Annotated in this window: 53 protein-coding genes (2 of these 53 only partly in view); 30 read left to right on the top strand and 23 right to left on the bottom strand. The window is 62.6% G+C overall.

The features are described from left to right. On the bottom strand, positions 1-116 hold the 5' end (the start) of the coding sequence (locus ACMUVN_RS11880; protein WP_097630753.1) for a TetR/AcrR family transcriptional regulator. 508 nt of this gene lie to the left of the window's left edge; only the first 116 of its 624 coding nucleotides appear in the window; it begins with the start codon at positions 114-116; its stop codon lies off the left edge, out of view. A 127-nt stretch (positions 117-243) separates the two neighbouring features. On the opposite strand from ACMUVN_RS11880, the gene ACMUVN_RS11875 reads away from it, so the two are divergent. Then, the gene (locus ACMUVN_RS11875) at positions 244-459 is read left to right on the top strand and encodes a hypothetical protein (RefSeq protein WP_047612976.1); all 216 of its coding nucleotides are present in this window, start codon (positions 244-246) and stop codon (positions 457-459) included. Between the two features lie 55 nt (positions 460-514). Here the strand turns inward: ACMUVN_RS11875 and ACMUVN_RS11870 are convergent, their stop codons facing one another. Further along, the gene (locus tag ACMUVN_RS11870; RefSeq protein ID WP_063476037.1) at positions 515-1,042 is read right to left on the bottom strand and encodes a winged helix DNA-binding protein; all 528 of its coding nucleotides are present in this window, start codon (positions 1,040-1,042) and stop codon (positions 515-517) included. An 88-nt stretch (positions 1,043-1,130) separates the two neighbouring features. Here ACMUVN_RS11870 and ACMUVN_RS11865 point away from each other — a divergent pair, with 88 nt between their 5' ends. Further along, complete coding sequence (locus ACMUVN_RS11865) at positions 1,131-4,742, top strand: hydantoinase B/oxoprolinase family protein (RefSeq protein WP_097630754.1); 3,612 nt, start codon at positions 1,131-1,133, stop codon at positions 4,740-4,742. A 41-nt stretch (positions 4,743-4,783) separates the two neighbouring features. Here ACMUVN_RS11865 and ACMUVN_RS11860 read toward each other — a convergent pair whose 3' ends face one another. After that, complete coding sequence (locus tag ACMUVN_RS11860) at positions 4,784-5,641, bottom strand: SDR family oxidoreductase (protein ID WP_063476261.1); 858 nt, start codon at positions 5,639-5,641, stop codon at positions 4,784-4,786. A 157-nt stretch (positions 5,642-5,798) separates the two neighbouring features. On the opposite strand from ACMUVN_RS11860, the gene ACMUVN_RS11855 reads away from it, so the two are divergent. Continuing rightward, a complete protein-coding gene (locus ACMUVN_RS11855; RefSeq protein WP_097630755.1) occupies positions 5,799-6,647 on the top strand; it encodes an IclR family transcriptional regulator in 849 nt (282 codons plus the stop codon). A gap of 22 nt (positions 6,648-6,669) precedes the next feature. On the opposite strand, the gene ACMUVN_RS11850 is transcribed toward ACMUVN_RS11855, so the two are convergent. Together ACMUVN_RS11850 and ACMUVN_RS11845 are read right to left on the bottom strand one after the other, a co-directional pair. Further along, positions 6,670-7,878 carry an amidohydrolase/deacetylase family metallohydrolase gene (locus ACMUVN_RS11850; protein WP_097630789.1) on the bottom strand — a complete coding sequence of 403 codons (1,209 nt, stop codon included), beginning with the start codon at positions 7,876-7,878 and terminating at the stop codon, positions 6,670-6,672. A gap of 267 nt (positions 7,879-8,145) precedes the next feature. Then, a complete protein-coding gene (locus ACMUVN_RS11845) occupies positions 8,146-9,018 on the bottom strand; it encodes a sigma-70 family RNA polymerase sigma factor (RefSeq protein WP_414815139.1) in 873 nt (290 codons plus the stop codon). Between the two features lie 126 nt (positions 9,019-9,144). Between ACMUVN_RS11845 and ACMUVN_RS11840 the strand changes: the two genes are divergently transcribed. Then, a complete protein-coding gene (locus ACMUVN_RS11840) occupies positions 9,145-9,603 on the top strand; it encodes a carboxymuconolactone decarboxylase family protein (RefSeq protein ID WP_183844860.1) in 459 nt (152 codons plus the stop codon). Between the two features lie 90 nt (positions 9,604-9,693). Here ACMUVN_RS11840 and rhaI read toward each other — a convergent pair whose 3' ends face one another. Then, a complete protein-coding gene (rhaI, locus tag ACMUVN_RS11835; RefSeq protein ID WP_414815138.1) occupies positions 9,694-10,986 on the bottom strand; it encodes an L-rhamnose catabolism isomerase in 1,293 nt (430 codons plus the stop codon). Positions 10,987-11,204: 218 nt separating this feature from the next. Continuing rightward, positions 11,205-13,301, bottom strand: a complete 2,097-nt coding sequence (locus ACMUVN_RS11830) for a bifunctional rhamnulose-1-phosphate aldolase/short-chain dehydrogenase (protein WP_183844859.1) — start codon at positions 13,299-13,301, stop codon at positions 11,205-11,207. 199 nt (positions 13,302-13,500) lie between these two features. On the opposite strand from ACMUVN_RS11830, the gene ACMUVN_RS11825 reads away from it, so the two are divergent. The 8 genes from ACMUVN_RS11825 (at position 13,501) to ACMUVN_RS11790 (ending at position 21,511) form a co-directional block, all read left to right on the top strand. After that, a complete protein-coding gene (locus ACMUVN_RS11825) occupies positions 13,501-14,313 on the top strand; it encodes a DeoR/GlpR family DNA-binding transcription regulator (protein ID WP_028755721.1) in 813 nt (270 codons plus the stop codon). A 48-nt stretch (positions 14,314-14,361) separates the two neighbouring features. Then, the gene (gene rhaS, locus ACMUVN_RS11820) at positions 14,362-15,357 is read left to right on the top strand and encodes a rhamnose ABC transporter substrate-binding protein (RefSeq protein WP_028755720.1); all 996 of its coding nucleotides are present in this window, start codon (positions 14,362-14,364) and stop codon (positions 15,355-15,357) included. Between the two features lie 72 nt (positions 15,358-15,429). Further along, positions 15,430-16,965: a sugar ABC transporter ATP-binding protein gene (locus ACMUVN_RS11815; protein WP_028755719.1), complete on the top strand. Its 1,536-nt coding sequence runs from the start codon at positions 15,430-15,432 to the stop codon at positions 16,963-16,965. Positions 16,966-16,974: 9 nt separating this feature from the next. After that, positions 16,975-17,976: an ABC transporter permease gene (locus tag ACMUVN_RS11810; RefSeq protein WP_183844809.1), complete on the top strand. Its 1,002-nt coding sequence runs from the start codon at positions 16,975-16,977 to the stop codon at positions 17,974-17,976. Further along, on the top strand, positions 17,973-18,980 hold the full coding sequence (locus ACMUVN_RS11805; protein ID WP_183844808.1) for an ABC transporter permease: 1,008 nt from the start codon (positions 17,973-17,975) through the stop codon (positions 18,978-18,980). The genes ACMUVN_RS11810 and ACMUVN_RS11805 overlap by 4 nt, the downstream gene beginning before the upstream one ends. Continuing rightward, entirely contained in the window at positions 18,977-19,297 is a 321-nt protein-coding gene (gene rhaM / locus ACMUVN_RS11800; protein WP_183844807.1) for an L-rhamnose mutarotase, read from the top strand. The genes ACMUVN_RS11805 and rhaM overlap by 4 nt, the downstream gene beginning before the upstream one ends. Further along, positions 19,294-20,673, top strand: a complete 1,380-nt coding sequence (locus tag ACMUVN_RS11795; protein WP_183844806.1) for an FGGY-family carbohydrate kinase — start codon at positions 19,294-19,296, stop codon at positions 20,671-20,673. The genes rhaM and ACMUVN_RS11795 overlap by 4 nt, the downstream gene beginning before the upstream one ends. 79 nt (positions 20,674-20,752) lie before the next feature. Then, on the top strand, positions 20,753-21,511 hold the full coding sequence (locus ACMUVN_RS11790) for a fumarylacetoacetate hydrolase family protein (RefSeq protein ID WP_097622729.1): 759 nt from the start codon (positions 20,753-20,755) through the stop codon (positions 21,509-21,511). A gap of 16 nt (positions 21,512-21,527) precedes the next feature. Here the strand turns inward: ACMUVN_RS11790 and mmsB are convergent, their stop codons facing one another. The 7 genes from mmsB to ACMUVN_RS11755 all read right to left on the bottom strand — a co-directional run bounded on the left by mmsB (position 21,528) and on the right by ACMUVN_RS11755 (position 28,729). Then, positions 21,528-22,409 (bottom strand): 3-hydroxyisobutyrate dehydrogenase, encoded by an 882-nt coding sequence (gene mmsB / locus ACMUVN_RS11785; protein ID WP_183844805.1) that lies wholly within the window; start codon positions 22,407-22,409, stop codon positions 21,528-21,530. 9 nt (positions 22,410-22,418) lie between these two features. After that, entirely contained in the window at positions 22,419-24,014 is a 1,596-nt protein-coding gene (locus tag ACMUVN_RS11780) for a GMC family oxidoreductase (RefSeq protein WP_414815137.1), read from the bottom strand. 137 nt (positions 24,015-24,151) lie between these two features. Continuing rightward, the gene (locus ACMUVN_RS11775) at positions 24,152-25,141 is read right to left on the bottom strand and encodes a branched-chain amino acid ABC transporter permease (protein WP_028755711.1); all 990 of its coding nucleotides are present in this window, start codon (positions 25,139-25,141) and stop codon (positions 24,152-24,154) included. Position 25,142: 1 nt separating this feature from the next. Further along, entirely contained in the window at positions 25,143-26,030 is an 888-nt protein-coding gene (locus tag ACMUVN_RS11770; RefSeq protein ID WP_047612951.1) for a branched-chain amino acid ABC transporter permease, read from the bottom strand. A 4-nt stretch (positions 26,031-26,034) separates the two neighbouring features. Beyond that, positions 26,035-26,736, bottom strand: coding sequence for an ABC transporter ATP-binding protein (locus tag ACMUVN_RS11765; protein ID WP_028755709.1), 702 nt, complete (start codon positions 26,734-26,736; stop codon positions 26,035-26,037). Continuing rightward, positions 26,736-27,518 (bottom strand): ABC transporter ATP-binding protein, encoded by a 783-nt coding sequence (locus ACMUVN_RS11760; RefSeq protein ID WP_047612949.1) that lies wholly within the window; start codon positions 27,516-27,518, stop codon positions 26,736-26,738. The genes ACMUVN_RS11765 and ACMUVN_RS11760 overlap by 1 nt, the downstream gene beginning before the upstream one ends. A 5-nt stretch (positions 27,519-27,523) precedes the next feature. Beyond that, a complete protein-coding gene (locus ACMUVN_RS11755) occupies positions 27,524-28,729 on the bottom strand; it encodes an ABC transporter substrate-binding protein (RefSeq protein WP_028755707.1) in 1,206 nt (401 codons plus the stop codon). A 174-nt stretch (positions 28,730-28,903) separates the two neighbouring features. On the opposite strand from ACMUVN_RS11755, the gene ACMUVN_RS11750 reads away from it, so the two are divergent. Further along, complete coding sequence (locus ACMUVN_RS11750; RefSeq protein ID WP_047614914.1) at positions 28,904-29,854, top strand: LysR family transcriptional regulator; 951 nt, start codon at positions 28,904-28,906, stop codon at positions 29,852-29,854. Here ACMUVN_RS11750 and ACMUVN_RS11745 read toward each other — a convergent pair whose 3' ends face one another. Next, entirely contained in the window at positions 29,855-30,193 is a 339-nt protein-coding gene (locus tag ACMUVN_RS11745; protein ID WP_028755705.1) for a cupin domain-containing protein, read from the bottom strand. Between the two features lie 173 nt (positions 30,194-30,366). Here ACMUVN_RS11745 and ACMUVN_RS11740 point away from each other — a divergent pair, with 173 nt between their 5' ends. The 4 genes from ACMUVN_RS11740 (at position 30,367) to ACMUVN_RS11725 (ending at position 34,067) form a co-directional block, all read left to right on the top strand. Then, positions 30,367-31,554, top strand: a complete 1,188-nt coding sequence (locus ACMUVN_RS11740; RefSeq protein WP_063476028.1) for an acyl-CoA dehydrogenase — start codon at positions 30,367-30,369, stop codon at positions 31,552-31,554. 81 nt (positions 31,555-31,635) lie between these two features. Further along, on the top strand, positions 31,636-32,097 hold the full coding sequence (locus ACMUVN_RS11735; RefSeq protein ID WP_047614912.1) for a DUF4126 family protein: 462 nt from the start codon (positions 31,636-31,638) through the stop codon (positions 32,095-32,097). After that, complete coding sequence (locus ACMUVN_RS11730) at positions 32,094-33,455, top strand: FAD-containing oxidoreductase (protein WP_097630764.1); 1,362 nt, start codon at positions 32,094-32,096, stop codon at positions 33,453-33,455. Before ACMUVN_RS11735 ends, ACMUVN_RS11730 begins: the two co-directional genes overlap by 4 nt. A 42-nt stretch (positions 33,456-33,497) precedes the next feature. Then, positions 33,498-34,067, top strand: a complete 570-nt coding sequence (locus ACMUVN_RS11725; protein WP_063476026.1) for a DedA family protein — start codon at positions 33,498-33,500, stop codon at positions 34,065-34,067. Between the two features lie 25 nt (positions 34,068-34,092). On the opposite strand, the gene ACMUVN_RS11720 is transcribed toward ACMUVN_RS11725, so the two are convergent. Further along, complete coding sequence (locus tag ACMUVN_RS11720; protein ID WP_183844803.1) at positions 34,093-35,136, bottom strand: NAD(P)-dependent alcohol dehydrogenase; 1,044 nt, start codon at positions 35,134-35,136, stop codon at positions 34,093-34,095. A 492-nt stretch (positions 35,137-35,628) separates the two neighbouring features. On the opposite strand from ACMUVN_RS11720, the gene ACMUVN_RS11715 reads away from it, so the two are divergent. The 8 genes from ACMUVN_RS11715 (at position 35,629) to ACMUVN_RS11680 (ending at position 44,578) form a co-directional block, all read left to right on the top strand. Continuing rightward, a complete protein-coding gene (locus ACMUVN_RS11715) occupies positions 35,629-35,718 on the top strand; it encodes a K(+)-transporting ATPase subunit F (protein WP_003547774.1) in 90 nt (29 codons plus the stop codon). Between the two features lie 68 nt (positions 35,719-35,786). Next, entirely contained in the window at positions 35,787-37,490 is a 1,704-nt protein-coding gene (gene kdpA / locus ACMUVN_RS11710; RefSeq protein ID WP_254955397.1) for a potassium-transporting ATPase subunit KdpA, read from the top strand. A gap of 11 nt (positions 37,491-37,501) precedes the next feature. Further along, positions 37,502-37,657: a hypothetical protein gene (locus ACMUVN_RS11705; protein ID WP_183844801.1), complete on the top strand. Its 156-nt coding sequence runs from the start codon at positions 37,502-37,504 to the stop codon at positions 37,655-37,657. A gap of 43 nt (positions 37,658-37,700) precedes the next feature. Beyond that, positions 37,701-39,761 carry a potassium-transporting ATPase subunit KdpB gene (gene kdpB, locus ACMUVN_RS11700; RefSeq protein WP_183844800.1) on the top strand — a complete coding sequence of 687 codons (2,061 nt, stop codon included), beginning with the start codon at positions 37,701-37,703 and terminating at the stop codon, positions 39,759-39,761. A gap of 36 nt (positions 39,762-39,797) precedes the next feature. Then, entirely contained in the window at positions 39,798-40,367 is a 570-nt protein-coding gene (kdpC, locus tag ACMUVN_RS11695) for a potassium-transporting ATPase subunit KdpC (protein ID WP_047612936.1), read from the top strand. Positions 40,368-40,668: 301 nt separating this feature from the next. Next, positions 40,669-43,377: a sensor histidine kinase gene (locus ACMUVN_RS11690; protein ID WP_063476023.1), complete on the top strand. Its 2,709-nt coding sequence runs from the start codon at positions 40,669-40,671 to the stop codon at positions 43,375-43,377. Continuing rightward, positions 43,374-44,066 (top strand): response regulator transcription factor, encoded by a 693-nt coding sequence (locus ACMUVN_RS11685; RefSeq protein ID WP_047614906.1) that lies wholly within the window; start codon positions 43,374-43,376, stop codon positions 44,064-44,066. The genes ACMUVN_RS11690 and ACMUVN_RS11685 overlap by 4 nt, the downstream gene beginning before the upstream one ends. 56 nt (positions 44,067-44,122) lie before the next feature. After that, a complete protein-coding gene (locus ACMUVN_RS11680) occupies positions 44,123-44,578 on the top strand; it encodes a PTS sugar transporter subunit IIA (protein ID WP_047614905.1) in 456 nt (151 codons plus the stop codon). A gap of 50 nt (positions 44,579-44,628) precedes the next feature. Here the strand turns inward: ACMUVN_RS11680 and ACMUVN_RS11675 are convergent, their stop codons facing one another. Continuing rightward, complete coding sequence (locus tag ACMUVN_RS11675) at positions 44,629-45,645, bottom strand: porin (RefSeq protein ID WP_028756382.1); 1,017 nt, start codon at positions 45,643-45,645, stop codon at positions 44,629-44,631. A 361-nt stretch (positions 45,646-46,006) separates the two neighbouring features. Here ACMUVN_RS11675 and ACMUVN_RS11670 point away from each other — a divergent pair, with 361 nt between their 5' ends. The 5 genes from ACMUVN_RS11670 to ACMUVN_RS11650 all read left to right on the top strand — a co-directional run bounded on the left by ACMUVN_RS11670 (position 46,007) and on the right by ACMUVN_RS11650 (position 50,912). Next, on the top strand, positions 46,007-47,032 hold the full coding sequence (locus ACMUVN_RS11670) for a sulfate ABC transporter substrate-binding protein (RefSeq protein ID WP_047612933.1): 1,026 nt from the start codon (positions 46,007-46,009) through the stop codon (positions 47,030-47,032). An 8-nt stretch (positions 47,033-47,040) separates the two neighbouring features. After that, complete coding sequence (gene cysT / locus ACMUVN_RS11665) at positions 47,041-47,898, top strand: sulfate ABC transporter permease subunit CysT (protein ID WP_047612932.1); 858 nt, start codon at positions 47,041-47,043, stop codon at positions 47,896-47,898. Next, positions 47,888-48,760 (top strand): sulfate ABC transporter permease subunit CysW, encoded by an 873-nt coding sequence (gene cysW / locus ACMUVN_RS11660; protein ID WP_047612930.1) that lies wholly within the window; start codon positions 47,888-47,890, stop codon positions 48,758-48,760. Before cysT ends, cysW begins: the two co-directional genes overlap by 11 nt. Positions 48,761-48,770: 10 nt before the next feature. Further along, positions 48,771-49,811: a sulfate/molybdate ABC transporter ATP-binding protein gene (locus ACMUVN_RS11655; protein WP_047612928.1), complete on the top strand. Its 1,041-nt coding sequence runs from the start codon at positions 48,771-48,773 to the stop codon at positions 49,809-49,811. Positions 49,812-50,063: 252 nt separating this feature from the next. Further along, complete coding sequence (locus ACMUVN_RS11650; protein WP_047612926.1) at positions 50,064-50,912, top strand: cell wall hydrolase; 849 nt, start codon at positions 50,064-50,066, stop codon at positions 50,910-50,912. Between the two features lie 125 nt (positions 50,913-51,037). Here ACMUVN_RS11650 and pepT read toward each other — a convergent pair whose 3' ends face one another. The 6 genes from pepT to ACMUVN_RS11620 all read right to left on the bottom strand — a co-directional run. Then, the gene (pepT, locus tag ACMUVN_RS11645) at positions 51,038-52,270 is read right to left on the bottom strand and encodes a peptidase T (RefSeq protein WP_183844797.1); all 1,233 of its coding nucleotides are present in this window, start codon (positions 52,268-52,270) and stop codon (positions 51,038-51,040) included. Between the two features lie 101 nt (positions 52,271-52,371). After that, positions 52,372-53,124 (bottom strand): metallophosphoesterase, encoded by a 753-nt coding sequence (locus ACMUVN_RS11640; RefSeq protein ID WP_097543461.1) that lies wholly within the window; start codon positions 53,122-53,124, stop codon positions 52,372-52,374. Positions 53,125-53,194: 70 nt separating this feature from the next. After that, complete coding sequence (locus tag ACMUVN_RS11635) at positions 53,195-54,253, bottom strand: ABC transporter ATP-binding protein (RefSeq protein ID WP_047612917.1); 1,059 nt, start codon at positions 54,251-54,253, stop codon at positions 53,195-53,197. A 5-nt stretch (positions 54,254-54,258) separates the two neighbouring features. Further along, the gene (locus ACMUVN_RS11630; RefSeq protein WP_047613474.1) at positions 54,259-55,089 is read right to left on the bottom strand and encodes a carbohydrate ABC transporter permease; all 831 of its coding nucleotides are present in this window, start codon (positions 55,087-55,089) and stop codon (positions 54,259-54,261) included. A gap of 4 nt (positions 55,090-55,093) precedes the next feature. Next, positions 55,094-56,029, bottom strand: coding sequence for a carbohydrate ABC transporter permease (locus ACMUVN_RS11625; protein WP_183844796.1), 936 nt, complete (start codon positions 56,027-56,029; stop codon positions 55,094-55,096). Between the two features lie 97 nt (positions 56,030-56,126). After that, positions 56,127-56,247 carry the 3' portion of an ABC transporter substrate-binding protein gene (locus ACMUVN_RS11620; protein ID WP_183844795.1) on the bottom strand. Its footprint extends 1,139 nt past the window's final position, so only the last 121 of its 1,260 coding nucleotides appear in the window; its start codon lies off the right edge, out of view; the stop codon is at positions 56,127-56,129.

Raw genomic sequence — 56,247 nt, 5'->3', positions numbered from 1 at the left:
AAAAGCTCCGAGGCGGTCGAGACGATACGCTCCCGCGGCGGGATGCGATCTTCTGAAACGACTACAGAGATTTCATTCGAAGTTTCTGATTTTTTTGCGGACGTAGTCCTTGACATCAATGTGACCGATCGGTAACAAATGCATTGTTACTTACCGGTAACACCACGAACTGCGAAAGTCAATGCCGAGGGTATGGCAGCGGCAAGTGGAACACGGGCGACCGCCCACGAAAGGAGGACAACCATGAGAAAGACCAGAGACGACCTGACGATATCCGAAGCTCTTCGCGACCCCCTGATCGCCATGGTGTTGCGCGCCGACGGCGTGAAGCTTGAAGACTTCAAGCAGCTCCTGGAGACGGCCGCCGGCAAACGCGAACCGCGGCCGACTTCGGTGGGCAACGTGATCGGAGCGCTTGCAAGCCGCGCCAATCTGCCGGCAATGCCCTGCTTCGGCTGAACACGCCGCCTGAAAATTTCGGGGGATCTCTCCCTGCCCCCGTCAAGGGCTGCCGTCAGAAAGAGGCGGCGGCCCTTGCCGCTTGATCGTAATGGCCCGACAGCGCCCGGAGCGTGGCGGCCACCGCCGATGTCGCTGCGGCATCGAGGCCGAGCCCCTTGACCGATTCCACCAGCAGCGCCTCCCGCACCGCCCGGTATTTCAGGCAGGTTTCAACGCCCTTTCCGGTAGCGGCAACCAGCTTCTCCTTGCCCGCCCGGGTGCTTGTCACCAGGCCGCGCTTTTCCAGCTTCTTGATTGCATAAATCACCAGATGCGTATCCTCGACACCGAGCACGCTGCAGAGATCGCCGAGCCGCTTCGGCCGTTGCCGGTGAGCCACCGAATGCAGCACCAGCACGTCGATCGCGGCGCATCCGGGCTCGCCCGCGGCCGTCATGCAGCGTACCATCCAGCGGTCGAAGGCGTTGCCGGCGAGGATAAGGCCGAACTCGAGCTCCGAAAGGGCCGGAAGCGCGCCATCGGCGAGATGGGCTGAGGAGACGATCGGTCCGATTTCCTGTCGTCCGTGTCCATCCGACATGCGCATCCCTCCATGATCCAAGAGGGAAAACGTTGACATTTTATCGATAAATCGTCAATAAAATTTCAGTTTAACAGGAGACCGGACGATGGGCAGGCAATGGGATTTCTGGGTCGATCGCGGCGGCACGTTCACCGATATCGTCGCACGCGGTCCGGACGGTTCGCTCATCGCCCATAAGCTGCTCTCAGAAAATCCGGAAGCCTATCGCGACCCGGCCGTGCACGGCATCCGTGAATTGCTTGGCCTTGAGCCGGGCGAACCGATCCCTTCCGACCTCATCGGCGCGGTGAAGATGGGAACGACGGTCGCCACCAATGCCCTCCTGGAACGCAAGGGCGATCCAACCCTCTTGGTGACGACGAAGGGGTTCCGCGATGCGCTGGAGATCGGCTACCAGGCCCGCGCCGATATCTTCGCCAAGAAGATCGTCAAGCCGGAACTGCTTTATGCCGATGTCATCGAGGCCGACGAGCGGGTGTTGGCGGACGGCACAGTGGAACGTGCCCTTAACGAGCATGACCTGCGACAAGCGCTTGAAGCCGCCTATGCCAGCGGCCTGCGCGCCGTCGCCATCGTCTTCATGCATGCCTACCGCTATCCCGAGCATGAGCAGCAGGCCGCCGCCATCGCCAGCGCAATCGGTTTCACGCAGATCTCGCCCTCGCATGTCGTTTCACCGCTGATCAAGCTCGTCGGGCGCGGCGACACCGCCGTCGTCGATGCCTATCTGTCTCCGGTTCTCCGGCGTTATGTTGATCAGGTTGCCGCCGAGCTCGGCACCGGCGACGCAGAAGGCCCGAAGCTGATGTTCATGCAGTCTTCCGGCGGGCTGACCGACGCGCACCTCTTCCAGGGCAAGGATGCGATCCTGTCCGGCCCCGCCGGCGGCGTGGTCGGCGCGGTCGAGGTCTCGCGCATCGCCGGCTTTGACCGAATGATCGGCTTCGACATGGGCGGCACTTCGACTGATGTCTCGCATTACGACGGCGAACTGGAACGCGCTTTCGAGACTGAGGTCGCCGGTGTGCGCATGCGCGCGCCGATGATGAAAATCCACACCGTTGCTGCCGGCGGCGGCTCGATCCTGAGTTATGACGGTTCGCGCTTCCGCGTCGGTCCCGATTCAGCCGGGGCGACGCCCGGTCCGAAATCCTACCGCCGCGGCGGTCCGCTTGCCGTCACCGACGCCAACATCATGACCGGCAAGCTGCTGCCGGATTTCTTCCCTGAAATCTTCGGGCCGGGGCAGGACCAGCCGCTCGATGCCGAGGCGGTGCGCAGCGCCTTTGCCGAGATGGCGCAGACGATCGCCAGCGGGCGGACGGCGGAAGACGTCGCCGACGGTTTTCTCGCCATCGCCGTCGAGAACATGGCCAATGCCATCAAGAAAATCTCCGTGCAGCGCGGCTATGACGTTTCGGACTATGCGCTCACCTGCTTCGGCGGCGCCGGCGGCCAGCATGCCTGCCTCGTGGCCGACAGCCTCGGCATGAAGACCGTGCTGATCCACCCCTTCTCCGGCATCCTTTCGGCCTATGGCATGGGTCTTGCCGATATCCGCGCCACGCGCCAGCGCGCCGTCCTGACCGAACTCGACACGGCCTTGACGACGATCGGCGCCGTCAGGGCCGAGCTGGAAGAGGAGGTGCGTGGGGAAATGACGCTGCAAGGCGTCGAGGCGGCCGATCTGGAGATCGTCACCCGACTGCACCTGCAATATAAGGGCACCGACACGGCCCTGCCCGTTGCTTTCGGGCAGCAGGAGGAGATGGCGCAAGCCTTTGCCGTCGCCCACAAGAAGCAGTTCGGCTTCATCTTCGACGACCGGCCTGTTGTCGTCGATTCCATCGAAGTCGAGGGCATCGGCGGCGGCGCCGACATTCAGGAGGCGGACATTCAGGCGGACGCCTCGGCGCCGGAAGCGCTGCGCACCACCCGCTTCTATTCCGGCGGAACATGGCACGAGGCCGGCATCTTCAAGCGCGAGGCGCTAAAGCCGGGCGCCGTCCTCAAAGGCCCCGCGCTGATCATCGAACCGCATCAGACGATCGTCGTCGAGGCGGGCTGGCAGGCAAGGCTCACCGGCCGCAACCATATCGTCCTCATCCGCGAAGTCCCGCTGTCGCGCAATGCGGCGATCGGCACCAGCGCCGACCCCGTCATGCTCGAAGTCTTCAACAACCTGTTCATGGCGATCGCCGAGCAGATGGGCGTGACGCTGCAGAACACCGCCCATTCTGTCAATATCAAGGAGCGGCTCGATTTCTCCTGCGCCGTCTTCGACCGCACCGGCGCGCTCGTCGCCAACGCGCCGCACATGCCGGTGCATCTAGGCTCCATGGACCGTTCGGTCGAAACGATCATCCGCCTCAACCAAGGCAACATCCGCCCGGGCGACGTCTTCGCGCTCAACGCACCGTATAATGGCGGCACGCATCTGCCCGACATCACCGTCGTCACGCCTGTTTTCGACGATGCCGGAGAGGTCATCCTCTTCTATGTCGCCTCGCGCGGCCATCATGCCGATATCGGCGGCAAGGCGCCGGGCTCGATGACCCCGCGGGCGACGAAGGTCGATGAGGAAGGCGTGCTGATCGACAATTTCCTGCTGGTCGATAAGGGGCGTTTTCGTGAGGCCGACTTCGCGGCGATGTTGACGGACCACCCCTACCCCGCCCGCAATCCTGCCCAGAATGTCGCCGACGTGAAGGCGCAGATCGCCGCCAACGAAAAGGGCGTGCACGAATTGCGCAAGATGGTCGCCCATTTCGGGCTCGACGTCGTCGAAGCCTATATGGGCCATGTCCAGGACAATGCCGAAGAAAGCGTGCGCCGGGTCATCGCCCGGCTGAGCGACAGCGAATTCACCTACCCCACCGATCAGGGCGCCGTCATCAAGGTGAAGATCACCGTCGACAGGAAGGCGCGCGAGGCAACGGTCGACTTCACCGGCACGAGCGCACAGCAGCCGACCAATTTCAATGCGCCGGAACCGGTGACACGCGCCGCCGTGCTCTATGTCTTCCGTGTCATGGTCGAGCAGCCGATCCCGATGAATGCCGGTTGCCTGCGGCCGATCCGCATCATCGTGCCCGACGGCTCGATGCTGCGCCCGGCCTATCCGGCCGCGGTCGTCGCCGGCAATGTCGAAACCAGCCAGCATGTGACCAATGCGCTGTTCGGAGCGCTCGGAACACTGGCGGCAGCCCAGGGCTCGATGAACAACCTGACTTTCGGCAACGCCACCTATCAATATTACGAGACGATCTGCGCCGGCGGCCCCGCCGGCGTGCTCAATGACGGCACCGGCTTCAGCGGCGCCGATGGCGTGCACAGCCACATGACCAATTCGCGGCTGACCGATCCCGAGGTGCTGGAATTCCGTTTTCCCGTCGTGCTGGAAGATTTCCACATCCGCCGCGGTTCCGGTGGCAAGGGGCAATATAGTTCCGGCGGCGGTACCGAGCGCACCATCCGCTTCCTGGAGACGATGGATTGCAGCATCCTCTCCTCGCACCGTACGATCCGGCCTTTCGGCCTGTTCGGCGGGGAAGACGGGCAGTTGGGGAAAACCGAGATCCGCCGCGGCGACGGCCAAGTCGAAAAGCTGGAAGGCTGCGATCAGGCGATACTCGCAGCCGGTGACGCCGTAATCATCACGACGCCGACCGGCGGTGGCTACGGCAAGCCGGTTTAGCTCCTATCTAGGAACCGCTGAACACTTCCAGGCGACATGCATTAGAGAATGGGCTTGCCGCCGGTGACCGCGATTGTCGCGCCGGAGACATAGCTCGACAAGGGATCGGCCAGCATCACATAGGCTGTGGCAAGCTCGGCCGGCTGGCCCGGCCTCTTCATCGGCACCTGCTTGCCGAAATTGCTGACGCTTTCTTCCGGCAGCGTCGAAGGGATGAGCGGCGTCCAGATCGGGCCCGGCGCCACCGCATTGGCGCGAATGCCTTTCTCGGCCAGAAGCTGGGCAAGGCCGGCAGTGAAATTCTGGATCGCGCCCTTGGTCGTCGCATAGGCAAGTAGCGTCGGGTTCGGATTGTCCGAATTGATCGAGGCCGTGTTGATGATGGCGCTGCCGGGCTTCATATGGGCGACGGCTGCCTTGGTCAGGTAGAACATCGCATGGATATTGACCTTGAAGGTCAGTTCCCACTCCTCGTCGCTGATCTCGTCGATACTCTTGAAGCTCGCCTGATGCGCGGCGTTGTTGACGAGAATGTCGATACCGCCCAGTTCCTTGACCGCCGTCTCGACGATCTGCCTGCAGTGGGCGGGATCCTGGATGTCGCCGCTGACGAGCACAGCCTTGCGCCCGGCCTGCTCGACGAGCCGTTTCGTCTCGTCGGCATCCTCATCCTCGTCGAGATAGGAGATCAGCAGATCGACGCCTTCACGGGCATAGGCAATCGCCACGGCCCGACCGATGCCGCTATCGCCGCCGGTGATGATCGCCCGCTTGCCCTTGAGCCGTTCGGATCCGCGATAGCTTTTTTCGCCATGGTCGGGAATCGGTTCCATCTGCGCGGTAAAACCCGGCATCGGCTGTTTCTGGGATGGGAAGGGTGGTGTTGGATAATTCGTCATCATGACCTCCTGGGTTGAGGGGCAAACTCAGGCTGCGGCTGGTTGTTCCAACGTCAGTCCACCGCCATCACATCCGCCCAGACGATCAACCTACAAGATGTTGCGATTTGCCACGGCGACAGCTATGCCATAGTAATGTAACATAATCGCAGTTTTCATGAGGTGCGTGGAATTGGACGGAAAGACATCACCCGCAGTTTATTCCGAAGATGAGAGCGTTGCCGGCGAGGCCGGTGGCAAGGGTGCTCGCCGCGCGCGTGTTAGCGGTATCGACCGTGCGCTGCAGGTGATCGATCATCTCTATGAGACCGGATCGCCCGCCGGCGTCTACGCTATCGCCAAGGCGGTCAAGGCGCCGCTGTCGACCGTTTACGTCATCGTCGACGATCTCGTCGAGAAGAACATGCTGACGCGCCAGGCCGACGGCTCGATCTGGCTCGGCGCCCGGCTCTATCACTACGGCCTTGCCTATGCGCGGTCGCTGGATTTCATGAGCATCGCCACCCACGAGATGCACGATCTCTGCCGCCAGGCCAGCGAAACCGTGCAGGTCTGCGGCCGCGACGGCGATTATATGCTGGTGCTGGCCATGGCCGACGGCCCGAGCCACTTCCAGGTGGCCTCCCGCGTCGGCACCCGGGTGCCGCTGAACTGGACGGCGTCCGGTCGCCTGCTCGTCGGCCACCTGCCCGAAGACGAGCGCATCGAATTGTTCAAGCGCTGCGCCCGCTCTTCCCCGACCGGCCGCGCCGAGATCGATCCGAGCACACTGTCGGAAGCCGCCGCCAAGGCCTTCGAGTCGCGCCTGTCGATCCAGGCGGGGGAATCGGATTATGCGGTTGCCTGCATCGCCTCGCCGATCTGCGACCGCGACGGCCAGTGCGTCGCCACCATTTCCATCGTGCTGCCGGAACAGAAGGCCTTTTCCGACGAGAACCACTACACCGCGCATGTGCGCAGTTCGGCGGAACGGATCGAAAAGCTGATGGGCTGGCGCAACCGCTGAGCGTCGCCCTCTTCAGCCAATCCTACCTGTAGGAATAGCCGTGGCTGTGGCGCACCAGCTTGCGTGCCCGCGGCACATAGCGGCTGGCGGCGAAGGCATCGGCGCCGATCACCGCGTAGCGCGGCTCGAACAATTTGTTGAGAACCGAGACGTCGCCATTGGAATCCGTCGCCTCGAGGTCGGAATCGACCAGGTCGAAAATCGTGAATTCGGCTTGAGAGCCGACCGAAAGCCGGTTCTCCATCGACAGCTTGATGACGGATGCCGGCGCATGGGTGACGGCTTCCACCACCTTGTCGAAAGGCATGCCGACGCTCAGCAGCTTCGACATCGTCGTCGCCAGGTCCCAGACCGGGAAGTTCATCGAATGGCCATGCAGGTCGGTCGAGATCGAGAACGGCAGCAGCCCGCGCGCAATCGCCGCTTCGGCGACCTTGAAGGAGAAGGAGGCGCCGCCATGGCCGATGTCGAGACGGATGCCCTCGGAGGCGCAGCGCTCGGCAAGGCTGAAGAGGTCCTCGTCCTCCATGATGCTCGAACCGGCCTTACCGTTGAAGCAATGGGTGACGACGTCGCCGGGGCCGAGGATCTCGAGCACTTCGTCGTAGAGTGCCGGCGGCTCGCCGACATGCACCATCATCGGCACTTTCAGGATTTTAGCGATCTTCTTGCCAAGCTTGACCGGCGTGACGCCCCAGGAGCCGGTGATGACATGGCTGGCGCGCACCTTGATGCCGACGATATACTCGCTGTTTTCGGCATAGACTTCGAGGATGCGGTCGAGATCGATATCTCTTATATCCCTGAGTTCGGCGACGCGATTGCAGGCGACGAGGCCGATCGAGCCCAGATTCAGGAAGGCCTTGATGCGCTCGCGCGAGGGCTCGATGATATATTCGCGGAAGCCATGGAAATTCGCCTCACCGGCCGAACCGGCATCGACCAGCGTGGTGACACCGCGCTCGACACCGCACTCGGAGGGACGGATAGAAATGTCGGTGCCGCCGTGCCAGATATGCACATGCAGGTCGACCCAGCCGGGTGAGATGAAGGCGCCCTTGCCGTCGATGCGCGCTACATCCTGCGAGACCGCAAGCGACGGAGCAATCTCGGCGATCCTGCCGTCGGCATTGACGAGAATGTCGATCACCCCCTCGGACGTGCCCGCAGCGAAAGCCATCGGTTTGACATTGGTGAGGAGGAGCGGCTTCTTCGCCTGATCGCCGGACATGATATGCATTCCTTTCGAAGTCTCGGACCGAGATCACTCTCGGTCATCTCTTGTCATCATGGAAAAGGTGGGGGAAGCTGGAGATGATGCCGCAGCGCATATCCATCACAATTCCATAATTATGCTATATAAATCTTTATAATAGAATAAGGCCGGACACACCGCTGTCAAGGAAAATGACACGGCCCCCGCCACTGAGGAAACGCCAGCGGCACGCTCCTTTCGAAGCGCGCCTGTTTCGAAGATCCGGAAAATTGACGTTTGTTTTCAATCTCGAAGGATCGAATAGTCGAGCCGTTCCAGGTGATCCGGATCGGCGATGGCGTCGATCGCGGCGATCCTGCCATCGTCGATCGTCAGCGCCACCACGACGCGCAGCTGGCCCGCGATCTGCACGACGAATCCGAGCTCGCCACCGACGATGGCGATTTCGGCTGCCTGGGCCCGGCCCTTGAAGGCTTCGGCCACCTGAGCTGCGCCGCGCATCATCTCGCCAATGGTGCCGAAGCGGGCGGCCGTCGCATCCGGCCGGAAGACGACGTCAGGAGCAAGCACCGCGATCAAGCCTTCCAGATCGCCGTTCCGCGACGCGGTCAGAAAGGCCTCGGCGATCGTCCGCTTGCGCCCGAGATCGACATCAGGCGCTTCGTCCAAGCCCTGCACCCGGCGGCGGGCGCGGCTTGCGAGCTGGCGGGTGGCGGCCGACGAACGGCCGATGATCGGGGCGATCTCGTCGAAGGGCAGATCGAACATGTCGTGCAGCACGAAGGCGACACGTTCGGCGGGCGCCAATGTCTGCAGCACCACGAGCAGTGCCATACCGACCGAGTCGGCAAAGGCGGCCTCACGCTCTGGATCGTTCGCCGGATCGGCGATCCCGGCGTGGAGCGGCGCCTCCAGCGGCTCCTCGCGCCGGGTCTTGCGGGCGCGCAGCATGTCGAGGCAGATGCGCGCCACCACCGTCGTCAGCCAGCCGCCGAGATTGCCGACCCCTGTCGTGTCCGTGCGGTGGAGCCGCAGCCAGGCCTCCTGAGCGGCATCATCTGCCTCGCTGCGCGAGCCGAGCATGCGATAAGCGGCAGCCCTCAGGTGCGCCCTGTTCGCCTCGAATTCATCGGCCAGCCATTTTTTCTCGTCCATGTGTCACATTCCTCCGCTGCGTTCCGTCAGAGCCATGACGCATGAAACCCGGCCGATGTGACAGCGCCGGCGGATCGTCAAACGACAAACGCATCAAGGAGACATATCATGCAGGAAAAATTGGTCATGCAGGAGAGAATGGGAAATCCAGCCCTCGTCCTTCCCGCGGCCATGCAGGCGCTCAATGCGCTCAGCAAGGTGCCGACAGAAACCGGTCTTTCGCTAAAGCTGCTCGAACTCGTCAATCTGCGCGCCAGCCAGATCAACGGCTGCAGCGTCTGCATCGATGGTCATTGGCGCATTGCCCGCAAACACGGCGAGACCGACGAGCGGCTCTTTGCCGTCGCCGGCTGGCGCGACGCCCCCTATTATAGCAATGCCGAACGCGCCGCGCTTGCGCTCACCGAGGCGATCACCCGCCTCAGCGATCGGGCGGATCCGGTGCCGGATGATATCTGGGATGAAGCGACCCGGCACTACGATGGCAAGAGCCTTGCGGCCCTCGTCGTCGCCATCGCCAATATCAATATCTGGAACCGGCTGAACGTCGCCACCCGACAGGTCGCAGGGCAATGGAAGCCGTAAAACGGCGAGCCGCCGGCAGTGCATCACCTCTGCGCTGCCGGCGGCCACTTTTTGTTGGCATGACCTCAGATCATGCGAGACGATTGACGCTCAGATGATACCGCCGCCGCCGGCAGCGGAAGCCGGACGCTCGGCCGCCACTTTCTTGCGGTAACCGCTGGCGCGGTAGACGGCGATCGGGTCGATCGCGCCGCCGGCCCTACGGCGGGCTTCGGCGAGGATCGGCTCGACATCGGCGCGATAGGCGCGCTTCAGCGTTTCTGACGCCATCAGCGCATCATTGTCGTCCTGATAACCGGAGAGTGCCTTGCGGTCGACGATCAGGGCCTGCGCATAGGCGCGGCGGATTTCGTTGGCGCTGTTGATCAGGCTTTCGATCGGGTCGGTGACATTGTGCGACTGGTCGATCATATGGGCCGGGTTGAAATCGTTGACGCCGCGCTGCTCGGCATCGACCAGCTCGTTGAACACCAGGAACAGCCGGTAAGGATCGATCGCGCCGGCATCGAGATCGTCGTCGCCATATTTCGAATCGTTGAAGTGGAAACCGCCGAGCTTGCCGAACTGGATCAGGCGGGCGACGATCATCTCGATATTGGTGTTCGGCGCATGGTGGCCGAGATCGACGAGGCAATAGGCCTTGGGGCCTAGCGTCTGGGCGATCAGGTAGTTGGTGCCCCAATCCTGCACGATCGTGGAATAGAAGGCCGGCTCGTACATCTTGTGTTCGGAGAACAGCTTCCAATCGTCGGGCAGCGCCTTGTAAATGTCAGCCATCGAGGCGAGGTAACGCTCGAAAGCCTTGGTGAAATGGCTCTGGCCGGGGAAGTTCGAGCCGTCGCCGATCCAGACCGTCAATGCCTTGGAGCCGAGCGCCTTGCCGATCTCGATGCATTCGAGATTGTGCTCGACCGCCTGCGCCCGCGTTGCCGCGTCGGTGTGGCTGAGCGAACCGTATTTGTAGGAATGCGCCTGGCCGGGCGCATCGGAAAAGGTGTTGGAATTCATCGCATCGAAGCCGAGGCCGAGCGCGTCGCCCTTGGCCTTCAACTCCCGTGCATCCGCCTTGTCCCAGGGAATATGCAGGGAGACATTCGACGTCGCCTGCGTCAGCTGATTGATGACGGCGCAATCGTCGAGCTTGTCGAAAATCCCACGCGGCTCGCCGGTGCCGGGAAAACGGGCAAAACGCGTACCGCCGGTGCCTACACCCCAGGAGGGAACGGCGACGAAGAATTCGGCAACCCTGCGGGTGACCGCCTCGATATCGACGCCGCGGCGGGCAAGCGCCGCGCCCAGCGCCTCGTAATCGGCTTTCAGCGCGGTTGCCCGCTTGTCGTTATCCGTTGCGACCAGATCCTGCGCGATCCTGAATTCGGCCATGTCTTCCTCCCGGTTATGCATTTTAAACATTGGGACTTTGCCGTGGCGGCAGCCCCTCATCCGCCTGCCGGCACCTTCTCCCCGTTCAGACGGGAAGAAGGGAATTTGCCGCGCCGTCTCCGTCCCGCCCCAACGTTTCGTCAGGCAAGTCCCCTCTCCCCGTCATGACCGGGAGAGGGTTAGGCTGAGGGGCCGGCGCATCCGCCGTCAATCAAAAATCAGCGCGTAAAGCTCTGCACGTTGCCGGCATCGACGTTGATGATGTTGCCGGTCGATTTCGCCGAAAGATCCGAAGCGAGGAAATAGATCGCCTCGGCGATATCTTCCGGAAACACGTTGAGTTTCAGCATCGAACGCTTGCGGTAATGTTCCTCGAGATCGTCCACCTCGATCTTGGACGAGGCGGCGCGCTGCTCGCGCCATTCGCCGCTCCAGATCTTCGAGCCGCGCAGGACGGCATCCGGGTTGACCGTGTTGACGCGGATGCCGGCATCGGCACCTTCCAGCGCCAGGCAGCGGGCGAGATGGATTTCGGCAGCCTTGGCGGTGCAATAGGCAGACGCGTTCGGCGAGGCGGCAAGACCGTTTTTCGAGGCGACGAAGATGACGTTGCCGCCGAGCGCCTGACGGCGGAACAGGCGGAACGCTTCACGCGAGACGAGGAAATAACCGGTCGCCAGAATATCGATATTGCGGTTCCAGGTCGACAGCTCGGTTGTTTCGATCGGCGCGGAGGAGGCAATGCCGGCATTCGAGACGAGGATATCGACGCCGCCGAATTCGACGCAGGCTTCCACGAAGGCGGCGATCACCGCATGTTCCTGGGTGACGTCGAGCCGGACGCTGCGGACGGCGTCGGCGCCATATTTCTTGACGAAATCAGCTTCGGTGCCCTCGAGCGCCGCCTGGTCGATATCGGCAAGCACCACGCAGGCGCCCTCGCCGACGAGGCGCGCGGCCGTCGCCCGGCCGATGCCGCCGGCGCCGCCGGTGACGAAGGCGACGCGGCCGGCGAGGCTCTTCGGCTTCGGCATGCGCTGGAGCTTGGCCTCTTCAAGCAGCCAGTATTCGATATCAAAGGCTTCCTGCTCCGGCAGGCCCTGATATTCCGAGACCGTCGACGCCCCGCGCATGACATTGATGGCGTTGACGTAGAATTCGCTGGCGATGCGGGCCGTCGCCTTGTCGCGAGCAAAGGACAGCATGCCGACGCCGGGGACGAGGAAGATGACTGGATTGGCGTCGCGCATGGCCGGCGAATTGTCATGCTTGCAGTCGTTGTAATAGCGGGCGTAATCGGCGCGGTAGTCCTCCAGCGCCTGGTCGAGACCGGCGACGATCGCGTCGACATCCGGCTTGGCCGGATCGAAATCGACGATCAGCGGGCGAATCTTGGTGCGCAGGAAATGATCCGGGCAGCTGGTGCCGAGCGCGCCGAGCGGGCGCAAATCCTTGGAATTGACGAATTCGAGCACGGCGTCCTGATCGTCGAAATGGCCGAGCTTGCGCTCCTGCTTGCCGATGCGGCCTCGGATTTCCGGCATCAGCCGGGCAGCGATGGCGCGGCGCTCGGCAACGGCCAGGCTCTGCGTGACGGCGCCGCCGAAAATCGTCTTTCCCTCGGTCTTTCCGGCAAACCAGACGATCGCCTTGTTGATGATATCGAGCGTCAGCTCATAGCAAGCCCTGGCGTCGTCAGCCCAGGTGAAGAGGCCATGGCTTTCGAGCACGACGCCCTTGGCATTCGGATTGGCGGCGACGAAAGCGCCGAGGTCGAGGCCGAGCTGGAAGCCCGGGCGACGCCAGGGCAGCCAGCCGATCTCGTCGCCGAAGATCTGCTGCGTCAGCTCCCTGGAATTCTTCGATGCGGCAATCGCGATGATCGCATCGGGGTGCATGTGGTCGACATGGGTGAAAGGCACGAAACCGTGCAGCGGCGTATCGATCGAGGCGGCGCGGGCGTTCAGGTTGAAGGTGCAGTGCGGCAGGAAGCCGACCATGCGGTCCTCATCCTCGACGCCCTTGTAGATGCCTTTCAGCGATTCCAGCTTGTCCTGGTAGAGTGTCGCGAAACCGTCGAGCTTGATCGTGCCGACATCGCCGCCCGAACCCTTGACCCAGAGCACCTTGACTTTGCCGCCGGTCAACGGATCGGTTTCCATTACCTTCGCCGAGGTGTTGCCGCCGCCGTAATTGGTGATGCGCTTGTCGGCGCCGAGCAGGTTGGAGCGATAAAGCAGCTTGCCGGGCTCGTCGAGACCTGCCGCGTAACCATCATCCCACCGGTTTTCCAGAAGCCGGACGTTCGCCGCCATGTCATCCTCCCATATGAAATCGTCATCGGGGCGCGAGGGTTCGCGCCCCTTTTCGTTGACGGTATCGCTCATCAAAATGCAGCTTGTCAATCGAAAACGATCAAATTCGATTATTGTGCAGCGCAATATGAAAATTTATGATCGTTTTTGATTGACACATTGTCATATGTGGGAAATAAACGATTGAAGGAGGAGCCCCATGCACGAACGCGAACGCCATCGCATTATTCTGAGCGCCGTTCAGGAAAAGTCCGTCGTGACGGTTCAGGATATTTCCGAACTGACCGAGGCTTCCGAGGCGACGATCCGGCGCGACATCGCGGCTCTTCATGTCCAGGGCAAGATCCGGCGTGTGCGCGGCGGCGCCGAGGCGGTGCATCCGCCGCAGCTCGGCAATCTTGCCGGGCGCCCTTTCCGTGTTTCGGAATCGGTCAACATCGACAAGAAACGCGCAATCGCCCGGCAGGCGGTCGAGCTTTGCGATCCGGGTGACGCGATCATCATCAATGGCGGCACGACCACCTTCCAGATGGTGCATTTCATGGCGGCGCACCGCCTGCAGGTGATGACCAATTCCTTCGCGATCGCCGAACATCTGGTCAAGCATTCGAAGAACACGGTGACAGTGCCGGGCGGCGCGATCTATCGCGAACAGAGCCTGATCCTCTCCCCCTTCGACAATGACGCGATCCGCAATTTCTACGCCCGCCGTTTCTTCATCGGCGCGCAGGGTATCGGCCCGCTCGGCATCATGGAAGCCGACGCGCTGATCATCCAGAGCGAACAGAAGCTGATGCATCAGGCCGACGAATTGGTCGTCATGGCCGATTCCAGCAAGTTCCATCGCCGCTCGAGCCTCATTCTGTGCCCGCTCGAGCGCGTGTCGACTGTGATCACCGATGACGGCATTCCGGAGGAAGCCGCCAGGATGATCGAAAATGCCGGCATCAGGCTCATTGTCGCGAGCCCGGTCGCCCAGGCAATCAAGGAGGATTCCTCGTCGGTCGCATGAGGCGCCGGCCAGGTGTGAAGAGTGTCAATCAAGTGGGAGGATGAAAGCATGAAACTCGCAAAGAAACTCGCAATCGGCGTGGCATTTGCCGTCGCCATGATGGCGGGAACGGCCAGCGCCGCCGACATCAAGATCGGCCTCGTCGTCAAGTCGCTCGGCAACGGCTTCTTCGATGCCGCCAACAAGGGCGCGCAGGAAGCCGCCAAGGAACTCGGCGGTGTCGAGGTCATCTATACCGGTCCGACGTCGACGACGGCCGAAGGCCAGATCGAAGTCATCAATTCGCTGATCGCCCAGGGCGTCAACGCCATCGCCGTTTCGGCCAATGATCCTGACGCGCTCGTTCCGGCGCTGAAGAAGGCGGCGCAACGCGGCATCAAGGTGATCTCCTGGGATTCGGGCGTCGCGCCTGAAGGCCGTATCCTGCAGCTCAACCCGTCGTCCAACGAGCTGATCGGCAAGATGTGCCTGACGCTCGCCAAGGACCATCTCGACGGCGGCAAGGGCGACTTCGCCATCCTGTCGGCAACGACCACCTCGACCAACCAGAACATCTGGATCGACCAGATGAAGAAGCAGCTCAAGGATTTCCCGGGCCTCAACCTCGTCACGACCGTTTATGGCGACGACCTCTCGGATAAGTCCTATCGTGAAGCCGAAGGCCTGTTGAAGTCGAACCCGAACGTCAAGGTCATCGTCGCTCCGACGACGGTCGGCGTTCTCGCTGCTTCGAAGGTCGTCGAAGACAAGGGCCTTGTCGGCAAGGTCTACGTCACCGGCCTCGGTCTGCCTTCCGAAATGGCCGGCGCGATCAAGTCGGGAGCCACGAAGGAATTCGCCATCTGGAACCCGATCGACCTCGGCTACTCCGCAACGCAGATCGCCTATCGCCTCGTCAAGGGCGAAACCGACGGCAAGCCGGGCAGCGAGATCGAAGTCGGCCGCATGGGCAAGATCAAGGTCGGCGACAACGGCGAAGCCGCCATGGCCGATCCCTTCGTCTACAATGCTTCGAACATCGACCAGTTCTCCAAGGTCTTCTGATCCGGAGCGACGCATAAAAGCCCGGCGGCTCGACGGCCGCCGGGATTCTCATTCGACACTGGTAGAAGCTTGATGAACGCCGCCTTTCAACAAACCGCCACGGACAGCAAAACCGGTGATGCGCCAGCCATTCTGGAAATGCGCGGCATCTCCCAGATCTTCCCGGGCGTGAAGGCGCTCGACAATGTCAGCATCGCGCTGCATCCCGGCACGGTGACGGCGCTGATCGGCGAAAACGGTGCCGGCAAATCGACGCTCGTCAAGATCCTGACCGGAATCTACCGGCCGAATGAAGGCGAGATCCTCGTCGACGGCCGGCCGGTAACCTTTGCCAGCGCCCAGGCCGCGATCGATGCCGGCGTCACCGCCATCCATCAGGAAACCGTGCTGTTCGACGAGCTGACGGTTGCCGAAAACATCTTCCTCGGCCATGCGCCGCGCACACGTTGGCGCACCATAGATTGGCAGACGATGAACAGCCGCGCCAAGGCGCTGCTGACCGCGCTCGAAAGCAATATCGATCCGACGATCCGGCTGAAGGACCTCTCGATCGCGCAGCGCCATCTGGTGGCGATTGCGCGTGCGCTGTCGATCGAGGCCCGCATCGTCATCATGGACGAACCGACGGCAGCCCTTTCCCGCAAGGAGATCGACGATCTCTTCCGCATCGTCCGGGGCCTGAAGGAACAGGGCAAGGCGATCCTGTTCATCAGCCACAAGTTCGACGAGGTTTACGAGATCGCCGACGACTTCGTCGTCTTCCGGGACGGCCGCGCCGTCGGCCAGGGCCGGCTCAAGGAGACGCCGCAGGACGAGATCGTCCGCATGATGGTCGGCCGCGACGTCGAAAACGCCTTTCCGAAGATCGATGTCGCCATTGGCGGCCCGGTTCTCGAGATCAGTCATTACAGCCACCGCACCGAATTCCGCGACATCTCCTTCACCCTGCGCCAGGGCGAGATTCTCGGCATATACGGCCTGATCGGCGCCGGCCGCTCGGAACTGTCGCAATCGCTCTTCGGCATCACCAGGCCGCTCTCCGGCAAGATGATGCTCGAAGGCCGCGAGATCACCATCCATTCGCCGCAGGATGCGATCCGCGCCGGCATCGTTTACGTGCCGGAGGAACGCGGCCGCCATGGACTGGCGCTGCCGATGCCGATCTTCCAGAACATGACACTGCCGTCACTGGCCCGCACCTCGCGCCGGGGTTTCCTCAGGGCGGCCGAAGAATTCGCGCTCGCCCGCAAATATGCCGAGCGGCTGGATTTGCGCGCCGCGGCCCTTTCCGTGCCGGTCGGCACGCTGTCGGGCGGCAACCAGCAGAAGGTCGTCATCGGCAAATGGCTGGCGACCGCGCCGAAGGTCATCATCCTCGACGAACCCACCAAGGGCATCGATATCGGCTCGAAGGCGGCCGTGCACGGCTTCATCAGCGAACTCGCCGCCGAGGGCCTGTCGATCATCATGGTCTCATCCGAACTGCCCGAAATCATCGGCATGTCGGACCGCGTGCTGGTGATGAAGGAAGGCCTGTCTGCCGGAATTTTCGAACGCGCCGAACTGTCACCGGAAGCGCTGGTGCGCGCCGCCACCGGCAATGCATGAGGTAGACACATGGCAAGACTGATCAGAAAACGCGAAACCCTGCTCTTCGCCATCATCGTCGTGATGATCGCGATCTTTTCGACGCGCGCTGCCGATTTCGCAACGCCGGAGAATCTCGCTGGCATTTTCAACGATACCTCCATCCTGCTCATCCTGGCGCTGGCGCAGATGACGGTCATCCTGACGAAATCGATCGACCTGTCGGTTGCCGCCAACCTCGCCTTCACCGGCATGGCGATCGCGATGATGAATGCCGCCTATCCCGACCTGCCGCTCGTCCTGCTCATCCTTGCCGCGATCGTCATTGGCGCCTGCCTCGGCGCCATCAACGGCTTTCTTGTCTGGGCGCTCGAAATTCCGCCGATCGTCGTCACGCTCGGCACGCTCACCATCTATCGCGGCATGGCCTTCGTGCTGTCGGGCGGGGCGTGGGTCAACGCCCATCAGATGACGCCGGTTTTCCTGTCGGTGCCGCGCACGCCGATCCTCGGCCTACCCGTCCTCGGCTGGGTGGGCATCGTTATCGTGCTCCTGATGTATGTCCTGCTTCGATATACCCAGTTTGGCCGCTCGGCCTATGCGACCGGCGGCAATCCGACCGCGGCCGTCTATGCCGGCATCGATACGGGCTGGACGAAATTCCTCGCCTTCGTCCTGTCGGGCGTGCTAGCCGGCCTGGCGAGCTATCTCTGGGTATCGCGTTATGCGGTGGCCTATGTCGATATCGCCAACGGCTTCGAACTCGACAGCGTCGCGGCCTGCGTCATCGGCGGCATCTCGATTGCCGGCGGTGTCGGGTCGGTCGCCGGCACCGTGCTCGGCGCACTTTTCCTCGGCGTCATCAAGAATGCGCTGCCGGTGATCGGCATTTCACCCTTCACGCAGATGGCGATCTCCGGAACCGTCATCATTCTCGCCGTCGCCTTCAATGCCCGGCGCGAGCGCAACCGCGGCCGCATCATCCTGCGCGACCGCGCCGCAGCCGAGGTCAGAACGGAGGCAGCAGCATGAGCACCGTGTCCACACATGAAAAGCGGGTCATTCCCGACCGCCTCGGCACACCCTTCCGCCGCATCCTTGCAAGCTGGGAAGTGCTGCTCTTTGCCGTCGCCGTCCTGATCTTCATCTTCAATTCCCTCGCCTCGCCCTATTTCCTCGATGCCTGGAACCTTTCGGACGCCACCTTCAACTTTACCGAAAAGGCGATGATCGCCTTCGCCATGGCACTGCTGGTCATCGCTGGCGAAATCGACCTCTCGGTCGCCGCGATCATCGCGCTCGCCTCGACGGCGATGGGCGCGGCAGCGCAGCTCGGCATCGGCACGCCGGGCCTGGTCGCGATCGGCATCGGCACCGGTCTTGCCTGCGGCATCTTCAACGGCGTGCTGGTCTCGGTGCTGAAACTGCCGTCGATCGTCGTCACCATCGGCACGATGAGCCTGTTCCGCGGCATTTCCTATATCGTGCTCGGCGACCAGGCCTATGGCAAATACCCCGCCGATTTTGCCTATTTCGGCCAGGGTTATGTCGTCTGGGTGTTCTCCTTCGAATTCGTGCTCTTCATCGTGCTGGCGATCCTCTTCGCCATCCTCTTGCATGCGACGAATTTCGGCCGGCAGGTCTATGCGATCGGCAATAACGACTTCGCCGCCCGCTTCTCCGGCATCCCGGTCGAGCGCGTCAAATTCATCCTCTTCCTGCTGACCGGCGTCATGAGCGGCGTCGCCGCCGTCTGCCTGACCTCGCGCCTCGGCTCGACCCGGCCGTCGATCGCCCAGGGCTGGGAACTCGAGGTCGTCACCATGGTCGTGCTCGGCGGTATCTCGATCCTCGGTGGCTCCGGCACGATCGGCGGCGTCGTCATCGCCGCCTTCGTCATGGGCCTCGTCACCTTCGGCCTCGGCCTGTTGAACGTGCCCGGCATCGTCATGTCGATCTTCATCGGCCTGCTGCTGATCATCACCATCGCCATCCCGATCATCGCCCGCCGCGTCAAGCTCATGAGTTCCCGATGACAGCAGAAAAACACGCCTTCAAGATGCAGCTCCATCCCGGCATGGAAGCCGAATACCGCAGGCGGCATGACGAGATCTGGCCGGAACTGGTCGATCTCCTGCACAAGTCCGGCGCCAGCGACTATTCCATCCATCTCGACCGCGAGACCAACTCGCTGTTCGGCGTGCTGACGCGGCCGGCCGACCATACGATGGCGAGCCTGCCGGACCACCCTGTGATGAAGAAATGGTGGGCCCATATGGCCGATATCATGGCGACGAATCCGGATAATTCGCCCGTGCAAAGCGACCTCGTCACCCTCTTCCATATGCCATGAACGCCCCCTCCTATCACCGCATCGCCGTCCTCGACATCGGCAAGACCAATGCCAAGGTCGTCGTGCTCGACAGCGAGACCGGCGCCGAAATCGCCGTGCTGAAGCGACCGAACATCGCGATCAAAACGGGTCTCTATCCGCACTACGATATTGAGGCGCTCTGGTCCTTCGCCCTCGATGCGCTGAAGAGCCTTGCGCGTGAGCCGGGCTTCGACGCCATTTCGATCACCACCCATGGCGCCTCCGCAGCACTCCTTGCCCGGGACGGCGCGCTTGCCATGCCTGTTATCGACTACGAGCACGAATATCCGCAGGAGATCCGCGATGCCTATACGGCGTTGCGTCCCTCCTTCGACGAAACCTTCTCGCCGCGCCTTGCGATGGGCCTCAATGTCGGCGCGCAGCTGCACTACCAGAAGACCGCCTTTCCCGAGGAATTCGCTAAAGCTGCGACCATCCTCACCTATGCGCAATATTGGACGGCGCGGTTGACGGGTATTGCCGCCAATGAGCTGACCTCGCTCGGCTGCCATACCGATCTGTGGAACCCGAGAGCCGGCAGCTATTCCTCGCTCGTCGACAGGCTCGGGATCCGCGACCTGATGGCGCCGATCCGCTCCGCCTTCGATGCGCTCGGCCCGGTCCTGCCCGAGATCGCCGCAGAACTCGGCCTTGCCGCACCCGTGCCGGTCTATTGCGGCATTCACGATTCCAATGCCTCGCTGCTGCCGCATCTGGTCCATCGGGAGGCGCCCTTCGCCGTCGTCTCCACCGGCACATGGGTGATCAATTTCGGCGTCGGCGGCGATCTCGACCATCTCGACCCCAACCGCGATGCGCTCGCCAATGTCGATGCCTATGGCCGCGCCGTTCCCTCCTCGCGTTTCATGGGCGGCCGGGAATTCGAGATCCTTTCTGCCGAAATCGGCCCAGTCGACGAAAAGGCCGTCCAGGCGGCAATCGGCCCGGTCATCGACAAGGGCATGATGCTCTTGCCGAATATCGCCGCCGGTTCCGGGCCTTTTCCGGGAAAGGCAAGCCGCTGGATCGGCGCCGAAGAGGCAAGCCGCGAGCAGCGCTATGCAACGGCCTGCCTCTATCTCGCTTTGATGACCGATGCCTGCCTCGGGCTGATCGGCGCCAAAGGCCCGGTTATCGTCGAAGGGCCTTTTGCCCTGAATGGCACCTATCTCAAGCTGCTCGCCGCCCTAACCGGTCGTGAAGTCATGGCCCTTCCGGGCTCGACCGGCACCAGCCAGGGGGCGGCCCTTCTGACCGGCATCCGGCCGGCGTCGGGTGCCGAGACGCATATTCCGCCGACCGATATCCCGGGTCTGGCCGCCTATCGCACCCACTGGTACGCGGCGACGGAATAGGAGCTTTTCCAAGAACGGACCTTGTTCATCCCTGTCTTGTGGTTAGTGTGCACCTCGAAAATCAGGTCGAGGAGATAGCATGACAGAGACATTCGATCCGCGCGCCCTTGCAGCCAGGCTTCACGGCCTGCACCAGGCGGGTCACCAGGAGGCAACGAGCACTTTCGCGCTGCCAGCCGATCTGCATCAGGCGATGGAGGTGCAGAATTTGCTCGCCGCCGCAGACGGCGTTTCCAGCAATGCCTGGAAGGTGACGGTCTCGCCGCAGGGCCAAGCGGTCGCTGCTCCGCTGCATCCCTATGCCGAAGCCGTTTCGGGCGCTGATATTCCCTGGTATCCGGGCCTGAAATTCGAGACCGAGATCGCGGTGCGCCTCGGCAGCGACCTGCCGATCCGCGCGGGCACAGCCTACAGCCGCAGCGAAGTGGTCGGGGCGATCTCCGCCGTCCATCTCGGCGCCGAGCTGCTGGTCAGCGCCGTCAGCGAGAGCGGCAGCGTTTCGTTTCTGCTGTTCGTCGCCGACCGCCTCGGCAATAGCGGCTATGTGCTCGGTCCGACGCTGGAAAAAAGCGTCGTCGACACCGTCGGCGGGACGCCGCTCAAGGTCACCCATGCCGGCCGCACGATCTATGATGGCCCGGCGCAGCATCCGAAGGGCGACGTTCTCACCTGGCTGATCGATTACGCCAATGACGGTTTGCGCCCCGAGACATCTCTGAAGGCAGGCGCGCTCATCACGACGGGCACGTTGAGCGGCGCGATCGAACTGACCGAACCCGGCGACATCGACATCCTGCTCGGTGACACCAGGTTGAGCTTCTCGGTGTCGAAGGGTTGAGTTGGCGCCGTGGCGCCTACGCCTTGTCGCGAAACATCTCGATGATCGCGGAAAAATCCTTTCCGCCATTGCCCAGCTTCTCGAAGAGCGCAAAAAGCTGTGCTGCTTCCGCGCCGAGCGGCGTGGAAGCGCCGCTCGTCAGCGCCGCTTCCTGGGAGAGTCTCAGATCCTTCAGCATCAAAGCCGCGGCAAAGCCCGGCTTATAGCCGTTGTTCGCGGGCGAGGTCGGCACCGGCCCCGGAACCGGGCAATAGGTATTGAGCGACCAGCATTGGCCCGAGGATGTCGAGGCGACATCGAACAGTGCCTGATGCGAAAGCCCGAGCTTCTCGGCAAGCACGAAGCCCTCGCAGACGCCGATCATCGAAATGCCGAGGATCATGTTGTTGCAGATCTTCGCCGCCTGGCCGGCGCCGGCCTCACCGCAATGGACGATCTTCTTTCCCATCGCCTCCAGGATCGGCTTTGCCTTGGTGAAGGCCTCTTCCGCGCCGCCGGCCATGAAGGTCAGCGTGCCTGCGGTCGCCCCGCCGGTACCGCCGGAGACGGGGGCGTCGAGCGACAGGCAGCTGGCGGCCTTGGCCATCTCATGCGCCTTGCGGCTGCTCTCGACATCGATTGTGGAGCAATCGATGACCAGCGTGTCCTGCGCCGCGGTCTGGAGGATATCGGCCCAGGCCGTCAGCACATGTTTGCCCTGTGGCAGCATGGTGATGACGATGTCCGCGTCCTTGACCGCCTGGCTGGCATGGCTTGCCGGTTTGACCCCGCTCTCCTCGGCCGCCTTCAGCACCGACGCCGCGAGATCGAAGCCGAGGACCTCGTGACCTGATTTAACCAGATTGGCCGCCATCGGCCCGCCCATATTGCCAAGCCCGATGAATGCGATCCTTGCCATGGTCTTCTCCTATCGATTGTCTTCGAGGATCATCGCTGCCGCCTTTTCGGCGATCATGATCGTCGGCGAATTGGTGTTGCCCGAGGTGATCGACGGCATCACCGAGGCGTCGGCGATCCTGAGCTTGCCGAGCGCCCGGAATTTCAGCCTGGGATCGACGACGCTGTCCCTGTCGGCGCCCATGCGGCAGGTGCCGACGGGATGGAAGATCGTCGTGCCGATATCGCCCGCCGCCCGCTCCAGATCGGCCTCCGTCTGATAGCTCGGCCCCGGCTTGAATTCTTCCGGCCTGAAACGGGCAAAGGAAGGCTGCGCGACGATCTTGCGCGTCAACCGTATAGAACGGACAGCTATGTCACGATCGCGCTGCGTCGAGAGGTATTTCGGACTGATCGTCGGCTGGGCGGCAAAATCCGGGCTCGACAGATGCACCGAACCCCGGCTTTCCGGCCGGAGATTACAGACGCTCGCGGTGATCGCCGGGAAAGGATGGACGGGGTCGCCGAACTTATCCAGCGAGACCGGCTGCACGTGATATTGCAGATCCGGCGTTTCCCGGTCCGGGCCGGAGCGGGTGAAGATGCCGAGCTGGCTCGGCGCCATCGCCATCGGCCCGGAGCGGCGGACGAGATATTCGAGCCCGATCGCCGCCTTGCCGATCAGCTTCGTCGCCTTCTCGTTCAGCGTCGGAACACCCGTCACCCTATAGGCGAGACGCAGCTGCAGATGATCCTGCAGGTTTTCACCGACACCCTTCACCTCCGCGACGACATCGATGCCGGCTTGGCTGAGAACCTCGCCCCTGCCGATGCCGGACAGCTCCAGGATATGCGGCGATCCGATCGAACCGGCTGAAAGGACGGTTTCTTTCACCGCATAAGCGCGTTTTGCCACGCCGCTATGCTGGAATTCGACGCCGGCAACGGCGCCTTCCTCCACCAGCAGCCGCCGGACCTGCGCCTTGGTGATGACAGTCAGGTTGGAGCGCTTCATCGCCGGGCGCAGGAAGGCCTTCGAGGTGTTCCAACGAATGCCGGAACGCTGATTGACGTCGAAATAGCCGGACCCTTCGTTGCTGCCGCGGTTGAAATCCGCGATCTCCAGGATGCCCGCTTCCCTGGCCGCCTGTTGGAAGGCATCGAGCACGGCCCAGCGCACACGCGCCTTCTCGATGCGCCATTCGCCGCCGGCGCCATGCATCTCGTCTTCGCCGCGATAAAAATCCTCGGACTTGCGGAAGAAGGGCAGTACATCGTCCCAGCCCCAGCCGCTGCAGCCCATCTGCCGCCAGAGGTCGTAGTCGCGCGCCTGACCGCGCATGTAGATCATGCCGTTGATCGACGAACAGCCGCCGAGCACCTTGCCACGCGGATAGCTCAGCGCCCGGCCATTCAGACCGGCTTCCGGCGCAGTGGTGAAGCACCAGTCGGTGCGCGGATTGTTGATGCAATAGAGATAACCGACCGGAATATGGATCCAGTGGTAGTTGTCGCTGCCGCCGGCTTCGAGCAGCAGCACCCGGCTCCGGCCATCGGCGGACAGCCGGTTTGCGAGCACGCAGCCGGCGCTGCCTGCCCCGATGATGATGTAGTCGTAACGATCCATGTGCCCTGCACGAAACTCCAGATGCTTGCCGCTTCCCCCTCCCCGCAGCGCGGGGAGAGGAAGAGTCGCAGCGCCGCCGCCCGTCTCCTTTCCCGGGAAAGAGGGATTCTTTCCTGGAAAAAGAGAGGTCCGCCCGTTCAGCGGCGATAGACGAAGCCCAGTTTCCGCCCCAGCCGCGAGGCGTAGAATTCACCGATAATGCCGCGGCGGAAGATCAACACGCAGACCATGAAGACGATGCCGGTGATGATCGTCACAGGAAATTCCGACGTGGCCAGGTAGTTTTCCAGCGCCACCACCAACCCGGCGCCGAAGAGCGGGCCGATCAGCGTGCCGATGCCGCCGAGCAGCGTCATCAGGATCACCTCGCCCGACATCTGCCAGGCAACGTCGGTCAGCGTTGCGAACTGGAAGACAATCGATTTGACAGCACCCGCGAGCCCGGCAAGCGCTGCCGACATGACGAAGGCGCCGAGCTTGTAGCGCGCCACGGAATAACCGAGCGAGATCGCCCGCTGCTCGTTTTCACGGATCGATTTCAAGATCATGCCGAAGGGTGAGTTGATGAAACGCCAGATGATCAAGACGCCAATGATGAAAACAGCAAGCACGAAATAATACATGTTGGTCGAGCTGTTCAGATCGATGAAACCGAAGAGATGGCCCCGCGGCACGGACTGGATGCCGTCCTCGCCCTCGGTGAACTCCGCCTGCAGGCAGAAGAAGAAGAACATCTGCGACAGCGCCAGCGTGATCATCGCAAAATAGATGCCCTGGCGGCGGATGGCGAAGAAGCCCATGACCAGGCCGAGAAACGCAGCACCCACCACCCCGATCAGAATGCCGAGTTCCGGCGGCAGGCCCCATGTCTTCACCGTGTAGGCGGTGAAATAGGCCGCTCCCCCGAAGAAGGTGGCATGGCCGAAGGAAAGCAGGCCGGTATAGCCGAGCAGCAGGTTGAAGGCGCAGGCAAAGAGCGCGAAGCAGAGCAGCTTCATCAGGAAGATCGGATAGAAGAAGAACGGCGCCAAGAGCAGGAGCAGCAGCCCCGCCAGCAGGAAACCCGCCTGCACCGACAGAGCGGTTCGGTTTTTTTCCGTTCGGATGGTTTCGGTGATGTCAGCCATGTCAAGCATCCCGTCCGAAGAGGCCCGCGGGCCTGATGAGAAGCACGATCGCCATGATGACGAAGATCACGATGTTGGAAGCCTCGGGATAGAAGACCTTGGTCAGACCCTCGGCGATGCCGAGCACATAACCGGTGATGATCGCGCCCATGATCGATCCCATGCCGCCGACGACGACCACGGCGAAGACGACGATGATCATATTCGATCCCATCAGCGGCGAGACCTGGTAGATCGGCGCCGCCAGCACGCCGGCAAAGGCGGCAAGACCGGCGCCGAGCGCGTAGGTGAGCGTCAAGAGCACCGGCACGTTGACGCCGAACACCTGCACCAGCACGGCGTTTTCGGTGGCGGCCCTGAGATAGGCGCCGAGCTTGGTCTTCTCGATCAGCAGCCAGGTGCCGAGGCAGACGACGAGCGAGACGACGACCACCCAGCCGCGATAGATCGGCAGGAACATGAAGCCGAGATTGGCCCCGCCGGCAAGCGCTGCCGGCGTCGCATAGGGCTGGCCGGAAGAGCCGTAGAGATAGCGGAAGGTGCCCTCGACCGCGAGCGCCAGGCCGAAGGTGAAGAGCAGGCCGTAGAGCGGATCGAGATCGTAGAGCCGGCGGAGGAACAGCCGCTCGATGATGGCACCGGCAAGGCCGACGATGACGGGCGCCACGATCAATGACGGCCAGTAGCCGATGCCGGCATAGGTCAGCAAGAGGTAGGCGACGAAGGCGCCGAGCATATATTGCGCGCCGTGGGCGAAGTTGATCACCCGCAGCAGGCCGAAGATGATGGCGAGGCCGAGGCTGAGCAGCGCATAGAAGGAGCCGTTGATCAGGCCGATCAGCAGCTGGCCGAACAGCGCCTGCAGGGGAATGCCGAAGATCATCGTCATCTGGTCACACTCCCAGAACCTTGTGCAGCGTATCCATGCGCTGCGGCAGTTCACCGACCGGGAATTCCGACACCATTTGCCCATGATCCATCAGATAGAAGCGATCGGCAATACGGCTGGCGAAACGGAAATTCTGCTCGACGAGCAGGATCGTCATGCCGCGCTCCTTCAGCGTCTTCAGCACCTCGCCGATGCGCTGGACGATAACGGGGGCAAGCCCTTCCGTCGGCTCGTCGAGAATGAGCAGCTTGACGCCGGTACGCAGGATGCGGGCGATCGCCAGCATCTGCTGCTCGCCGCCGGAAAGCTTGGTGCCCGGGCTGCCGCGGCGCTCGTAGAGATTGGGGAAGAGCTCGTAGATTTCGTCGAGCGTCATGCCGCCCTCTGCCACGACAGGCGGCAGCAGCAGGTTTTCCGAAACGGTGAGCGTCGAGAAGATACCCCGCTCCTCCGGCACGAAGCCGATGCCCCGGTGCGCCGTCTTGTGCAGCGGCACCTGCATCATATCGCTGCCGGCAAAACTGATCTTGCCCTTGCGGGCGCGGACGATGCCGGTGATGGTGCGCAGCGTCGTTGTCTTGCCGACGCCGTTGCGGCCGAGAATGGTGATCGTCTCGCCTTCGGCCACCCGCATGTCGACGCCGTGCAGGACGTGACTTTCGCCGTACCAGGCATTGAGCCCCTGGACTTCGAGGAGAGCGGCCATCAATGCTCCTCCGTGCCCATATAAGCCACGCGGACGCGCTCGTCCTGGCTGACGGTGGCATAGTCGCCCTCGGCGAGGATTTCGCCGCGCTGCAGCACGGTGACGTGCTGGCAGATGTTGGCGACGACGGAGAGATTGTGCTCGACCATCAGCACCGCGCGCTCGCGGGCAACCTCGCGGATGATGGATGAAACGACGCCGACATCCTCCAGCCCCATGCCGGCCATCGGCTCGTCGAGCAACAGCACTTTGGGATCGAGCGCCAGCGTGGTGGCGATCTCCAGCACGCGCTTGCGGCCATAGGAAAGATCGGCGGCGATATGATCGCGCTCCTTGGAGAGCCCGACGCTGGCGAGCAGTTGCTCGGCGCGCTCGTTCAGCCGGTCGAGCGCCGACAGAGGCCGCCAGAACTGCGTGGAGAGATTGTTCGGCCGCTGCAGCGCCACCCGCACATTGTCGAGAACGGTAAGGTGTGGAAAGACCGCCGAGATCTGGAAGGAGCGCACCAGTCCCATGCGCGCCACCTTGTCGGGCGGCGTCCCGGTGATGTCGGTGCCCATCAGCGTGATCGTGCCCGATGTCGGCTGCAGGAACTTGGTCAGCAGGTTGAAGACCGTGGTCTTGCCGGCGCCGTTCGGGCCGATCAGTGCATGCACGCTGGCGTCATGCACGTCGAGATCGACATTCTTGACGGCCGTGAAGCCGCCGAAATCGCGGCGCAGGCCGCGGGCGGAGAGTACCACCCGCGGCTTTACCTGAGTTTCTATTGCGGAAACCGCCATCGTGCTTACTTCACCAGATCGCAGCCGCTCTTGGCGGGATCGATATAGGCTTCCTTGCCGGGAATGGTGGCGAGCACGTTGAAATAATCCCACGGCTCCTTGCTTTCGGACGGCTTCTTGACCTGCAGCAGGTACATGTCGTGGATCATGCGGCCGTTGGCGCCGACCGTGCCGCCACGGCCGAAGACGTCATCGACCGGCATTTCATGCAGTTGCTTGGCGACGGCTTCCGTTTCGTCGGTGCCAGCCTTCTGCACCGCCTTCAGATATTGCGTCACCGCCGAATAGGTGCCGGCATGGATCATGTTCGGCATCTTGCCGGTGCGGGCGAAGAACTTCTTGGCGAAGGCGCGGCTCTCGTCGTCGCGGTTCCAGTAATAACCTTCCGTCAGCGTCAGCCCCTGCGCCGCCTCGAGCCCGAGCCCGTGCACTTCGGCGAGCGTGAACAGCAACGCCGCCAGATGCTGGCCACCCTGGGTGATGCCGAATTCGGCCGCCTGCTTGATGGCATTCGAGGTGTCGAGGCCGGCATTGGCAAGGCCGATCACCTTGGCGCCGGATGATTGCGCCTGCAGCAGGAAGGACGAGAAGTCCTGGCTCGACAGCGGATGCCGGACGGCGCCGACGACCTTGCCGCCGCTCGCCTTGACGTAATCGCTGGTCTGCTGCTCCAGCGAATAGCCGAAGGCATAGTCGGCGGTCAGGAAGAACCAGCTGTCGCCGCCCTGCTTGACGAGTGCGCCGCCGGTGCCGACGGCGAGCGCATGGGTGTCGTAGGCCCAATGGAAGCCGTAAGGCGAGCAGGCCTTGCCGGTGAGATCGGTCGTCGCCGCACCGGTGACGATATCGATCTTCTTCTTCTCCTTGCCGATCGCCTGCACGGCGAGCGCCACCGACGAAGTCGTCAGTTCCATGATCGCATCCACCTGCTCGGTGTCGTACCACTGGCGGGCGATGTTGGAGGCGATATCCGGCTTGTTCTGGTGGTCGGCATCGACGATCTCAACCGGCACATCGAGCACCTTGCCGCCGAAATCCTCGACCGCCATCTTGGCGGCTTCGACGGAGGACTTGCCGCCGAAATCGGCATAGACACCCGACTGGTCGTTCAGGATGCCGATCTTGACCTTGCCGTCGGTCGCGCTCTGCGCGAGCACTGCGGTGCTGCTCGCAAGCAGAAATGCAACTGATGCAATAAGATTCTTACGCATTTTCTCTCCTCCCAGAGATTGGCCAGATTGCGGATCTGTTCAAATTTGGCCAGCCGCACTCCTCAGAACGACGGACCCTCACCTTACGATCACGGAAATTCCGCCCTGAGGCAACGGGTGGTTTACAACTAATTCCAAACAGTATCTGTTCATTTTTGAACAGAGAGGATCGCGATGAACAATCCACCGCAGTTTACTTGGGACGATCTGCAGTTTTTTCTAGCCGTCGCCCGCACCGGACAGCTGTCGACGGCGGCGCGCCAGCTGCGTTCCAGCCACGCCACCGTCTCGCGCCGCATCGACCGGCTGGAGTTCACCCTCAAGGTCAAGCTGTTCGAGCGCAATCCGCGCGGCTATGTGCTGACCGCCATGGGCACGCGCTTCGTCGAGACGGCCGAAAGGATGGAGCAGGAGACAGAACGGCTGCGCGCCGACCTTGCCGACGGCTCGATGGCGCAGCGCGGCCTGGTGCGCCTCAGCGCGCCGGAGGGATTTGCCAATTTCTTCTTCGCGACCGTGCTGCCGCAGTTTGCCGCCCAGCATCCGCACCTGTCGCTGGAACTGGTGACGATCCAGCAGATCATGTCGCTGTCGCGCAAGGAGGCCGATCTTTCCGTCGTGCTCGACGAGCCGAAGGGCGGGCCTTATTTCGCCGAGAAACTGACCGACTACCATCTGCAGATCTACGGCTCGCGCGACTATCTCGCGAAGGCGCCTGCGATCACCTGCCGCGAAGACCTGCTTGAGCATCCCTTCGTCAGCTATATCGAGGAAATGATCTTCGCGCCGGGCCTGGACTATCTCGGCGATGTGCATCCGCGCATCAAGCCGCAATTCCAGAGCTCCAGCATCTTCGCGCAGCTCACCGCCACGAGAAACGGTCTCGGCCTCTGCATCCTGCCCTATTTCTTCGCCAGCCGTTATCCCGAACTGGTGCGCGTGCTGCCCGAGGAAATCGACCTCAAGCGCCATTACTGGATTACCTGCCACCGCGACCTGAAACAGGCGCCGCGCGTGCGCGCCGTCATCGATTTCCTGCGCGAGGCGGTGCGCGGCGAGGATACGCGCTTCGTGCCGCCCTATGTCACCGCCGCCGGCCCGGCGCGCCGGGCAAGGGAAAGCTGATTATTTCAGGAATTCAGCCCGGTGCGGGGTGAACGTATCGATCAGCCGGCCCTTTTCCAGGGCCTTGACGCCGTGGACGAGATTGGGAGGCACGATGAAGCTGCCACCCTGCTGCAGGACTTCGGTCCGGCCATCGATCGTCACCTCGAAACTGCCTTCGGCGACATAGCTTGCCTGGATATGCGGATGCGAATGGGCAGCCCCGACGGCGCCGCTTTCGAAGGCCACTTCCACCATCATCATCTCGGGCAGATAGGTCATGATGCGCCTCACGACGCCGGGCTCCGGGTTGACCCATTCGGCGCCTTCGGCCGATACGAACAGATCGCTTGACGACATTTCCGCCTCCTCGTTGCAGAATCGATCGCGGGCAAAGTGGAGCATGCCGAGACTTTTGAAAAGATGGCGCGGCCCGTCTTTTCGAGACTGCCGCCTTCTGTTGACGCGGTCGGCTGGCGGGTCTATGGCCACTTAAGCGAGGCAAGCCAGAACCGGGACGAGGAGACGCGGCCATGCAGCATACGCGCGAAGTTTTCGACTGGGCCGATCCATTCCGGCTGGTGGAGCAACTGACCAGTGAAGAGCGCATGGTGCAGGACACCGCCCACGCCTATGCGCAGGAAAAGCTGGCGCCCCGGGTTCTCGACGCCTTCCGCCATGAAAAGACCGATCCCGAAATCTTCCGCGAAATGGGCGAACTTGGCCTGCTCGGCCCGACGATCTCTCCCGACTACGGCGGCGCCGGCCTCGGTTACGTCGCCTACGGCCTGATCGCCCGCGAGGTCGAACGGGTCGATAGCGGTTACCGCTCGATGATGAGCGTCCAGTCCTCACTCGTGATGGTGCCGATCGAAACCTTCGGGTCGCAGGCGCAGAAGCTGAAATACCTGCCGAAACTCGCCACCGGCGAATGGATCGGCTGCTTCGGCCTGACCGAGCCCGATCACGGCTCCGACCCCGGCTCGATGGCGACGCGCGCCAGAAAGGTCGACGGCGGTTACAGCCTCACCGGCTCGAAGACCTGGATCTCCAACGCGCCGATCGCCGATGTCTTCGTCGTCTGGGCAAAGACCGAGGATGGGCTCATCCGCGGCTTCATCCTCGAAAAGGGCTGGAAAGGGCTTTCGGCGCCCGCCATCCACGGCAAGGTCGGCCTACGCGCCTCGATAACAGGCGAAGTGGTGATGGACAGTGTCTTCGTGCCCGAGGAAAACCTTTTGCCTGGCGTCACCGGCCTCAAGGGACCGTTCACTTGCCTGAACTCGGCCCGCTTCGGCATCGCCTGGGGCGCGCTCGGCGCGGCCGAGGATTGTTATGCGAGAGCACGGCAATATACGCTGGAGCGCAAGCAGTTCAGCCGGCCGCTTGCCGCCAACCAGCTGATCCAGAAGAAGCTCGCCGACATGGCCGCTGAGATCTCGCTCGGCCTTCAGGGCTGCCTGCGGCTCGGCCGCATGAAGGAGGAAGGCCATCCGCCGGTGGAACTGACCTCGATCCTCAAGCGCAACAGCTGCGGCAAGGCGCTGGAGATCGCGCGGGCAGCCCGCGACATGCTCGGCGGCAACGGCATCTCCGACGAATTCGGCATCGCCCGTCATCTCGTCAACCTCGAAGTGGTCAACACCTACGAGGGCACACACGACATCCACGCACTGATCATCGGCCGGGCAATCACCGGCATCGCCGCCTTTGCGAACTAGGCCGGGAAGGCGAATTGCCACGCGCCTGACAATGTGCAACTTTCCTTAATTGCGGCAAGCGCCGGCAAAAAGGGGTCATGCATGTTTCTGCTTCTTGCATTGCTGATCGGTGTCATATCGGGCCTTCGCACCATGACCGCACCGGCCGCCGTCGCCTGGGGCGCAGCACTCGGCTGGTTCGACGTGTCGCAGACGCCGCTTGCCTTCATGGGGTATCGATGGACGCCGTGGATCTTCACGGTTCTCGCCATCGTCGAACTGATCGCCGACCAGCTGCCGTCCACGCCGTCGCGCAAGGTGCCGATGCAGTTCGGTGCCCGCATCGTTTCAGGCGCCCTGGCAGGGGCGACGATCGGCGCCGCCAGCAGCCTGCTCTTCGGCGGCCTGATCGCCGGGGTGATCGGCGCCGTCATCGGCACATATGGCGGCGCTGCCGCCCGTAGCCGGCTTGCCGCCTCGTTTGGCAAGGACCTGCCGGCTGCTCTCATCGAAGACGCCGTCGCCGTCATCGGCGCGGTATTGATCGTGGCGGCCGTGTCATGAAGAGCTTCGACGCCATCGTTATCGGCGCCGGCCAGGCCGGTCCATCGCTTGCCGCCCGCATGGTCGAAAAGGGCATGAAGGTGGCGTTGATCGAGCGCAAATTCCTCGGCGGCACCTGCGTCAATGCCGGCTGCATGCCGACGAAGACGCTGGTCGCCAGCGCCCGCGCCGCCCATGTCGCAAGAACCGGCGCCGCCTATGGCGTCAATATCCCGGGCGAGATCGCCATCGACATGAAGGTGGTCAGGGCTCGCGCCGAAACGGTGACGATGAATGCCCGCAACGGCCTGATCGGCTGGCTCGCCGGCATGGACGGCATGACGGTGATTTACGGCCACGCTTGTTTCGAAGGCCCGAAGACCGTCAGCGTCAACGGCGAGACGCTGACCGCACCGCGCATCTTCCTCAATGTCGGGGCGCGGCCGGTCATCCCCGCGCTACCCGGCATCGACGACATCGACTACCTCACCAGCACCTCGATTATCCAGCTCGACACGGTGCCGCGGCATCTCACCATCATCGGCGGCAGTTATATCGGGCTGGAATTCGCGCAGATGTATCGCCGCTTCGGCGCTGAGGTCAGCGTCATCGAGCATGGCCCGAAGCTCGCGTCGCGTGAGGACGAGGATATATCCGACGCGATCGCCGATGTGCTGCGCTCGGAGGGCATCGACATTCATACCGGCGTCAGCGACATCGCCTTTGCTAGGAGCAGCGACGGGATAACGGTCGCCACCGATTCAGCGAGGATCGATGCGAGCCATGTGCTGATCGCCACCGGCCGCGAGCCGAATACCGACGATCTCGGCCTCGATGCCGCCGGCGTCATTACCGATCAACGCGGTTTCATCACCGTCGACGACAGGCTCGCCACCAATGTCGAGGGCATCTGGGCGCTCGGCGATTGCAACGGCCACGGCGCCTTCACCCACACCTCCTACAATGATTTCGAGATTGCCGCCGCCAACCTGCTCGATGGCGACGACCGCAAGCTCTCGAGCCGCATCCCGGCCTATGCGCTCTACATCGACCCGCCGCTCGGCCGCGTCGGCATGACGGAAAAACAGGCGCGCGCTTCCGGACGCAAAATCATGGTCTCGACCCGGCCGATGAGCCGGGTCGGCCGCGCCAATGAACGCGGCGAGACCAAGGGTTTCATGAAGGTGGTTGCCGATGCCGAGACAAAGGAAATCCTCGGCGCGGCGATCCTCGGCATCGAGGGCGACGAGGTGATCCACGGCCTCATCGACGCGATGAATGCGGGAACGACCTATCCCGCATTGCAATGGTCGGTGCCGATCCATCCGACGGTGTCGGAGCTGATCCCGACCCTGCTTGGGGATTTGAAGCCGGTTTAGCGGTAAAAACCCCGGGGGCGAGGACGGCTGGAGGCGGACTGCGTGTCTATCGAATTGCTGATCGAGAATTACGGTCTGCTGGCCATATTCCTGGGCGCCGCCTTCGAAGGCGAAACAGCCGCGTTTCTCGGAGGCGTGATTTCCCATCGCGGGCTGCTGACTTATGGGGCGGCGTCGCTTGCGGCAACGGCGGGCTCCTTCGCCGGCGATCAACTATGGTTCTTCGTCGGTCGTTACGCCGCGCAATGGGGCTTTGTCCACCGGCTGATGGAAAAGCCGGCCCTGGCGCGCGCAACCGGGCTTCTGGAAAGATATCCCACCGGCTTCATCTTTGCGTTTCGTTTTCTGGTGGGGTTGCGGACGATCAGTCCGATCGTCATCGGCACGACCCGGATTCCGACCGGAAAATTCGTCGTCATGAATGCCGCAGCCGCGTTGGTGTGGGGGCAGCTGTTCACGGGGCTCGGTTATCTCTTCGGGCATGGCGTCCAACAGACATTGGGCCACCTTCCGCTTCACCGCCACCTGCTGATCGCAGTCGGAGCCGCGGCTGTCGTCGCAGCCGCGGCGCTTGCCTTTCGCAAGATGAAACTGAGTGCCAGGCACTCATAGGAGCAGACTGGGGAGCAGACTGGCTCTATTCCATCACGATCTGCAGCTTCACATCGCTTGGCCGCGCCTCGACGGCGCGATCGAACGCCTTGATCGAATCTTCGAATTTGAAGGTCTCTGATATCAGCGGCTTCAGGTCGACGCGGCCCGAGCCAAGCAGCGCGATCGACCGCTCATACTGATGCGCGTAGCGGAACACCGTCTCGATGCGGATTTCCTTGGTGGATGCCGTCGAGACGTCGAAGCCGATCGGGTTGACCGGCAGGCCGACGACGACGATGACGCCGCCCGGGCGCGGAAGCGCCATGATCGTCTCCCAGGCCTTCGGCGAACCGGAGCATTCGAAGACGACATCGGCGCCCCAGCCGTCGGTCAGCCGGCTGACCTCTTCGACCAGGCTCTGCTCGCGGATATTGACCGGAATGACGCCCTGGTATTGTGCGGCAATATCGAGCTTCGGCTGGGCGAGATCGGCGACGATCGCCCGGGCGCAGCCGCCGGCAAGCGCCGCGATCGCCACCATCGTGCCGATCGGCCCGGCGCCGAGGACGACGGCAGTATCACCAGGCGTAATCTTCGCCTTGGCTGCCGCCTGCATGCCGACGGCGAAGGGCTCGACCATGGCGCCTTCGGCAAAGCTGACATTGTCGGGCAGCTTGAAAGTATAGTTGGCGGGATGCACGACCTCCGGCGTCAGCACGCCGTGGATCGGCGGGGTCGCCCAGAAGGTCACGGCCGGATCGATATTGTACAGGCCGAGCCGGCTTGCCTTGGAATTCGGATCGGGAATGCCGGGCTCCATGCAGACGCGGTCGCCGACCTTCAGATGCGTCACGCCGGCCCCGACCTCGACGACCGTACCCGCCGCTTCATGGCCGAGCACCATCGGCGCGTTGACGACGAAGGGGCCGATCTTGCCGTGCGTGTAATAATGCACGTCCGAACCGCAGACGCCGACGGTGTGGATCCTGATCTTCACCTCGCCAGGGCCGGTTTCGAGCGGCAGATCGATATCGCGAAGCGCAAGCTCATGCTGGCGCTCGAGGACAAGCGCGCGGACTTTGGTCATCGTCGGTTTCCTTCCCTAGTGGCTTGCCCATGACTCCATCGGGCAGCGTCGGAGCTGACTATAAGGCCCGAAGCGCTCTCAATTCAACCGGATTGCGAAGGCTTTTGCTCAACAAATGAAAAAATGCTCACAGGGAAGTCCAGAGCCGAGGAGCGGCTCGTCCACTGGTCCGATGGCGAACGGCCTCGTATGGGCATTTATAAGATTTTTATATTGATGGTCCGTCGCCCGTCTCGAACCTTTATGCGCTTCGGCTCCATATTGATGTCCGAGAGATCGAAAAGATCATCTCCACGCCAGAAAGCATGAAAGGCGGCTTCCCTGGATCCGGCCTGAATCCGGATAGCGCCCTTTGTCTTGTCTGACTCCAAGAAGAACAACAGGAGTCACGATCATGATGGATATCATTCTACTCGCCACGGCGATCATATTCTTCGCGCTATGCTTTGCTTACACCAGAGCCTGCGACAGGCTTTGACAGGAGAAACGACGATGACCCTCGATTATGTCTTGAGCGGTGCCGTAACCGTGTTTCTCACCGTTTACCTCACCTACGCTCTCCTTCGCCCAGAACGCTTTTGAAGAGAACTGGCGATTCTCGGTCGCGCATGCGCAACTGAGAAGCAGCCGGGTATTGAAAGTTTACCTCCATGACCCTCAACGGATGGCTTCAGATCCTGCTTTACTGCGGGATCGTCCTCGTGCTCGTCAAACCGCTCGGCGGCTATATGACACGTGTCTTCAGCGGCGAGCGCACCCTCCTTTCACCCGTCCTCGTTCCCGTCGAACGGGGGCTTTACCGCATTGCCGGCACCAGCGAAGGCGAAGAACAGCATTGGACCTCCTATGCCTTCGCCATGCTGATGTTCAACCTGCTCGGCGTCATCGTGCTTTACGCGCTGCAGCGCCTGCAGGCCGGCCTTCCCTATAATCCGGCCGGCATGGCAGCCGTCCCGCCGGAGCTTTCCTTCAACACCGCCGTCAGCTTCGTCAGCAACACCAACTGGCAGAATTACGGCGGCGAAAGCACCATGTCCTATCTGACGCAGATGGCCGGCTTCACCGTCCAGAACTTCGTCTCCGCGGCGACCGGCATTGCCATCGCACTCGCCTTCATCCGCGCCTTCTCACGCGCTTCGGGCAAGGCCATCGGCAATTTCTGGGTCGATATGACGAGAGCCACCTTCTATGTGCTGCTGCCGATCTGCATCGTGCTGACGCTGGTCTTTGTCTATCTCGGCGTGCCGCAGACGCTTGGGCCCTACGTCAATGCGACGACGCTCGAAGGCGCACAGCAGACGATCGCCGTCGGCCCCGTCGCCTCGCAGCTTGCCATCAAGATGCTCGGCACCAATGGCGGCGGCTTCTTCAACGCCAATTCGGCCCATCCGTTCGAAAACCCCGATGCGATCTCCAACCTCATCCAGATGGTGTCGATCTTCGCCATCGGCGCGGCCCTGACCAACGTCTTCGGCCGCATAGTCGGCAATCAGCGCCAGGGCTGGGCGATCCTCGCCACGATGGGCGTCCTGTTCGTCGCCGGCGTCATCGTCACCTATTGGGCGGAAGCCGCCGGCAATCCGCTGATGCACGCCTTCGGTCTTGGCGGCGGCAATATGGAAGGCAAGGAAGTCCGCTTCGGCGTCGCCCTGTCCTCGCTGTTTGCGGTCATCACCACGGCCGCCTCCTGCGGCGCGGTCAACGCCATGCATGGCAGCTTCACCGCGCTTGGCGGCCTCATCCCGCTGATCAACATGCAGCTCGGCGAAGTCATCGTTGGCGGTGTCGGCGCCGGCTTCTACGGCATCCTGCTGTTCATCATCGTCGCCGTCTTCGTCGCCGGCCTGATGGTCGGCCGCACCCCGGAATATCTCGGTAAGAAGATCGAGGCGAAGGAAATGAAGATGGCCGTTCTCGCCATCCTCTGCCTGCCGCTCGCCATGCTGGTCTTCACCGCGATCGCCAGCGTCCTTCCGAGTGCGGTCGCATCGGTCGGCACGTCAGGTCCGCACGGCTTCTCCGAAATCCTCTATGCCTATACGTCGGCTGCGGCCAATAACGGCTCGGCTTTCGGCGGCCTGACGGGCAATACGCCGTGGTACAACATCACCCTTGGCTTGGGCATGCTGATGGGCCGTTTCCTGGTCATCATTCCGGCTCTTGCCATCGCCGGTTCGCTGATCGCCAAGAAGTCGGTTCCGGCATCGGCAGGCACCTTCCCGACGGACGGTCCGCTCTTCGTCGGCCTGCTCGTCGGCACGATCCTGATCGTCGGCGGCCTGACCTTCTTCCCGGCCTTAGCGCTTGGCCCCATCGTCGAGCACCTGGTCATGATCGCCGGCCAGACCTTCTGAGGGGTGATGCCATGATCCTCCGTCACAGGCTTCGCAATGCCTTCCACCCACGTCCCGGTGCGCCGGGACGTGGGAATGGCCCGAGGCCCCAGGCCTCCGACATCATCCTGGTGATGATGGCAGGCGTCCTCGTCATCGCCGCCATCTTCAAAATCCTACAGGGCTGACCGCTTCCGGTTCGCCATCCTCGTTTCAAAGCTGGAGTCTCTTATGAGCCAGGCAAAATCCGCGAGCATCATGGATTCTCGCATCCTCATTCCGGCTGTGAGCGCCGCTTTCAAAAAGCTCAACCCCCGGGCGCTTGCCAGAAATCCGGTCATGTTTGTCGTCGCCACGGTTTCGGTGCTGACCACCGTGCTTTTCCTGCGCGATCTTGTGGCCGGCAACGGCAATCTCGGCTTCTCGTTCCAGATCAATCTCTGGCTCTGGTTCACCGTGCTGTTTGCCAATTTCGCCGAAGCCGTCGCCGAAGGCCGCGGCAAGGCGCAGGCGGATTCGCTGCGCAAGGCGCGCACCGAAACCCAGGCCAAGCTGCTGACCGCCAATAATGGCAGCGGCTACCGCATGGTGCCGGGCACCAGCCTCAAGGTCGGCGACGTCGTGCTCGTCGAGGCCGGCGGCATCATCCCGTCGGACGGCGAGGTTATCGAAGGCGTGGCCTCCGTCAACGAAGCGGCGATAACAGGCGAATCCGCCCCGGTCATTCGCGAATCCGGCGGCGATCGCTCGGCGGTCACAGGCGGTACGCAGGTGCTGTCCGATTGGATCCGCGTGCGCATCACCGCCGCGGCCGGTTCGACCTTCCTCGACCGGATGATCGCCCTGGTCGAAGGTGCCGAGCGTCAGAAGACCCCGAACGAGATCGCGCTCAACATCCTGCTCGCCGGCATGACGCTGATCTTCGTGCTTGCGACGGCGACGATCCCGAGCTTTGCCATCTATGCCGGCGGCTCGATCCCGATCATCGTGCTGGTCGCCCTCTTCGTGACGCTGATCCCGACGACGATCGGCGCACTGTTGTCGGCGATCGGCATTGCCGGCATGGACCGCCTCGTCCGTTTCAACGTGCTCGCCATGTCCGGCCGTGCCGTCGAAGCCGCCGGCGACGTCGACACGCTGCTGCTCGACAAGACCGGCACGATCACGCTCGGCAATCGCCAGGCGACGACCTTCCGCCCGGTTCGCGGCGTTTCCGAACAGGATCTCGCCGATGCCGCCCAGCTTGCCTCGCTTGCCGACGAAACGCCGGAAGGCCGCTCCATCGTCGTGCTCGCCAAGGAAAAATACGCGATCCGCGGCCGCGACATGGCAAGCCTCAAGGCCACCTTCGTACCCTTCACCGCCCAGACCAGGATGAGCGGCGTCGATCTCGAAGGCTCTTCGATCCGCAAGGGCGCCGTCGATGCCCTGCTCGCCTATGTCAACGGCGACGCACCTTCGAAGAACGGCAGCGAAGTCATGCGCGAGTTGCAATCGATATCAGACGAGGTCGCCAAATCAGGCGGCACGCCGCTGGCAGTCGCCCGCGACGGCCGGCTGCTCGGCGTCATCCAGCTGAAGGATATCGTCAAGGGCGGCATCCGCGAGCGCTTCACGGAACTCCGCCGCATGGGCATCCGCACCGTGATGATCACCGGCGACAACCCGCTGACGGCAGCCGCCATCGCCGCCGAAGCCGGTGTCGACGACTTCCTTGCCCAGGCAACGCCCGAGATGAAGCTGGCGCTGATGCGCGAGGAACAGTCGAAGGGCAAGCTCGTCGCCATGTGCGGCGACGGCACCAACGATGCGCCGGCCCTTGCCCAGGCCGACGTCGGCGTCGCCATGAACACCGGCACGGTTGCCGCCCGCGAGGCCGGCAACATGGTCGATCTCGACTCGGACCCGACGAAGCTCATCGAGATCGTCGAGATCGGCAAACAGCTGCTGATGACGCGCGGCGCGCTGACGACCTTTTCGATCGCCAACGACATCGCCAAGTACTTCGCCATCATCCCGGCGATGTTCCTGACCTTCTACCCGCAGCTCGGCATCCTGAACGTCATGGGACTTTCGACGCCGCAAAGCGCCATCCTCTCGGCGATCATCTTCAATGCACTGATCATTATCGCCTTGATCCCGCTGTCGCTGAAGGGTGTTCGCTACCGTCCGATCGGCGCCGGCGCGCTGCTGTCGCGCAACCTGCTGATCTACGGCCTCGGCGGCATCATCGTCCCCTTCATCGGCATCAAGGCGATCGACATGGCCGTCGCAGCCCTCGGCCTGGCCTAACAAAATTGGCCTGAAACACTCCAAGGAGTCAGAACAATGTTGAAAGAACTTCGTCCGGCGGTCGTCATGATTGTCGCCACCACCGCCATAACAGGCCTTCTCTATCCGCTCGCCATGACCGGCGCCGCCCAGGCCCTCTTCCCAACCCAGGCAAACGGCAGCCTGGTCGAGAAGAACGGCCAGGTGATCGGCTCAACGCTGATCGGCCAGGCCTTCACCAGCGACAAGTATTTCCACGGTCGCCCGTCGGCCGCCGGCGACGGCTACAATGCCGCCGCCTCCAGCGGCTCGAACCTCGGCCCGACCAGCCAGAAGCTGATCGACCGCGTCAAGAGCGATTATGAGGCCGCCAAGGCGGCAAACCCGAGCGCGGCGGTACCGGCCGACCTCGTCACCGCTTCGGGCAGCGGCCTCGATCCCCATATTTCGCCGGAGGCCGCCTATTTCCAGGTGCCGCGCGTCGCCAAAGCGCGAAGCCTGGATGAGGCCAGGGTCAAGGCGTTGGTCGATGGCGCCGTTCAAGGCCGCGAGCTCGGCCTTCTCGGCGAACCCACTGTCAATGTTCTGGCGTTGAACCAGAGCCTTGATGCTTCTATGACTGAGTGAGGGTTGGCAGGTTCAGTGCCGGTTGGCAACAAGGCCAACCCCATTCTCCGTCATCCTCGGGCTTGACCCGAGGATCCATGCCGCAGCTAACGGTGGATGCGGCTGTGGATGCTCGGCTCAAGACCGAGCATGACGGAGGATGGGGCGGGCGTAACGCACCACTTACGGCGCAGACATTTGTGTCAGGAATGCCATCCGCCTGCTGAGCCAAACCATGCCGGCACCTCGGCTAAACTGAGTTGACGAGGGATACGGAGACGTAACGCATTCTCGGTGGCCATCTGCAGAAAGACCGAACTACATGCCAGACGACAATCGCGACCAGGCCGGCAGGCCCTCGCCCGATGCGCTTCTCGAAAAAGCCAGGGCGGAGTCGCGTGGCCGTCTGAAGATTTTTCTGGGTGCCGCGCCCGGCGTCGGCAAGACTTACGAGATGCTGATCTCCGGCCGGGCCAAGATCGCCGACGGTCTCGATGTCGTCATCGGCGTCGTCGAGACCCACGGTCGCAAGGAGACCGAAGCGCTCGTCGCCGGTTTCGAGATCATTCCCCGCGTCGAAATCAGCTACAAGGGCCGGCCGCTCGAGGAAATGGATCTCGACGGTATCCTCGCCCGCCGGCCCGATCTCGTGCTGGTCGACGAACTCGCCCATACCAATGCAGAGGGCAGCCGCCATCCGAAGCGTTACCTCGACGTCAAGGAATTGCTCGATCGCGGCATCGACGTGTATACGACGCTGAACATCCAGCATGTCGAGAGCCTGAACGACGTCGTCTCGCAGATCACCCGCATCCGCGTGCGCGAGACGGTGCCGGACTCGATCATCGACCTTGCCGACGACGTCGAGATCATCGACTTGACGCCGGATGATCTGATCAAGCGCCTGCATGACGGCAAGGTCTATATGCCGCGCACCGCCGAGCGGGCGCTGACCAATTATTTCACGCCCGGCAATCTGACGGCGCTCAGGGAACTGGCGCTGCGCAAGACCGCCCAGCGCGTCGACGACCAGCTGCTCACGCACATGCAGGCCCATGCCATATCAGGCCCCTGGGCGGCGGGCGAACGCGTCCTCGTCTCGATCGACCACCATCCGCGCTCCGCCTCGCTGGTACGCTACGCCGCCCGCATGGCCTCGCGGCTGCGCGCGCCCTGGGCTGCCGTCTATATCGAGACCAACCGCTCGATCAATCTCACCGAGGCCGAGCGCGATACCGTTGCATCCACGCTGCGTCTTGCCGAGCAGCTCGGTGGTGAAGCGATCACCCTTCCCGGCCGCGAAGTCGCCGAAGAGCTCGTCCGCCACGCCACCACCAACAACGTCACCCATATCGTCATCGGCGCCCCGAAGAAGCCGACATGGCGCGATTGGTGGCATCGCTCGATCACCGACGAACTGATCCGCAAGACCGGCGAGATCAGCGTCCATGTCATTTCAGGCAATGAGAAGGACGGCACCACCGCGCGCGGCGTCAGGGCGGCCGCCACGGCGCCGGAACTGGATTTCAGGGCCTACCTGCTGGCGACCGGTTATGTCGCCATCGCGCTCGGCGTCAGCGTCGTGCTCGACCAGGTGCTCGACGTGCGCAACCTCGCCCTCGTCTTCCTGATGGCGGTGCTGACCTCCGCCGTCCTCCATGGACTGCGGCCGGCGCTTTACAGCTGCATCCTCAGCGCTTTATCCTTCAACTTCTTCTTCCTGCCGCCGCGCTACACGCTGACGATCAGCGATCCGGAAAGCGTGCTGGCCCTGTTCTTCTTCCTGGGCGTCGCCATCATCGCCAGCAATCTGACCGCCACCGTGCAGCGCCAGGCGGCGTCCGCGCGCCAGCGGGCGCGCACGACGGAGGATCTCTATCTCTTTTCCAAGAAACTCGCCGGCACCGGTACGCTCGACGACGTGCTCTGGGCGACCGCCTTCCAGCTTGCCTCGATGCTGAAGGTCCGCGTCGTGCTGCTGCTGCCGGAAGAAGGCACGATCGCCGTCAAGGCCGGTTATCCGCCCGACGACACGCTCGACGATGCCGACATCGCCGCCGCCCGCTGGGCCTGGGAGCACAATCACGCCGCCGGCCGCGGCGCCGATACCCTGCCCGGCGCCAAGCGCCTCTACGTGCCGCTCCGAACCGGGCGCGCCGCCGTCGGCGTCATCGGCCTCGACAGCGACCGCCGCGATGGTCCGCTGCTGACGCCGGAGCAGCAGCGGCTGCTCGATGCGCTGGCCGACCAGGCAGCCCTTGCCATCGAACGCGTCCAGCTCGTCGCCGATGTCGACCGGGCAAGACTTGCGGCCGAAGCCGACCGGCTGCGCTCGGCTTTGCTGACCTCGATCTCGCACGATCTGAAGACACCGCTTGCCGCCATCCTCGGCGCCGCCGGCACGCTGCGCGACTATTTCGCCTCGATGCCGGAGGAGGACCGCAGCGACCTGCTGTCGACCGTCGTCGACGAATCCGAGCGCCTCAACCGCTTCATCGCCAACCTGCTCGACATGACCAAGATCGAATCCGGTGCGATGGAGCCGAACCATGCGCTGCATTATGCCGGCGATATCATCGGCAGCGCGCTGCGCCGTGCCGCCAAGATCCTCGACGGCCACAAGACCGAGATGAGCATTCCCGCCGACCTGCCGATGGTGCGCGTCGATCCCGTCCTGTTCGAGCAGGTGATCTTCAACCTGCTCGACAATGCCGCGAAATACGCGCCCGAGGGATCGGTGATCCACATCGAGGGCTGGGCCGATGCCGACAACGTCGTCATCCAGGTTTCGGACGAAGGCCCCGGCATCCCGCCGGCCGATCTCACCCGGGTCTTCGATACCTTCTACCGCGTGCGCAAAGGCGATCAGGTGCGCGCCGGCACCGGGCTTGGCCTTTCCATCTGCCGCGGCTTCATCGAGGCGATGGGCGGCACGATCACCGCCGGCAACCGGACGGGCCGTCCGGGCGCGGTGTTCACCATCCGCCTGCCGAAACCCAACGACATTCCGAAACTGGACGAACTCAGATGACCGGTTCAGCCGTCAAAATCCTCGTCGTCGACGACGAGCCTCCAATCCGCAAGCTGCTCCGCGTCGGCCTGACCGCGCAGGGTTACGAGGTGCAGGAAGCGCCGAACGCCAGCGCCGCCCGGCAGTCGGTCGCCGACGACATGCCCGACCTCATCGTGCTCGACCTCGGCCTGCCCGACAAACCAGGCCACGACCTCTTACAGGAGTGGCGCGACGAAGGGCTTTCCATGCCCGTCGTGATCCTGTCCAGCCGCACCGACGAGGCCGGTATCGTCAAGGCGCTGGAAAGCGGCGCCGACGATTACGTCACCAAGCCCTTCGGCATCAACGAGCTCGGCGCCCGCATCCGTGTGGCGTTGCGCCACCGCCTGCAGCAGCAGGGCGAAAAGGCGATCTTCCAGACCGGCGGCCTGTCGATCGATCTCGTCAAGCGCATCGTCAAGGTCGACGGCAACGAAATAAAATTGTCGCCGAAGGAATACGACATTCTGCGCGTGCTCGCCCAGCATGCTGGCAAGGTGCTGACACACCAGTTTCTTCTGAAACAGGTATGGGGGCCGGCGGCGGATGTGCAGTATCTGCGCGTCTACGTCCGGCAGCTGCGGCAAAAGGTCGAGCAGATTCCCGACCAGCCGCACTATATCACCACCGAGACCGGCGTCGGCTACCGGCTCAGGGAACCGGATTGACCTCCCCTGCCTCCCGCTGCCCGAACAGTATTGAGCCGAACAGCATTGAGAATGACATGAATCTTCCCAACATCATCCGGCCGGAACACACCTTCATCGGCGTGTCGGCGCCGACCAAATGGCGTGCGCTGCAGACCATCGCGGACAAGGCGGCAAAGGCTTTTTCCATCGACGGCCAGGCCATCCTGAAGGCGCTCGAAGCGCGTGAAAAGCTCGGCTCCACCGGCATCGGCAACGGCATCGCCATTCCCCATGCGGCGATCGACGGCATGACCAGCCCGCGCGGCCTTCTCCTCCGCTTCGCCCAGCCGCTGGATTTCGAAGCGATCGACGATATTGCGACGGACATCGCCGTCGTGCTGCTCTTCGGGGAAAACAATCGCGGCGAATATTTGAACGTGCTGTCCGCCATCGCCAGGCGGCTGCAATCGGACGGCGTGCTTGCCGCCATGCGCAAGGCAAGGACGGTCGACGAATTCTATTCCGATTTCATCGCCGATTCCCGGGTGTGAAAAAGGCGCGGCCCGAAGGTCGCGCCCCATTTGTCTGCAATCAGACGATTTTAGAAGTCGCGCTGGAAGCGCAGGAAGCCGAACACTTCGTCGTCGCCTTCGTCCTCATCGTGATATTGCACGCTGAGCTTCGAACGCAGGTCTTCGACAATCTGGTAGTCGATCGTGACACCTGTGGTGTAGGCGCTGCCGCCGGTGAAGCCATTGCCGTCAGCTTCGAGAGCGATGTTTTCGAAGTACTGGAAGCCGGGGGTGACCGACCACTTGTCGTTGATCTTCAGGGCGTATTCTGCTGCGATCGTCCATTCGGACTCTTCGTAGTAGTAGTTGGCGCCGCTCGCCCATACGCCGGCAATGCCGAGCGTGCCAGGGCCGATATCGGCATAGACGATGCCGCGGACAGCGACTTCGCTGGTGTCGGTGTCATAACCGGCAAGCAGGTAGGCGCTGATGGCGCCGGCCTTGTAGGAGACCTGGCCTGCGACACCGAAGTTGTTCGGGCCTTCGCCCGGCTTGGTGGCGTAGTCGTCTTCCAGCTCGTCGACCGAGATGCCGGCCGCGAAAGCGCCGGACTCGTACTGATAACGGATCGAGTTATGGGTCGTCTCGTTGCTGGCGAGCGTATCGGTCTCGCCGCTCATGTCGTCATCCCACCAGCTGTACAGCTTACCGACGCGGAAGCCGGCGATGTCGAGATAACCTTCGTCAAGCAAAGCTTCCTGGTCGGAGGCATTGTCGACATTGTAACGCAGGGTGATGACGCCGGTGAGCGTACCGTACTCGGTGTCGTTCTTGGCCTGGAAGGTGACCTGACCGCGAGTCCAGAAGTTTACGTCGGAATCGCCGGCTATGTCGTCACCGAAGCGCACTTCGGTACGGATGTAACCGCCGATCGAAAGGCATGTTTCCGTCCCCGGAATATAAAAATAGCCGGTCCCATAGGCGTCGCAAACGCGAACATATTCCACGGGCTCGGGTTCCGCCGCCACGATGGCGTCGGCTGCGCGGGCTCCGGAGGCCGCGGCAAGGGCGGCAACGGAGGCAAAAAGCATAGTTCTGATATTCATTTTGAATGGCCCTAACAGGTTTGGAATGCGAGGCGCACTTCAAGGGTTGCCCCCGCGTAGCGGCCGGTGAATACGACCGCACGGAGGCCATATAGGAATCCGCAAGTGTCATCGCGGCAAAATCCAGGCAAAAATCTGCCGGACCATGTCGTTTTCGTGGAGGAACTGTGGCGAAAAAAACACGGTCCTGCCGCACGGCCGTAGCTGACCCCATTGGCCGCGGCCAACTTCGGCACGTCCATTTCCAAATTGCCCCTTAAATGGAATGACATTCTAACGGCAGTGCCGGAACCGGAAGAACCTTCGTTTCATTATACGACTGACTTGATAGTGTTTAGGCACAAACACGGAGGGTTCCCCAATGCAGACACAACGGCTCACCCGGCTCATCGCAGCCGCGGTCATGGCAGGCAGCTTCGCAATCGGGAGCATCGCTCCTGCATTCGCGGATCAGACGCTTCTTAACGTTTCCTACGATCCGACCCGCGAATTGTATAAGGATTTCAACGCCGCCTTTGCCGCCAAGTGGCAGAAGGACACCGGTGAAACCGTGACGATCCAGGCATCGCATGGCGGCTCCGGCGCGCAGGCCCGCTCCGTCATCGACGGCCTCGACGCAGACGTGGTCACCCTGGCCCTCGAAGGCGATATCGACGCCATCGCCAAGAAGACCGGCAAGATCCCGGCCGACTGGAAGTCCAAACTGCCCAACAATTCAACGCCCTATACGTCGACGATCGTCTTCCTGGTCCGCAAGGGCAACCCGAAGGGCATCAAGGATTGGGGCGACCTGATCAAGGACGACGTGCAGGTCATCACCCCGAACCCGAAGACCTCGGGCGGCGCCCGCTGGAACTTCCTGGCCGCCTGGGCATGGGCCAAGCAGGCGAATGGCGGCGACGACGCCAAGGCGCAGGAATATGTGACGAAACTGCTACAGCACGTTCCGGTTCTCGATACCGGCGCCCGCGGCGCGACGACCACCTTCGTCCAGCGCGGCCTCGGCGACGTGCTGCTCGCCTGGGAAAACGAAGCCTATCTTTCGCTTGAAGAGCTCGGTCCCGACCAGTTCGAGATCGTAACGCCGGCCTTCTCCATCCGCGCCGACCCGCCGGTCGCCGTCGTCGACGGCAATGTCGACAAGAAGGGCACGCGCAAGGTCGCCGAAGCCTATCTCAACTACCTCTATTCGGACGAAGGCCAGAAGATCGCCGCCAAGCACTTCTACCGGCCGATCAAGCCTGAAGCCGCCGATCCGGCCGACATCGCCCGCTTCCCGAAGCTGACGCTGGCGACCATCGACGACTTCGGCGGCTGGAAGGACGCACAGCCGAAATTCTTCGGCGACGGCGGCGTATTTGACCAAATCTACAAGCCGGCCCAATAATAGACTTCATGAAAGCACATAGCCCCACGCGGTGGCGGTTCAAGCGGCCGAGCGTCATTCCGGGTTTCGGAATGGCGCTCGGCCTTACCTTGACCTGGCTCACCCTTCTGATCCTCATCCCGCTCTCGGGCCTTGCCGTCCGGTCGAGCGCCCTCGGCTGGGAGCAATTCTGGTCGATCGCGTTCGATCAGCGCATATTGAACGCGCTGCGCATCAGCTTCGGCAGCGCCTTCATCGCCGCGACCATCAACGCCATCTTTGGCATCATCCTTGCCTGGGTGCTGGTGCGCTACCGTTTCCCCGGCAAGCGCGTCATCGATGCCATGGTCGACCTGCCCTTCGCGCTGCCGACCGCCGTCGCCGGCATCGCATTGGCGGCGCTCTATGCGCCGAATGGCTGGGTCGGCCAGTTTCTGACGCCGCTCGGTATCAAGATCGCCTTTACGCCGGCCGGCATCGTCGTGGCGCTGATCTTCGTCGGCCTGCCCTTCGTGGTGCGCACCGTGCAGCCGGTCATGGAGGAAATCGACAAGGAAGTGGAGGAAGCCGCAGCAACGCTCGGCGCCAACCGCTTCCAGACGATTTTCCGCGTGTTGCTGCCGGGGCTGGCGCCTGCCGTGCTCACCGGCTTCGCGCTCGCCTTTGCCCGCGGCGTCGGCGAATACGGCTCGGTGATCTTCATCGCCGGCAACCTGCCGTTCAAATCGGAGATCGCGCCGCTGCTGATCATCATCAAACTCGAAGAGTATAATTACGCGGCAGCGACCGGCATTGCGGCAATCATGCTGGTGATCTCGTTCGCCATGCTGCTCGTCATCAACCTCATCCAGAGCTGGAGCAGGCGGAGGTACGGCTATGGCGCTTGATGCGACCGTTCAACCCGCGAAGCTGCGTTCGGTGACCACCGAAAACAGGATCGCGCGCTTCACCCTGATCGCCATCTCGCTGATCTTCCTGCTGCTGATCCTGCTTCTGCCGCTTGCAGCCGTCTTCGTCGAGGCCTTCCGCAAGGGGCCTGCCCCCTTCTTCCAGGCGCTCGCCGATACCGAGACCTTCTCGGCGATTCGCCTGACGCTGATCGTTGCCGGCGTCAGCGTGCCGCTCAACCTCATCTTCGGGGTTGCCGCCGCCTGGGCGATCGCCAAGTTCGAGTTCAAGGGCAAGGCCTTCCTGACGACGCTGATCGACCTGCCCTTCTCGGTGTCGCCCGTCATATCGGGTCTGGTCTTCGTTCTGCTGTTCGGGTCCAGCACCTGGCTTGGCCAGTGGTTCAGCGCGCACGACATCAAGATCCTATTTGCGGTGCCGGGATTGATCCTCGCGACGATGTTCGTCACCTTCCCCTTCGTCGCCCGCGAACTGATCCCGTTGATGCAGGAACAGGGAACTGCCGACGAGGAGGCAGCCCTTTCGCTCGGCGCCAGCGGCTGGCAGACCTTCTGGTACGTGACGCTACCGAATATCAAATGGGGCCTGCTCTACGGCGTGCTGCTCTGCAACGCCCGCGCCATGGGCGAATTCGGCGCCGTCTCGGTGGTGTCGGGCCACATCCGCGGCCAGACGAACACCATGCCGCTGCAGGTGGAGATTCTCTACAACGAGTATAATTTCACCGGTGCTTTTGCCGTCGCCACGCTTTTGGCCTTGCTCGCGCTCGTGACTCTTGTTTTGAAGACGCTGCTGGAAATGCGCTATAGCGCTGAAATCGCCGCCAGCCGGCGGCACTGAAGGATTTGGAATGGAAGTACGCGTTCAAAACATTCGCAAGGAATTCGATCGTTTTCCGGCGCTGCACGATGTCTCGCTCGACATCCGCTCCGGCGAGCTGATCGCACTGCTCGGCCCTTCGGGCTCCGGCAAGACGACATTGCTGCGCCTGATCGCCGGCCTGGAAAGCCCGACCGAGGGACTGATCTTCTTCGGCGACGAAGATGCCTCGAAGAAATCGGTGCAGCAGCGCAATATCGGCTTCGTCTTCCAGCATTACGCTCTGTTCCGCTACATGACGGTGCTCGAAAACGTCTCCTTCGGCCTGAAGGTCAGAAGCGGTGCGCGGCGACCGCCGAAGGCCGACATCCGCCGGCGGGCGCTGGAACTGCTCGAACTCGTGCAGCTTTCCGGCCTTGAGAAACGCTATCCGGCCCAGCTTTCCGGCGGCCAGCGCCAGCGCGTGGCGCTGGCCCGCGCCATGGCCGTCGAGCCGAACGTGCTGCTGCTCGACGAACCCTTCGGCGCGCTCGACGCCCAGGTGCGCAAGGACCTGCGCAAGTGGCTGCGCGAGATCCACGACCGCACCGGACACACCACCGTCTTCGTCACCCACGACCAGGACGAGGCGCTGGAGCTTGCCGACCGCGTCGTCGTCATGAGCCAGGGGGCGATCGAACAGGTCGGCACGCCGGACCAGGTCTACGACAATCCGAATTCTCCCTTCGTCTTCGGCTTCATCGGCCAGTCGAACTGCCTGCAGGTCGAGATATCGGACGGCGACATCCGCTTCGACGGCCGCTCGCTCGGCCTCAATGCCGAGGGCGAACCGGATGGCGCGGCGCAGCTCTACTTCCGCCCGCATGACGTCAGGCTCTGCGAATCAGCTGAAAACTGCATCGCCGGCCAGCCGGTCTCCAGCCGCCGCGTGGCCGGCACCCGCCATATCGAACTCGATATCGGCAACGACCGCCCGCATATCGAGATCGAGCTGCCGCCGAGCGAGGCGGAAAGACTCGACCGCAACCGCGTGGCCTTCAAGCCGACCCGCTGGAAGTTGTTCCGCAGTTGATGGAGATTATTCCGCGCGTCTTTTTAGGCCGCGCAAACGGCGCTGTAACCTTTTGAGTTGCTGCATAATTCCTTAATTTTCAGGAATTATGCAGCAGGCGGCATCAGGGCTCATCGCCGAAGTCGCACATGGCGAGAGTCCTTCAGGCTTTTTGTGATCTAAGGTTGTTTGTATTTCAGTCATATGACGAGTAAAAGATTTTGCGCGTTAATCATAAAGGGCTGGACTAATCCCGATAGGAGGCACCTGGCGTTGAGGGCGGAGATTTCCTTTGGAAAATCCCTGATCGGGATTTTGTTCGTAGGGCTGGCAGCCGCGGGCTGCACGACGACATCGAAACCGGCGGCAACGGCGGCGAAGACCACGACGAAGCAGGTTCAAACCGCAAAGGTCACCTTCAATTACACGGCCAAGGATCGCGAGTGCCTGCAGCGCGCCATGTATTTCGAATCGCAGCATTCCGATGAGGACGGCTACATGGCCGTCGGGACCGTTGTCATGAACAGGCTCACCTCAGGCGCCTATCCCACGTCCATCTGCGGTATCGTGGCCCAGAAAAGGCAGTTCGCGCCCGGCGTGATGACTCGCGAAGTCAAGCCGCAAGCGGAAACGGAGCTTGCCAGCGCGGCGGATGCGATCCTTATCAAGGGCGCGCGCCATCCTGCGGTGAAGGATGCGATGTTCTTCCACACCGAAGGGCTGAAATTCCCCTACGACAACATGCATTATGTGACGGTCGCCGGCGGCAACGCCTTCTACGAGAAGCGCGATTCCAACGGCATGCTTGAAACGCCGCCGCCGCTGCCCTCCTACGAGGTGGCAATGAATTATGTGCCTGGCGAAAGCATGCTGCCGCCGCAATTCGAGGCACTGATACCCTCGGCCGTTCCCGTTCCTCTCCCGGCTCCCGACCCCATGGCCACGGCGAGCACGGCATCGATGCAGATCACGGCGCCGGTGACTTCTCCGGCACCGGCGCCGGCACCGTCAATCGAGCCCGAGCCGGGAATGCCGATTGCGATCCCCATTCCCCGCCCGGCCTATGACAGCGTGATGCTGCGCGAAAGCCTGCCGGCGAATGTCGCTAAACCCGCCATTTGAGAACTGCCCATAGCGCCGTGCGTCCTTTCGGACGCACAAAGGACGCACTGACACTTTCACCGCTCGCATCGTGCTTTCAAAAATCGATTCCGATTTTCGCGCCGATGCGCTGGAGGCAAGAAGCTTTAGGCGCGCTCTTCCCAGACCTTCGCCAGTTCCACGATCGTCTTAACGGCCTTTTCCATGTCCTGCCGGCTCACCCATTCGAGCGGCGAGTGAAAAGCATGGCCGCCGGCGAAGATGTTCGGGCACGGCAATCCCATGAAGGAAAGGCGCGAGCCATCCGTGCCGCCGCGGATGCTGCCGCGCACCGGCGTCATGCCCGCCCGGCGCACCGCCTCGACAGCGTTGTCGACGATCTCCGGGTGACGGTCGAGCACCACCTTCATGTTGCGATACTGCTCCTTCACCTCGAACCGATAGGTCGAGCCCGGATAGGCTGACATCACGTCTTTGACGATGGCTTCGAGCATGGTTTCCTTTTCCACCAGCCCCTTGTCGGTGAAGTCGCGGATGATCAGACTGAGCGTCGCCTTCTCCATCGAGCCGGTCACCCCTGTGGGATGAATGAAGCCCTGCTTCCCCTCGGTGGTCTCAGGCGCGACATCCCTAGGCAGCCGGTCGATGATAGCGCCGGCGATCTTGATGGCGTTTTCCATGCGGTCCTTGGCGAAGCCGGGATGGATCGCCACGCCGGATATGCCGATCTCGACGCCATCGGCCGAGAAGGTCTCGTCCTCGATATGGCCTGATGTCTCGCCGTCCATCGTATAGGCGAAGTCGGCACCGAGCTTCTTCAGGTCGACCTTGTTGACGCCGCGCCCGACTTCCTCGTCTGGTGTGAACAGGATCTTGATCGTCCCGTGCCTGATATCGGGATTGTCGACGAGGATCTGGGCGGCGGCCATGATCTCCGCCAGTCCGGCCTTGTCGTCGGCGCCGAGCAATGTCGTGCCATCGGTGGTGACGATGTCGTTGCCGATCTGGTTCTTCAGTTCGGGATGATCGCTGACGCGGATCACCCGGCTGGTGTCGCCGGCAAGCCTGATATCCCCACCCGCATAATTTCTGACGATCTGCGGCTTGACGCCAGTGCCGCTGAAATCGGGCGCCGTATCCATATGCGAGCAGAAACAAATGACCGGAACCGTCTTGTCGCTATTGGCCGGGATGGTCGCATAGACATAGCCGTGTTCGTCGAGATGTGCGTCCGCAAGACCGATCTTCAGCAGCTCCTCGACCAGAACCCGTCCGAGGTCCTTCTGCTTGCCGGTGGTCGGCTGCGTCGACGAGGAAGGATCGGATTGCGTGTCGATGACGACATAGCGGAGAAAGCGGTCGAGAACAGTGTCGGTCATGGCATCCAATCCAGCAAGAGCACGCGAAGGATATAGCCCTCATGGGCGATGCGGCAAAAGATTTTTCCGCGCGGCACGTGAGGAATGACCATGCAATCCTTTCATACGCCCATGTCGGATGCCGGAACCGAGACCACGTGCGAAACCAACCTGCCGTCGCTGACCTCATGCATGAGAAAGGACGGAGCGTCGATCACCGAAAGATCGGGCCGGCCTTCCAGCAGAAGCGGATTGGGCGGGCAGAGGGAGCCGCAGGTCTGGACAGGGATCGATCCCAAAAGACCAAACGCGGGGCGGTGGACATGGCCGCAGAGAATCGCCAGCGGCAGCTTGTGCATCGTCTCGAGGCAGCCGAGAAGCGCACTGCCGTTCCTGCATCCGACCTGGTCCAGCGCCTCGATGCCAATCCTAAATGGCGGCTGATGCATGAACAGAAGGGAGGGCATCGTCACGTCGGCAAACACGCTCATGAGCCACGGCAGATGCGGCAGGACGTCGCCGTAGCTCTGACCGGCGACGGTCAGATCGACCCCGAAGAGAGTCAGGCCATCGACGGCTGTCCGGAAGTGCATCGGGCCCGTCGCGTTGATCCACGTGCCAACGGCAGCAAGTTCGGACCGCATCAATCGCACATCGTCACCGTTGCCCGGCAACAGGTGGACAGGGCAGTCCAGCGACCGCAGGCATTCGGCGACCAGGCGATAGCCTTGCCGCCATCCGTCGTCCACCAGATCTCCGGTGACAACAAGCGCATCCGGGCGGAACATCCTCAGCCAGCCGATTGCTCGCTCCAGCGTCTGGAGCGACGAAAGGTCCGGCCTGGCATGGATATCGGATATCTGCGCGACGAGCATATCGTGCCTCCCATCTCTGCCGGAGACAGTATGCCGAAACCGACAGCATCGGGCTACCGGCCTTAACCTTTCAATCGACGCGTTTTCCCTCGTCGTCGAACACATGCAGATATTGCGCCGGGAAGGCGACGTTGACCTTCGGGCCGGCCTTCAGCGCTTCGCGGTTCAGCGTGAAGATCTTGAACGGCAGGCCATGCAGGGAAAGGTGCAGGATGATGCCGAAGCCTGTGGGTTCGACGAGTTCCACATCCGTGGCAAGGCCCGCGCCGCCGTTGCTCATCACTACATGCTCCGGCCGGATGCCGAGCGTCACCTTTGCCCCGTCGGCAAGCGGCAAAGGCTTTGCAAGCGGCACGATCGTGCCGTCCTTCAGCCTCACGCCGCCGGCATCATAGGTGGCCTCGAGGAAGTTCATCCCCGGCGAACCGATGAAGCCGGCAACGAAGAGATTGGCGGGGCGGTCGTAGAGTTCGAGCGGACTGCCAACCTGCTGGACCACCCCGCCATGCATGGCGACGATCCGGTCCGCCAGGGTCATTGCCTCGATCTGGTCGTGGGTCACGTAGATCGAGGTCGCCTTCAGGTCGCCGTGCAGTTTCTTGATCTCGGCGCGCATCTGTTCGCGCAGGCGGGCATCGAGATTGGACAGCGGTTCGTCGAACAGGAAGGCCTTCGGCTGACGCACGATCGCGCGACCCATGGCGACGCGCTGGCGCTGGCCGCCGGAAAGCGCCTTCGGCCTTCGCTCGAGCAGCGGATCGAGGCCGAGCTTGGCGGCGGCCGCGGCCACGGCGCTGGTGATTTTCTCCTTCGCCACCTTCCGGAGCTTGAGGCTATAGCTCATATTGCCGGCGACGTTCATATGCGGATAAAGCGCATAGGACTGGAACACCATGGCGATGTCGCGATCCTTGGGATGCAGCTCGTTCACCCTGGTGCCGGCGATGCGGATCTCGCCTGATGTGACATCCTCCAGCCCGGCGATCATGCGCAGCAGCGTGGACTTGCCGCAGCCGGACGGGCCGACGAGCACGACGAATTCGCCATCCTGGATTTCGAGCTCGACGCCGTGCAGCACCTGCACGTGGCCATAGGCTTTGCGGATATTCCGGATATCGATCGATGCCATTTTGTTTAACCCTTGACCGCGCCGGCCGTCAGGCCCTGGACGAGATAGCGCTGGATGAGCAGGAAGAAGAGGCCGGCCGGAATGAGCGCCATGATGCCCGCCGCCATCATCTGCCCGAAATCCACCGAGAATTTCGAAACGAAGGTGAGCAGGCCGACGGGGAAGGTCGCCGCGTCATTGCCGTTGATCAGCATCAGCGCGAAGAGCAGTTCGCTCCAGGCGGCGGTGAAGACGAAGCCGAGCGTGGCGGCGATGCCCGGCAGCGTCAGCGGCAGGATGATCTGACGAAACGCCGTGAACTGCGTCGCCCCGTCGATCATCGCCGCCTCTTCGAGATCTCTCGGAATGCCGTCGAAGAAGGACTGCATCAGGAAGGTGGCGAAAGGCACGTTGAAGGCAGTGTAGACGATGACGAGCCCGGTCAGACTGTTGGTCAGATGCAAGGGCGACAGGATCTTGAAGATCGGCGCCACCAGCATGACCAGCGGGAACATCTGGGTCAGCAGCATCAGGGCGACGATCCAGTATTTTGCCCGGAAATTGAAGCGCGACAGCGCGTAGCCGGACAGCGAGGCGCAGATCGTCACGGTCACCGCCGTCGCGGTCGAGACGATCAAGCTGTTCTTGAAGAAGGTCGGAAAGGCGCTGTGCTCCAGCACGAAGGCATAGTGATCCCATGTCGTGCGCGACGGCCACATGCGCACACCTTCGGTATAGAGCAGGTCGTTCGGCGTCACCGAAACCTTGAGCAGCCAGAACAATGGAAAGAGCGCGAAGGCGATGTAGCAGAGGATCGCCAGGCGGTGTGCGATGGTCGGAATGACGGATCGTCTCATCATCTCAATCCTTGTTCAGCAGCGTCTGCCGAAGCAGGATGATCAGCATCGAATAGGCAAGCAGCAGCACGAGCAGCACCAGCGCGATCGCCGAGGCATAACCGAAATCGAGCCGCCGGAAGGCCGTGGTGAAGATGTAGCTGGCGACGATCTGTGTGCGATCCGCCGGCCCGCCATTGGTCATGACGACGATGAGATCGGCGAAATTGGAAATCCAGACGGTGCGCAGCAGTACGGTGATGGCGATCGTCGGCGCCAGAAACGGCAGGGTGATCGAGCGGAAGCGCTGGAACCAGCCGGCGCCGTCGATCGACGCCGCCTCATAGAGATCGCGCGGGATCGCCTGCAGGGCGGCAAGCAGCGTGATGGCGAAGAAGGGAATGCCCCACCAGACATTGGCGGCAATCGGCCCCCACATCGCATAATTGGGATCGGAGAGGATATTGCCCGGCTCATGCATCAGCCCAAGGGCGAAGAGCCAGTGCGGGATCGGCCCGATGACGGGATTGAACAGCCAGGCCCAGTTGAGGCCGGCGAGGAAGGACGGCACGGCCCAGGGCAGGAAGACCAATGCCTGCGCGATTGCCCGGCCCTTAAACGGCTTGTCGAGCAGCAGCGCCAGGATCAGCCCGAAGACGAACTGCAGGACGACGGAGGCGCCGGTCCACCAGAGCGTGTTCCGCAACGCCCCATAGAAGGCGGCATCCCCGGCAAGCTCGCGGAAATGATCGAGCCCGACGAAGCCGCCGGAAAACGGATTGAGCAGCTGGATATCGCGGAAGGCATAGGAAACACCGACCGTCAGCGGCACCAGCATCACCGCGATGATCAGGATCAGCGACGGCGCGCTGTAGAGATAGGGCTCCGAAGCATCGGCAACGCGACGCAGCCATGGCCTGCGGTCGCGACGCATGTTGAGCGTATCGGCGGAAATGGTCATCAGCCAAGGGTTCCCGTTCGCGGCGTTCTTGCGCCGTCTGCGTCATAAAAAGAAGCGGCGGCGGCCTGTTCTGCAGCCGCCGCCGTCGGTCCGTCGCTTACTTCTTAGCGAGGAACTTCTGCTGCGCCTTGGTGAGGTAGTCCGCCCACTGATCGGCCAGATCCTTCGCCGAGATATCGCCGAGCAAGGCCTGCTGCGAAGTCTTGATCGCCAGCGAA

It is taken from the genome of Rhizobium sp. IY2, assembly GCF_047532935.1.
Lineage (GTDB): Bacteria > Pseudomonadota > Alphaproteobacteria > Rhizobiales > Rhizobiaceae > Rhizobium > Rhizobium anhuiense.
Note: the sequence above shows the minus strand (reverse complement) of the source record. Positions and strands in the feature narration are given on the sequence as shown.

Excerpts from the sequence above, each read along its gene's own strand:
- ACMUVN_RS11875 (WP_047612976.1), top strand. The coding sequence starts at position 244 with ATGAGAAAGACCAGAGACGACCTGACGATATCCGAAGCTCTTCGCGAC.
- ACMUVN_RS11870 (WP_063476037.1), bottom strand. The coding sequence starts at position 1,042 with ATGTCGGATGGACACGGACGACAGGAAATCGGACCGATCGTCTCCTCA.
- ACMUVN_RS11865 (WP_097630754.1), top strand. The coding sequence starts at position 1,131 with ATGGGCAGGCAATGGGATTTCTGGGTCGATCGCGGCGGCACGTTCACC.
- ACMUVN_RS11860 (WP_063476261.1), bottom strand. The coding sequence starts at position 5,641 with ATGACGAATTATCCAACACCACCCTTCCCATCCCAGAAACAGCCGATG.
- ACMUVN_RS11855 (WP_097630755.1), top strand. The coding sequence starts at position 5,799 with ATGAGGTGCGTGGAATTGGACGGAAAGACATCACCCGCAGTTTATTCC.
- ACMUVN_RS11850 (WP_097630789.1), bottom strand. The coding sequence starts at position 7,878 with ATGTCCGGCGATCAGGCGAAGAAGCCGCTCCTCCTCACCAATGTCAAA.
- ACMUVN_RS11845 (WP_414815139.1), bottom strand. The coding sequence starts at position 9,018 with ATGGACGAGAAAAAATGGCTGGCCGATGAATTCGAGGCGAACAGGGCG.
- ACMUVN_RS11840 (WP_183844860.1), top strand. The coding sequence starts at position 9,145 with ATGCAGGAGAGAATGGGAAATCCAGCCCTCGTCCTTCCCGCGGCCATG.
- rhaI (WP_414815138.1), bottom strand. The coding sequence starts at position 10,986 with ATGGCCGAATTCAGGATCGCGCAGGATCTGGTCGCAACGGATAACGAC.
- ACMUVN_RS11830 (WP_183844859.1), bottom strand. The coding sequence starts at position 13,301 with ATGGCGGCGAACGTCCGGCTTCTGGAAAACCGGTGGGATGATGGTTAC.
- ACMUVN_RS11825 (WP_028755721.1), top strand. The coding sequence starts at position 13,501 with ATGCACGAACGCGAACGCCATCGCATTATTCTGAGCGCCGTTCAGGAA.
- rhaS (WP_028755720.1), top strand. The coding sequence starts at position 14,362 with ATGAAACTCGCAAAGAAACTCGCAATCGGCGTGGCATTTGCCGTCGCC.
- ACMUVN_RS11815 (WP_028755719.1), top strand. The coding sequence starts at position 15,430 with ATGAACGCCGCCTTTCAACAAACCGCCACGGACAGCAAAACCGGTGAT.
- ACMUVN_RS11810 (WP_183844809.1), top strand. The coding sequence starts at position 16,975 with ATGGCAAGACTGATCAGAAAACGCGAAACCCTGCTCTTCGCCATCATC.
- ACMUVN_RS11805 (WP_183844808.1), top strand. The coding sequence starts at position 17,973 with ATGAGCACCGTGTCCACACATGAAAAGCGGGTCATTCCCGACCGCCTC.
- rhaM (WP_183844807.1), top strand. The coding sequence starts at position 18,977 with ATGACAGCAGAAAAACACGCCTTCAAGATGCAGCTCCATCCCGGCATG.
- ACMUVN_RS11795 (WP_183844806.1), top strand. The coding sequence starts at position 19,294 with ATGAACGCCCCCTCCTATCACCGCATCGCCGTCCTCGACATCGGCAAG.
- ACMUVN_RS11790 (WP_097622729.1), top strand. The coding sequence starts at position 20,753 with ATGACAGAGACATTCGATCCGCGCGCCCTTGCAGCCAGGCTTCACGGC.
- mmsB (WP_183844805.1), bottom strand. The coding sequence starts at position 22,409 with ATGGCAAGGATCGCATTCATCGGGCTTGGCAATATGGGCGGGCCGATG.
- ACMUVN_RS11780 (WP_414815137.1), bottom strand. The coding sequence starts at position 24,014 with ATGGATCGTTACGACTACATCATCATCGGGGCAGGCAGCGCCGGCTGC.
- ACMUVN_RS11775 (WP_028755711.1), bottom strand. The coding sequence starts at position 25,141 with ATGGCTGACATCACCGAAACCATCCGAACGGAAAAAAACCGAACCGCT.
- ACMUVN_RS11770 (WP_047612951.1), bottom strand. The coding sequence starts at position 26,030 with ATGACGATGATCTTCGGCATTCCCCTGCAGGCGCTGTTCGGCCAGCTG.
- ACMUVN_RS11765 (WP_028755709.1), bottom strand. The coding sequence starts at position 26,736 with ATGGCCGCTCTCCTCGAAGTCCAGGGGCTCAATGCCTGGTACGGCGAA.
- ACMUVN_RS11760 (WP_047612949.1), bottom strand. The coding sequence starts at position 27,518 with ATGGCGGTTTCCGCAATAGAAACTCAGGTAAAGCCGCGGGTGGTACTC.
- ACMUVN_RS11755 (WP_028755707.1), bottom strand. The coding sequence starts at position 28,729 with ATGCGTAAGAATCTTATTGCATCAGTTGCATTTCTGCTTGCGAGCAGC.
- ACMUVN_RS11750 (WP_047614914.1), top strand. The coding sequence starts at position 28,904 with ATGAACAATCCACCGCAGTTTACTTGGGACGATCTGCAGTTTTTTCTA.
- ACMUVN_RS11745 (WP_028755705.1), bottom strand. The coding sequence starts at position 30,193 with ATGTCGTCAAGCGATCTGTTCGTATCGGCCGAAGGCGCCGAATGGGTC.
- ACMUVN_RS11740 (WP_063476028.1), top strand. The coding sequence starts at position 30,367 with ATGCAGCATACGCGCGAAGTTTTCGACTGGGCCGATCCATTCCGGCTG.
- ACMUVN_RS11735 (WP_047614912.1), top strand. The coding sequence starts at position 31,636 with ATGTTTCTGCTTCTTGCATTGCTGATCGGTGTCATATCGGGCCTTCGC.
- ACMUVN_RS11730 (WP_097630764.1), top strand. The coding sequence starts at position 32,094 with ATGAAGAGCTTCGACGCCATCGTTATCGGCGCCGGCCAGGCCGGTCCA.
- ACMUVN_RS11720 (WP_183844803.1), bottom strand. The coding sequence starts at position 35,136 with ATGACCAAAGTCCGCGCGCTTGTCCTCGAGCGCCAGCATGAGCTTGCG.
- ACMUVN_RS11715 (WP_003547774.1), top strand. The coding sequence starts at position 35,629 with ATGACCCTCGATTATGTCTTGAGCGGTGCCGTAACCGTGTTTCTCACC.
- kdpA (WP_254955397.1), top strand. The coding sequence starts at position 35,787 with ATGACCCTCAACGGATGGCTTCAGATCCTGCTTTACTGCGGGATCGTC.
- ACMUVN_RS11705 (WP_183844801.1), top strand. The coding sequence starts at position 37,502 with ATGATCCTCCGTCACAGGCTTCGCAATGCCTTCCACCCACGTCCCGGT.
- kdpB (WP_183844800.1), top strand. The coding sequence starts at position 37,701 with ATGAGCCAGGCAAAATCCGCGAGCATCATGGATTCTCGCATCCTCATT.
- kdpC (WP_047612936.1), top strand. The coding sequence starts at position 39,798 with ATGTTGAAAGAACTTCGTCCGGCGGTCGTCATGATTGTCGCCACCACC.
- ACMUVN_RS11690 (WP_063476023.1), top strand. The coding sequence starts at position 40,669 with ATGCCAGACGACAATCGCGACCAGGCCGGCAGGCCCTCGCCCGATGCG.
- ACMUVN_RS11685 (WP_047614906.1), top strand. The coding sequence starts at position 43,374 with ATGACCGGTTCAGCCGTCAAAATCCTCGTCGTCGACGACGAGCCTCCA.
- ACMUVN_RS11680 (WP_047614905.1), top strand. The coding sequence starts at position 44,123 with ATGAATCTTCCCAACATCATCCGGCCGGAACACACCTTCATCGGCGTG.
- ACMUVN_RS11675 (WP_028756382.1), bottom strand. The coding sequence starts at position 45,645 with ATGAATATCAGAACTATGCTTTTTGCCTCCGTTGCCGCCCTTGCCGCG.
- ACMUVN_RS11670 (WP_047612933.1), top strand. The coding sequence starts at position 46,007 with ATGCAGACACAACGGCTCACCCGGCTCATCGCAGCCGCGGTCATGGCA.
- cysT (WP_047612932.1), top strand. The coding sequence starts at position 47,041 with ATGAAAGCACATAGCCCCACGCGGTGGCGGTTCAAGCGGCCGAGCGTC.
- cysW (WP_047612930.1), top strand. The coding sequence starts at position 47,888 with ATGGCGCTTGATGCGACCGTTCAACCCGCGAAGCTGCGTTCGGTGACC.
- ACMUVN_RS11655 (WP_047612928.1), top strand. The coding sequence starts at position 48,771 with ATGGAAGTACGCGTTCAAAACATTCGCAAGGAATTCGATCGTTTTCCG.
- pepT (WP_183844797.1), bottom strand. The coding sequence starts at position 52,270 with ATGACCGACACTGTTCTCGACCGCTTTCTCCGCTATGTCGTCATCGAC.
- ACMUVN_RS11640 (WP_097543461.1), bottom strand. The coding sequence starts at position 53,124 with ATGCTCGTCGCGCAGATATCCGATATCCATGCCAGGCCGGACCTTTCG.
- ACMUVN_RS11635 (WP_047612917.1), bottom strand. The coding sequence starts at position 54,253 with ATGGCATCGATCGATATCCGGAATATCCGCAAAGCCTATGGCCACGTG.
- ACMUVN_RS11630 (WP_047613474.1), bottom strand. The coding sequence starts at position 55,089 with ATGAGACGATCCGTCATTCCGACCATCGCACACCGCCTGGCGATCCTC.
- ACMUVN_RS11625 (WP_183844796.1), bottom strand. The coding sequence starts at position 56,029 with ATGACCATTTCCGCCGATACGCTCAACATGCGTCGCGACCGCAGGCCA.